The sequence below is a fragment of the Actinoplanes awajinensis subsp. mycoplanecinus genome (genome assembly GCF_001509495.1).
In the GTDB taxonomy this organism is placed as follows: Bacteria; Actinomycetota; Actinomycetes; order Mycobacteriales; family Micromonosporaceae; genus Actinoplanes; species Actinoplanes palleronii.
Map to the genome: position 1 here is coordinate 1 of NZ_LLZH01000297.1, position 56,666 is coordinate 56,666.

A 56,666-nucleotide genomic window follows, 5' to 3' on the forward strand; every position below is an offset into this window, starting at 1 on the left:
GACCGGATGAAGGTCAAGGTCAACGACGAGCTGAAGCAGCACTTCCGCCCGGAGTTCCTGAACCGTATCGACGACACGATCGTCTTCCACCAGCTGCGTGAGCAGGAGATCCTGCAGATCGTGGACATCTTCACCGCCCGGATCGAGGGGCAGCTGAAGAACAAGGACATGGGTCTCGAGCTGACCGACAACGCCAAGAAGTACCTGGCGAAGAAGGGCTTCGACCCGGTCCTGGGCGCCCGGCCGCTGCGCCGGACGATCCAGCGCGATCTGGAGGACACCCTGTCCGAGCAGATCCTCTTCAACGAGCTGCGCCCCGGCCAGATCGTCGTGGTGGACTGCGAGGGCGACCCGTCCAACATCGAGAAGTCCAAGCTGGTCTTCCGCGGCGCCGAGAAGGCGGGCGCGGTGCCGGAGACGGTGCCGGCCGACCTCGGCACCACCGCCACCAGCGAGGAATGATCGGTTAGACGCACGATGGGAACGGCCCGGCTGCTCGCAGCCGGGCCGTTCCTGTCATACCCGGGTACGACGGGCAGGTAGCACTCCGGAGTGATGACAGGCGGCCGGAGCTATCCATAACGTCCGATCCATGACGACGCATCGCCTCGCGCAGTCCGTGCTCTACTGCTCCGGCCTCGCCGTGGTGAGTGCGGCAAGCCTCGGACTGGCCGTGCTCGGGCGGCCGACCACCGCGGTCCGGCTCGCCAACGGCTGGCAGAGCCGGCTCGGACCACCGCCCGCCCTGCCCGCCCGGTTCGGTCCGGCCGCCGGGAACGCGCTGGTCGGGCTGCTGCTCGGGATCCTCGCGGTGATCCCGCTCGCCGTGCAGGTCTTCTTCGTGGCCCGGGGTGTCTGCTACGGGTGGGTCGACCCGGGACCATATGACACCTCGTGGGGTGGGCCGACCCGGGCCGGCGCCTGGGCGGCGCACTTCCTGGTCGGTGCCGTGTTCGCAGCGGCCGGGCTAGCCGCGCTGGCCGGGATCGCGGCACTGCACCGGCGCTGGACCGGCCGGCTGGCGGGGGCGCCGGGCGGCGCGTGGGTGCTGCCGGTGGTGATCGCCGCGGCTACGGCGGGGGCGCTGCTCTTCGTGGGCTGGCTACGACAGATCTAAATGCGATCGCGGATCGGGCCGCCGCCGCCGATCATGTGGGGATGCGTCAGATCCGGGCGGTCCACGATGCCCACACGATCACCGTCTACCAGGCATACTCGCCGGCCATCGCGGAACCGGCGGTGCGGGCCGGACGGTTCGTGCCGCCGTTCAAGACCGACCGGATGACGTGGATCAAGCCGTCCTTCCTGTGGATGATGTACCGCTGCGGCTGGGCCATGAAGGAGGGCCAGGAGCGGGTGCTCGCCGTGACGATCAAGCGGGACGGGTTCGAGTGGGCGCTGGAGCGGGCCGCGCTCAGCCACTACGTACGCGGTGTGCACGCGGACCGGGTGGCCTGGCGGCGGGAGTTGAAGGCGGCGCCGGCCCGGGTGCAGTGGGATCCGGAGCGGGACCTGCGGTTGCGGGAGCTGCCGTACCGGTCGCTGCAGGTGGGGCTCGGTGGCGCGACGGTGCCGCGGTACGTGGACGAGTGGGTGACCGGGATCGTGGACGTGACCGGGCTGGCGCGGGAGATCCGGGGTCGGCTGGCCGGCGGGGACGAGGCCGGTGCGGCGGCGTTGTTGCCGGTCGAGACGGTGTACCCGCTGCCGGCGGCGATCGGGGAGCGGCTCGGGGCCGACCCGGTCCAGGCCGGGTAGGCCCCGAGACCACGGACCGGGTCGGCCGGAGACAGGCGCGGGACAGCCGGCCTCGACCCGGGATACACCCCGGCGGTCGCCCAGCGATCGTGACCCGGCACTTCCTCGCGGATCAGCCACGGGACGTGGCAGCCGCTTTCGGGGACCTTCAGGTCGTACCGTCAAAGGGTTTGGATGTCGCCCCTGGGTGCGTCTCCGGTGAGGATGAAGTCGGCGCCGAGTGGCTGGACCAGGCCGTCCTCAACCAGGCCGGACAGGGCGCGGGCGCGTTGCACCTCGTCGGTCCAGACCAGGTCCAGGCGTTGGCGGGGGACCGGGCCGGTGGCGTGTCGCAGCACCTCCAGGAGCAGGCCGCGGACCTGGCGGTCGGTGCCGGCGTAGCGCTGCGGTTTGCGGCTCGGGCCGGCCGGCAGCGGCTCGCCGGTCAGTCGCCACGCGCAGACGTGATGAAAAGGGCAGTCCACGCATTTCGGCGACCGGGCGGTGCAGACGATCGCGCCGAGCTCCATGAACGCGATGCTGGCCCTGGCCGCGCGGGGTGCGTCCGGCGGCAGCAGCTCCTCCATCGCGACCAGGTCGGCCGCGGTGGTGGCCGGACCGGCGTCCGGTTTGCCCTCGACCACCCGGGAGACCACCCGGCGCACGTTCGTGTCCACCACCGGATGTCGCTGGCCGTACGCGAACGTGGCCACCGCCCGGCCGGTGTACGTGCCCACCCCGGGTAGCGCCAGCAGTTGATCGAGGTCGTCCGGCACCCGGCCGTCGTGCCGCTCGACCATCGCGATCGCGCAGGCGTGCAACCGCATCGCCCGGCGCGGATAGCCGAGCCGCCCCCACATCCGGATCGCCTCGGACTGCGGATCGGCGGCCAGCGCGGCAGGTGTCGGCCAGCGGGTCATCCAGGACCGCCAGGCCGGCTCCACCCGGACCACCGGGGTCTGCTGGAGCATCACCTCGCTGACCAGGACACCCCAAGGAGTGGTTTCCGGTTGCCGCCACGGTAGGTCGCGGGCGTTGGTGTCGTACCAGTTGATGGCTTCGTCGGCGAGAGTCATAACAGGACTTACTGTAGGCGGGTGCATGAGCTCGCCATCACCGTCATCGGCCCGGACCGGACCGGCATCGTCGCCGACGTGGCCGAGGCGCTCGCCGACGTCGGCGCGAACCTGACCGACTCGACGATGACCCGGCTGCGCGGCCACTTCGCGATGACCCTGGTCTGCACCGGCGTGTCCGCCGACGAGGCCACCGGGGCGCTCACCGTCCTGGGCGACGGGCTGCTCGCCACCGTCCGGCAGGTCGAGCCGTCGGACCAGGCCACACCCGGCGCGCCCTACCTGGTCAGCGTGCACGGCGCGGACCGGCTCGGCATCGTGGCCGCGGTGACCCGGGTGGTGGCCGGGGCCGGTGGCAACATCACCGACCTCACCACCCGGCTGACCGGGCCGCTCTACGTGCTCGTCGCCGAGGTGGACCTGGCGTCCGAGCGGGCCGAGGAACTGGCCGAGCAGCTCGCGGTGGCCGCCGCCGAGCTGGGAGTCGAGATCACCATGCGGCGCGCCGAATCGGAGCTGCTGTGAACGTGCTGACCGCCCCCGCGGCGATCCTCAGCACGCCGGCCGACGAGGTCGACCCGGCCGACCCGGCGATCGTCTCGCTGGCCGCGGACCTGATCACGACGATGCGGGCCTCACCCGGCTGTGTCGGCCTGGCCGCGCCGCAGGTCGGCGTGTCCGCGCAGGTGTTCTGCGTGGACGTGACCGGGCATCCGAAAGCGGTCACCACGCACGGCGCGTTTGTGCTCTGCAACGCCAAGGTCGTCGAGGCGAGCCGCTGGCGGCCCGGCCGGGAGGGCTGCATGTCGGTGCCCGACCTGACCGGCGACGTGAAACGGGCCGCCCGGGTGGTGGTCGAGGGGCTGCGGCCGGGCACCGGCGAGTCGATCACGATCACTACCGACGCGTTCGAGGCACGAGCCCTGCAGCATGAGATCGATCACTGCGCCGGAAAGTTGTTCCTCGATCGCGTGGCCGGTGCGCACGCGATTCACGTCCGCAAGGTCTACCTATAACGAATGATCCGCGAGTTGGTGGCGGTCGCCCGGCGCGTCGCGCACCGCCGTCGCGGGTGTCCGGGTTTACGGTGGGCCACATCATGCGTGCGACGGTTGGTCCCCTCCCACCCGCGGTCTACTGGCGGCGGCGTGTGGTCGTGCTCGGCGCCCTGCTGCTGGGCATCATCGTGTGGTTTGTCGCGTGTTCCCACGGGGACGACGACAAGCCCAACACCAAGAACGCGTCGTCCCAGCTCCCGACGCCGGCGCCGAACAAGTCCAGCGCGTCGGCCTCGCCGGCACCGGACGACGGGCTGCTCGACTCGGCGCCGCCCGGTGGCCAGGCGTACCCGGATCCCGATCCGGTGAAGTCGTCGGCCGCCCCGGATCCCGGCGATCTGCTGCAGACCACCGCGCCGGGGGTGAACACCGGCGTCAACGCGGCCGGGAACGCCTGCACCGACGCCGAGATGCAGGTGACTCCGGTGCCGGGTGCCACCAAGGTCAAGCGCGGTGTCCCGCTCGCGATCACTTTGACGATCAAGAACATCGGTACGCGTACCTGCACCCGCGACGTCGGAGCCGACCCGCAGGAGCTCTACCTCGAGCAGGGCGTGCAGAAGTACTGGTCGTCGGACAAGTGCAGCCCGACCAAGGGCAGCGACGTGGCCACGTTCGCACCGGGCGCTGAGAAGACCTTCAACGTGACCTGGAACGGCCGGCAGTCCTCGGCGTGCAGCGGCGCGGCTCCGGCCGGCCCCGCGCCGGCCGCCGGGGAATACCAGCTGCGCGGCCGGCTCGACGGGATCATCAGTGCCCCGCCGGTCGTCGTGACGATCACGTCCTGACGATTGGTCGCCGCACTCGAGCTCTATCTGGACGTCGACGCGACGCGGCGGGTCCGGACGCTGTGGCGCGCCCTCGAGGCCGAGGGCATCCCGAGCCTCGGGGAGCTGCATCAGAAACACCGGCCGCACGTCTCGCTCGCGGCCGCCAGGACCATTGATCCGTACGCGGCGGCAGCGGCCCTGAAAGGGCTGGAGGTCGGCCGCGGGCTGACCCTGCGGATGGACTTCGTGGGGCAGTTCGTCGGCCGGGTGCTGTGGCTCGGGGTGACCGCGACCGCGGAGCTGCTGGAGCATCACCGGCTGGTGCACGAGCGGCTGGCGGCCGGCGGGGTCGAGCTGTGGGAGCACTATCAGCCGGGGCGGTGGGTGCCGCACTGCACGATCTCGATGCGGGTGCCGAACCCGATGATGGCGCCGGCTATTCGCCGTTGTCTGGAGATTCTCCCGCTTACCGCGACGGTGACCGGTGCGGCGATTGCCGATCATGTGAACGGGATCGCGCAGCCGGTTTGAGGGCGGCTCTCTGCCGGATTTATTGGTATTTAGTGGTGGGGCTTTCTGGCCGTGTGGGCGGTTTGAAAGTAATTGGCAACGTTAATAGCGCTGATCATTTACGAATCGTCGTTCGCCGGCTGGCGCTCAGGGTTGCCTCGAGAGCTTTGAGGCAAACCTGAGCACCAGCCGAATTAGCGAGTCGCGCAGCGGCCAGGTGTTGCCGGGGCCTTGCGTGCAAGTCGCGCACGGCCTCCGGCTGGCGCTCAGGGGTGCCTCCAGGGCGCTGAGGCACCCCTGAGCACCAGCCGGCGTCGTGAGGCGCGCTGCGGCCTCTCGGGTGCGGGCCGTGCGCTGGACGCGCGGATGCGGAGGCCGTCCCACGGCCTCCGCATCACGTGGAACTGATCAGGCGGTGGGGCGGCTCTTGCGGACCTGGCGGCTGATCGCGACCATCCCGCCGCCGACGAGCAGGAAGCCGAGCGCGTAGAGGGCCAGCCCGGCCGGGTTGGAGCCGGTCAGCGGCAGGGACGCGTCCGGGGTGCCGGTGGTCGTGGTGGCACTCGGCGTGGTGCCGGTGCTACCGGTGCTCTCCGAGGCGGACGGCGACACCGGCGCGGACTGCGTGACCGACGACGACGGCGTGACCGACGACGGCGTCACCGAGGCAGACGGGGTGACCGAGGCCGACGCTGAGGGCGTGACCGACGGGCACGGGGAGCTCGGGGTGGTGGTCGGAGCCGTCGTCGGCGGCACCGGCGGCGTGTCGCAGCCGGCCGGCTTGGACCAGGTGCCGGTGCTGGTGTGGAAGCTGTTGTCCCGGATCGTCACCGGCTTCCCGGCGTCCGCGGTGCGCTCGACGGACTGGCCGGGCCGGACCCGGATCCGCTTGCCGTCCACCACGAAGACCGCGTCCACTGTCGCGTCCGCGCCGTTCGCCAGCCGGATGTGCAGCTCGCCCTCGCAGTCACTGCCGAAGGTCACCGCCGGGCGGGGCGCGCAGACCCCGTCGCCACCGTTGTACCAGGCGCTGCCGCCACTGGACCGGCTGCCGGGGCCGGCCGACGAGCCGAGCTTGGTGTTGCCGTAGGCCGTCCCACTGCCGGTGATCTCGTCGAGCACCGCGGAGCCGAAGATCGTGTCGACCTGGGTGAAGCAGCCGGGCACCCGGACGTCGAGCGAGACGCTGCGGTGGCCGGCGTCGACCCGGGCGGTCTCGGTGTCGTAGACGAACTGCGGCACCGCGTACGTCTTCTTCGGCGCCGTGTACGACACCAGCGAGAAGTCCTGAGTCTCGCCCGCGCAGAGCGGCTTCACCGCGGTGATCGTCGCGGTGCCGGCCGGGCCGTCGAAGGTGTGCCGATACGTGGCGTCCGCGGCGCTGACACACGACTCGCCGGTCCCGCCGGCGTAGGCGGCCGGTGCGATGCCGGCGAGGGCGGTGGTGGCGATGGCAGCGCCACCGAGAATGAGCATGAACCGGCGCAAGGCAGTGGCCCCCAACTGAAGAGTGGGTCGGGGGCGGTCTCACCACTGACTCCCCGGGCCGCCAAGCGGTGACCGATTTGACGCTCGGCCCGGATCCATCTCCCCAATATCTGGGTGCTCGCGACGAAGGTGTCCGCGGCGATCACCAGGTTAGGGGCCGTCCGGCTGCGGCGGAAGGGGCTGTAACGGTGAGTAGTGTCGACCGTCGGGAAAATGCGCCTGCTTTGTCCCGTGTGTGGCATCTATCCGGCATCAAGTCCGAAAAATTGATGGCAGAATTCACCTCAACGAGTCGGCAATGACGCAGAGTCATGCCGACTGCGGTCAGACGTAACGCTCGAGGATCGACGCCTCGGCCAGCCGGGACAGCCCCTCCCGGACGCCACGCGCCCGGGCGTCCCCGACACCCTCGACGGCTTGCAGGTCTTCCACCGTCGCGCCGAGCAGCCGCTGCAGGCTCCCGAAGTGATCGACCAGCCGGTCCACGATCTGGGCCGGCAGCCGTGGCACCTTGGCCAGCAGCCGGAACCCGCGCGGTGACACCGCCGAGTCGAGCGCGTCGGAGGCGCCCTGATATCCGATCGCCTTGGCCACCGCGATCAGGTCGATCATCTCGGTCGCGGTGAGCAGGTCCAGCTCGACCAGGGCCTCGTCCAGCGTGCGGGCCTTGCGGCCGGTCGGCAGATAGTCCCGGATGACCAGGGTCCGGTCCGAGTCGACGCCGACCATCAGCTCGTCGAGCTGCAGGGCGAGCAGCCGGCCGTCGGTGCCCAGCTCGACCACATACCCCGAGATCTCGTCGGCGATCCGGCGGACCATCTCCAGTCGCTGGACCACCGCGACCGCGTCGCGGACGGTGACCAGGTCCTCGATCTCCAGGGCGGAGAGTGTGCCGGACACCTCGTCGAGCCGGGCCTTGTAGCGCTCCAGGGTGGCCAGTGCCTGATTGGCCCGGGACAGGATGGCGGCCGAGTCGTCCAGGACGTGGCGCTGACCGTTCACATACAGCCCGATGATGTGCATCGACTGGCTCACCGAGATGACCGGGTAGCTGGACTGCTTGGCCACCCGCTCGGCGGTGCGGTGCCGGGTGCCGGACTCCTCGGACGGGATGGACGGGTCGGGCATCAGGTGCACGGCCGCCCGGACGATCCGGGTGCCGTCGCTGGAGAGCACCACGGCGCCGTCCATCTTGCACAGCTCGCGCAGCCGGGTGGCGGAGAACTCCACATCGAGCGGGAAGCCGCCGGTGCAGATCTGCTCGACGACCGCGTCATAACCCAGCACGATCAGCGCGCCGGTGCGGCCACGAAGGATCCGCTCCAGCCCGTCGCGCAGGGCGGTGCCGGGCGCCATCAGGGCGAGGTTGGCCCGGATCGGATCACTGGCGCCCCCGGTGAGGCCGACGCCGGTCAACGGGGCCACCGCACGGTGGCCCGCGCCGTTGACGCCGGGGCGCGGCGTTGAACTGGCTGCGGACTTGGAACCATCGCGGTCGAGCGGCACCGGTACAGTCTACGAACCTTCCTCCCGGGCAACGAGGCATGGTTCGATGAATGCTCCGTAGCGTGATGATTCGTCACTCTGGGTCACCTCGTGCTGTGGCTGGCTGAAGCCTTGGCCGCGTTCTGCAGCGCCGACCGCAGGTCACTGACCTCGATCACCCGCATGCCCTTGGGCGCGCCGCCCTCGGCGCCGTCACCGCAACCCGGCGGCACCAGGGCCACCTTGAAACCTAGCCGGGCCGCCTCGGCCAGCCGTCGGCCGACCGCGCCCACCCGGCGGATCTCGCCGGTCAGCCCGACCTCGCCGATCGCCACCAGGGTCGGCGCCATCGCCAGGTCGAGCCCACCGGACGCGACCGCGAGGGCCATCGCCAGGTCTGCGGACGGCTCGGTCAGCCGGATGCCGCCGACGGTGGCCGCGAACACCTCACGGTTGTAGAGCTTGAGCTGCTTGGTGCGCCGCTCCAGCACCGCCAGGACCATGGCCAGCCGTGCGCTGTCCAGCCCGGACACCGTGCGCCGGGGCGAGCCCTGCACCTCGGCGCCGATCAGCGCCTGCACCTCGGTGACCAGCGCCCGCCGGCCCTCCATCGCGACCGTGACGCAGGTGCCCGGCACCGGCTCCTGATAGCGGGTGAGGAACAGCCCGGACGGGTCGGGCAGGCTGGTGATGCCGCCCTCGTGCATCTCGAAGCAGCCCACCTCGTCGGCCGCGCCGAACCGGTTCTTCACCCCGCGGACCAGGCGCAGCGAGGAGTGCTTGTCGCCCTCGAAGTGCAGCACCACGTCGACCAGATGCTCCAGCACGCGCGGGCCGGCCACCTGACCGTCCTTCGTGACGTGGCCGACCAGGACGACGGCGAGGCCGCGCTCCTTGGCGATCGCGACGAGCGTGGCGGTCACCGCGCGGACCTGGGTCACCCCGCCCGGGACGCCCTCGGTGCCGGGCGCCGACACGGTCTGCACCGAGTCGAGCACCAGCAGGCCGGGTTTGACCGCGTCGAGGTGGCCGATCACCGTACCCAAGTCGTTTTCGGCGGCGAGGTAGAGGCGCTCGTGCAAGGCGCCGAGCCGCTCGGCCCGCAGCCGGACCTGGCTCACCGACTCCTCGCCGCTGACCACCAGCGAGGGGGTGCCGGCGCCGCTGGCCCACTGCTGGGCGACGTCGAGCAGCAGGGTCGACTTGCCGACGCCGGGCTCACCGGCGAGCAGGACCACCGCGCCGGGCACCAGACCACCGCCGAGCACCCGGTCGAGCTCGCTGACACCGGTCGGCACGGCTTTTGCCGGGGCGGCGCTGATCTGTGAGATCGGTCGGGCCGGCTCGGACGGCATCCGGGAGCTGACCACCCGGCCGGTAGCGCCGACGGTGACCGTGGACTCGATGATCGAGCCCCACTCACCGCACTCCGAGCAGCGGCCCAGCCATTTGGGTGGCTGGTGGCCGCAGGCGTCGCAGACGTAGGCCGGCCGGGCTGCTTTGGCACTGGTGCGTGTGGTCACCCGGCCAAGTTAGCCGCCCGGTACGACACAACGTCACTCGTGCTCGGTGTTCTCACCCTCAGCGGCGGGCCCACGGGAGGCCGGGGTGCCCGGAACCGCGACCGGCGCCTGGATGGTCAGGTCGGCCGCGCCGTTGCTGAACGAGAAGACCAGGTTGACCTTCTCACCCGGCTTGAGGTCGTCGCTCAGCTTGATCAGCTGCAGCTTGGCGGCATCATCGGGCTGGTACACCGCGGAGCCGAGCGGAGCGATCTTGATCTGCGCGGCGGTGACCGTCGGCGTCGGCGTGCTGGTGGGCAGCGCCGGAGCGGACGGCTCGAGCGAAGCGGAGACCGAGGCGGAGGTCGAGACGGCCGGCGCGCTGACCGGCGGAGCCTCGGTCACGAAGCCGACCTGAGCCGCCGAGACGACCTGCGGCTGCTTGATCGCGGCGCTCGTGATCGAGACCGTGACCTCTTTCTCGGTCTGGTTGAACAGGCTCAGCTCGAGCGGCGCGTTGGCCCCGCTCTTGTAGCCGGCGATGCCGTTGTACTCCACCTGGGCGTTGCGCACGAACACGCTGCCATCGGCGGATTCCGCGTTCACCCCGGCAATCGGCGTGTTAAGGATGGCGGTCTCGGCGACCTGGCCGGCCGAACAACCGGCCAGCGCGATGATCCCGGTCGTGGCGACACCCGCGACCAGGGCGGCGCGACGGGTTCCCAGCGAGCGCATCACGATCCTCCAAATAGCGACACCAAGGTGTGAGATCAGCCTAGTGGGCGGCAAACGGCCGTGTGCGCCGACCCATCCATCCGGTCCCGCCGTTCGCCGGGGTTCACACCACCGGCCCGCTGAAGATCAGCAGGAGGACGTCGATCAGCGCCACCACCAGCACCGCACGGAACAACGCGACCGGGCGGCCCCGGGCGCGCCGAGCCGCGTACCAACCGATCGGCAGGACCAGGGCGGCGGCCGCGGCGCCCGCCCACCCGGACCACGACGGCGCTCCGGGCGGTCCGAAGACCAGCGTGCCGGTCGCGGCCAGCAACAGGACGGCGGCGGCCAGCCGGGAGGCGCCCGCGCCGATCCGGTGCGGCAGGCCGCGGATCCCGGTCGCCGCGTCGTCGTCCAGGTCGGGCAGCACGTTGGCGAAGTGCGCTCCGGCGCCGAGCAGCGCGGCCGCCGCGACCAGCCAGGCCGGCGGCGCGGGATGCCCGGGCAGCGCGACCACCACGAACGCCGGCAACAGTCCGAAAGCCACCAGGTAGGGCAGCACCGAGAGGGCCGTCGACTTCAGCGGCCAGTCGTAGAGCAGGCCGACGACCGCGGCGACGGCGATGGTCTCGGCCGGCAGCGCGCCGAGCGGCAGTGCCACCACCGGCGCGGCCACGGCCGCGATCAAACCCGAGATTCCCACGGTACGACCGGACACCGCGCCACTCGCGATCGGCTTGTCGAGCCTTCCGGTACGACGGTCCCGGTCGGCGTCCAGCCAGTCGTTGACCCAGCCGACCGCGAGCTGGGTGGCGGCCACCGCCAGACCCACGCAGAGCAGCCGCCATCCGCGGTGCCCGGCGCCGAAGGCGAGCAGCGTCATCGCCGCGGTGACGGCCGCGCCGGGTTCCGGGTGCGACGAGCGCAGCAGGGCGAGCGCACGGGACATGCCCTGCAGTCTGCGGGTGACCGGGCTTTCGTGCCACGGGGTGCACCCGGTGATCGTCCGGTTTCGCACAGCCAGGCGCTCTCCGGTGGTGGTCGCGCGCCAACCGTGTCAGTCTCGATCACATGCTGTCGATGCGGCGTAACGATCCGTGCCAGTACGACGACCTGGCCGGCGAGTGGTGGCGTCCCGGCGGCGGGTTCGAGCTGCTGCACTGGCTCGCCGCCGCCCGGGCCGAGCTGATCCCGCCCTCCGCCGCGCCGGGCCGGGTCCTGCTGGACGCCGGGTGCGGCGGTGGCCTGCTCGCCCCGCACGTGCGGCACCTGGGCTATCGGCACGTCGGCGTCGACCTGCGCCGGTCCGGGCTGGTCCTGGCCGGTGAACGGGGGGTGCTGCCGGTGGTGGCGGACGTGTCGGTGCTGCCATTCGCCGACGGCATCGCCGACGTGGTGGTGGCCGGCGAGATCCTGGAGCACGTCACCGACCTGAGCGGCACGGTGGCCGAGCTGTGCCGGGTTCTCCGGCCCGGCGGTCTCGTCGTGCTGGACACCGTGAACGACACGGCGCTCAGCCGGTTCATCACGGTGACCCTTGGCGAGTGGTCCGGGGTGGCGCCGGTCGGGTTGCACGACCCGGCGCTGTTCGTGACGCCTCGCCGGCTGCGGGCGGAGTTCGCGCGGCACGGGGTGCGGCTGGCGGTGCGGGGGCTGCGGCCGAGCGCCGGCGGGTTGGTGCGGTGGCTTGCCCTACGACGTACGCCGAACGGCCGCCCTCTCGGCCGGATGGTGACCACCTTCTCCACCGCGGTCCTCTACCAGGGTGTCGGACGCAAGGCCGCCGCTCGCCTCGCTCCGCTCGCCTCGCGTGCACAGTGGTAGGTGACGGCGTGCCGGCGGCGGTGATCACCGGGCTGGGTGTGGCGCTGCCGCCGTCCGCGGTGCAGGACGACCTGTGGGAGGGGTTCTTCGCGCAGCACTACGCGGGCGGCCGCTCCGGGCTGGCCCGGCGGATCTTCGCGAACTCCGGGGTGATCACCCGCCAGGCAGCGGTGAGCCCGCTGCTCGAGGACGTGTCCGGCTGGTCCACCGAGCGCCGGATGCGCCGGTACCAGGACGAGGCGGTGCCGCTGGGCCGCGCCGCCGCCGAGCGGGCGCTGGCCGACGCCGGACGCGCCGCGTCCGACTTGGGACTTTTCGCGGTCTGCTCGTGCACCGGCTACGCCACGCCCGGGTTGGACATCCTGCTCGCCCGGGATCTGGGCATGTCACCGAACGTACAACGGCTCTTCGTCGGGCACATGGGCTGTTACGCCGCGTTGCCGGGGTTGGGTGCGGTGAGTGACTTCGTGGTCGCCCGGGGACGCCCGGCGCTGCTGCTCTGCACCGAGCTGACCAGCCTGCACATGCAGCCGGCCGGTACCGGCGCCGCGGACGTGCAGCAGATCGTCTCGCACGCGCTGTTCTCCGACGCGGCGGCCGCGGCAGTGCTCACGCCAGGACCGGGACCCGGCGCCGGATACGCCGTACGAGAGGTCGCCGCGGTCACCGACACCACCACGGCCGGGCACATGACCTGGGAAGTCACCGACCTGGGCTTCCGGATGGGGCTGTCGCCGGAGGTGCCCGCGGTGCTCTCCGTACACGTGCGCCGGCTGGTCGAGGACCTGCTCGGACGGCACGGGCTGACCATCGGGGAGGTGGACGGCTGGGCGGTGCACCCGGGCGGGCCGAAGATCCTCGACGTCGTACAGGAGCACCTGGGGCTTGACGACGAGGCGTTGGCGGCGTCACGGGGTGTGCTCTCGGCGTACGGAAATTGTTCGTCACCCACAGTGCTCCTGGTGGTGGACGCGCTGCGTCGTAGGCCGCAGCCGCCGCGCCGGATCGTCATGCTCGCGTTCGGCCCCGGACTGACGCTCTACGGCGCGCTGCTCGAGTTCTCTACAGTCGCAGCGTGAGCGGCGAACGGGGACGCGGCGTGATCCTGCATGGCCTGGCGGTCCTGCTGGTCGTCGCGGGCGGGATCTGGTGGTGGCGTGCGGAACCCGCCGTGGAGTCCGACCCGCGGCTGCTGACCTGGCGGCTCGCCGCCGAGCAACTGCTCCCGGAAACCGAGGACCAGGAGAAGTCGGACACCCTGGCGCTGGCCGCGGAGGGCGAGTACGACGAGGTCGCCGCGCTGGACGGCGGCGCGTTCCTGGTCTCGGTGGTGTGCGCCGGACCGGACGACAGCCGGGTCCGGGTCAGCCTCGGGGATGACGACTCGGGGCGCGGGCTGCGGTGCTCGGGTTCGCGGACGCCGGAGGTGTTCAGCGTCGGGGTGGGTACCGAGCTGCATCTGCGGGTGGTGGTCGAACAGGTCGGCCCGGTCATCTTCCGCTACACGCTGCAGCGCAACGAGATCGGCTGACCCGCCTGCCTCGCCTGCCGCCGCTGCCTCGACTGCTGCGGATGCCTGGCTTGCCGCCGCTGTTTCGCCTGCTGCGGATGCCTCGCTTGCCGTGGCTGCTTCGTTTGGCCGCGATCTTGGCGACTTCGGGTCGACGTGAGGACGCAAGTCGTCAAGATCGGGCTGGGTCAGAGGCGGGCGAGGTCGGGCTGGATCGTGGTGACCGAGAGGACGTGCGTGAAGGTGCGCAGGATGCGACCGGTCCCGTTGACCAGGATGGCGGCGCCGGTGCCGTCCTGCGCCGTCAGATGCAGGTGGTCGCGCAGGGCGCCCGCCGGATCCTGCAGATAGCGCACGTTCTTGCCGTCGGATCTGGGTGCCTGCGCGGTGGTGAGCCGAGTCTGCGAGGCCGCGATCGACGGCACCGTGGTCGACACGACGACCACCGCGATGTCGGCTCGGACCACGGCGATCGTGTCGGCGACCAGCCCCTCGCAGTCGCAGCCGTCCGTGATGATGACTACCACGGGTAATTGCCCGAGCAGCGGCACCGTCCGCCCGTCGGCGGCGACCAGCTCGAGCGCGGGCAGCTTGTCGGTGGGGGCCGCGGTGGCCGCGGAGGTGCGCTGAGAGGACGGCTGGCGCCCCGGCCCGGGCCACGCCGACGCGAACAGGCTGGCCACGGTAACCATGATTGCCATCGAGATGATCAGGACCGGCGCACGCAGCATCAGGGTGCCCGCCTTGCGCAGCCGGCGCACCGCGGGCCGGCGCGCGAACCGCTGCCAGCCGTTGGGCGGCGGAGCCAGGTGCAACTCCGCGCGCACGGCTTCGACCTCGTCAGACAGCTCGGACAGATCGTCCGGGATGACGATGACGCCCCACTCCTCAGGGAGGTCGGGCAATTCGTCCGACGACCCGCCGTCGGGCGGCCAGCCGCCGTTGTCGCTCGCGCCTGCCATGACTCAACCTCCCCCCTGGCCGACCAGATCGTGCTTCGGTCGGGGAACTTCCGTTCAGCGTCTCGCACGCTACGCCGCATCGCCAGTGCTGGGGCAGTGTGGACCTCAGCGATACGCTTGATCTCGCAAAGCCATCAGGTCCGGAATTTCCGACTCAGTGGTTCGACTCGTGACGTCCTGGTCACTTTGTGTTACTAAGGCAGCTTCCCGCCCTGGTGTCAAGCGGTAGAAAGCCCCGTCACAGGGCCTCTGAGCTGCACTAACAGTGACCGTCAGGGCGAGACACCGTCGCCTGAGCGTGTTACCCTAGACACAGCGAAAGGGGTTTCGAACCTATGGTTTTCAGTGTCGGCGAGACCGTTGTTTACCCCCACCACGGGGCCGCACTCATCGAGGCAATCGAGACTAGGGTCATCAAGGGCGTTGAAAGGCAGTATCTCGTTCTGCGTGTCGCCCAGGGCGATCTGACGGTTCGGGTGCCCGCTGAGAATGCCGAAGAAGTCGGCGTGCGCGAAGTGGTCGGCGAGGAAGGCCTGGGCAAGGTCTTCGATGTCCTCCGTGCCCCGCACACCGAGGAACCGACCAACTGGTCGCGGCGCTACAAGGCCAACCTGGAGAAGCTCGCCTCCGGTAACCCGCTCAAGGTCGCCGAGGTTGTTCGTGACCTCTGGCGTCGCGAGCGCGAGCGCGGTCTGTCGGCCGGCGAGAAGCGCATGCTCGCCAAGGCCCGCGACATCCTGGTCGGCGAGGTGGCACTTGCTGAGAAGAGCACCAAGGACGAGGCTGAGGTCCTGCTCGACAAGGTCCTCACCGAGGCCTGATCCAGCGACGCATCCCTCACAGCACGTGAAAAACGACGACCGCGACGTGACCGCGCAGCTTAATGCTCGCGGTGACGTCGCGGTCGTCGTTCCTGCTGCTGGTGCCGGTCTCCGGCTCGGTCCGGGCGGCCCGAAGGCGCTGCGTCTGCTCGACGGCGAGCCGTTGCTCGTGCACACCGTGCGCCGGCTCGCCGCGGCACCCTCGGTCCGGATGATCGTCATCGCCGCTCCGCCCGCCGATGTCGAGGCGGTGCACTCCCTGCTCAGCCCGGTTGCTCCGGTCACCGTGGTGGCGGGTGGCGCCGAACGGCAGGAGTCGGTGGCCGCGGCACTCGCCGTGGTGCCCGACGAGGTCGCGATCGTGCTGGTCCACGACGCGGCTCGTTGCCTCACCCCGCCCTCGGTGGTCGAACGGGTGGCCGCGGCCGTCCGGGCCGGCGCCGACGCGGTGATCCCGGTCCTCCCGGTCGTCGACACGATCAAAGAAGTCGCGCCCGACGACACGGTGCTGGGCACCGTCGACCGCTCGGTGCTCCGGGCGGTGCAGACCCCGCAGGGCTTCCGCGCTTCGGTGCTGCGCGCCGCGCACGCCGCTGCCGCCGACGCACACACCGACGACGCCGGCGCCGTCGAAAAACTCGGCATCCCGGTCCACTGCGTCCCCGGCTCCGATCTGGCCCTGAAGATCACCCGCCCGATCGACCTGGCCCTCGCCACCCACCTGCTCACCCTCCCCGACCCGGACGCCTGACCCCGCGCGCCGCGCGCCCGGCAACCGCACGTTGCACGCCGACCCCGGACCCCGCGCCGTGCGCCCGGCAACCGCGCGTTGCACGCGGACCCCGGACCCCGCGCCGCGTGTCCGGCAACCGCGCGTTGCACGCTGGCCCCGGGCCCTGCTGGCGTTGACGGTCGCCTCAAGAAACCCGGGACAGCCATCACCGCCAGCCGGATGCCGCCAGCCGGAGGCCGGACATCGCCAGCTGGTGCTGGCGGCTGTCTTGGCGGCGGGGAGGCAGCCGCCAGCGCCAGCCGGGGCCTGGTGGCGCGTTGCTTCCGGGGGTGTACCGGTGTAGCGCGGCGGGCAGCCACGCGCGGTGAGCGACGCGCCTCCCGCATCTCGGCTGGTCCTCAGGGGTGTCTTGAAGCCTCGGAGGCACCTCCCAGAACCAGCTGGGGTTGGGCGTGCTGCAGCCTGCGCGGTGGCGCGGTGAGCGGCCGTGGACCGTGAACGGACCATGTTGGTTGGTGACGAATGCCTTCACCAGCGCGAATGCGGTTGTGGTCGTCTCACGAGGTGGTTTGGGCCTTACGTGCAGAGGGTTCCAGTGGCCGCGGGCGAAGTCGTCGTGCTGCTCGAGTAGGTGGGGGCTGGTCGTCTCGGCCGTCGCAGGGGCGATGTGGGGACGCGATGCCCGTTCGCGGACGTCTGCCGCCCCCAGGTGGGCGATGGGAGTCCGCAGAACCCGATCGCGTGCCGCCGTCGTCCCACCAGCACGCGATGAGAGTCCGCAGAACCCGATCGCGTGGTGCCCCGTCGCCTCGCCAGCACCGATCGCGGGCCTCACCACCTCACCGGCGGCAAACGCGGAGGCTGAACGAGCGCCCACGCACGGTGGTGAACGTGGAGCGGGACGGGACCTCGGATGGGCTGGCGGGGTGGGTGGTTAGGGTGGCTGGGTGATCATTCCGCGGGTGGGTGTTGGCACTGACGTGCACGCTTTTGATGCTGAGCGGCCCTGCTGGGTGGCCGGTTTGGAGTGGCCCGGTGAGCCGGGACTCGCTGGGCACTCGGATGCGGATGTGGTGGCGCATGCTGCCTGTGACGCCCTTCTTTCCGCGGCCGGGCTCGGTGACCTGGGCAGCAACTTCGGGACCAGCCGGCCGGAGTGGGCCGGGGCGGCCGGGGTGACGCTGCTGGGTGAGGCGGCTCGGCTGGTGCGTGCCGCTGGGTACGCGATCGGGAACGTCTCGGTGCAGGTGGTGGGGAACCGGCCGAAGGTCGGCAAACGGCGGGCGGAGGCGGAGAAGGTGCTGTCCGCCGCGATCGGCGCGCCGGTCACAGTCTCCGGGACCACCGCCGACGGGCTGGGACTCACCGGGCGGGGCGAGGGACTGGCCGGCATCGCGGTGGCACTGATCTACAACGAGGCCCCAGCAGCCAACTAGCTGCGGCGATGCCGGGGAGCGAGGCCTGCCACCTGGTTGCCGCGATGGCTGGTGGCAAGGGGCGCTGTCTGACTGCGGTGATGGCTGGTGGCGAGGCTTGACCTCGTCGGTGGGCTCTGGCGCAAGTATGGGAACGGGGCCTGGACCAGGGACGGTCCGGAAGTGGTGCGGGTGGGGCTGGCTGACCCCGGTCCATGTGATTTACAGCTAGACCGCCTACGCTCCGACTGTGCCCGCCCCTATGGAGTCCGACACCACGCCGGAGGAACACCGCCAGCGTGCGCTCTTGCTCGCCGACCTCGGACGTTACGACGAGGCCACCGAGGAGATCGCGGCCGGGCTGAGTGCCGCGCCCGACGAGTCCGCTCTGCTGGCCACGCTGGCCCGCATCCACCTGGCCGCCGAGCAGCCGGTCGAGGCGCTGGCCGCCGCCGATCGTGCCGCCGGTGCGGAACCGGGGACGCTGCCCGCTCTCGTGGTGCGGGCGATGGCGCTCACCGACAGCAGGCGGTTCGGCGAGGCGGCGGGGATCGCCGGCGAGATCCTGCGGACGTGGCCTGAGGATGCGTACGCGCAAAGGACCGGCGCCGCGCTGCTCAGTGAGTCGCGCAACGGTCAGGAGGCGCTGAACGCCGCGTGGAACGGCGTCCGGGTGGCGCCGACCGAGGCCGAGGCGCACCTGGTGCTGGCCGTGGTCGCGGCCCGGCTGCGGTTGTTCGACCTGGCGCAGCGGGCGTACGCGGAGGCGCTCGACCTGGACTCGGCGATCGGTGACGCCGGGCTGGACGTGGGTGTGGTCCGGTTGGAGCGCCGCCGCTGGGCCCGGGCGCTGGAGGAACTGGCCGAGGAGGCGTCGCTGGGTGCCGCCCCGCCGCCGGACGCGTCGGCGCCCGAGGGCTATCCGGTCGAGCAGACGGCCAAGCCGGCCCCGCCGAAGTGGTCGGAGCCACCGGCGGTCAGCCGCCCGCGCAAGCCGGTGCTGGACGTCTCCGCGGCCTCGGGTGACGCGGTGCTCGAGACGATTCGGTACGGCGCCAACGGCACCCTGGTGGCCGCCGTGATCACCGCCTCGATGACGCTGGTCAGCACGGGTATCTCGCGGGTCTGGGCGGGGCTGATCGGCGTGCTGGTCTTCGTCGCCGTGGTGCTCTGGTTCCGCAGCCGGCTGTCCGAGCCGGTCGGCCGGGTGCTGTCCCGGCTGCGGTCCGGGGATCGGTGGCTGGCCGCCGCGCTGTACCTGACGTTCGCCGCGCCGCTGTTCCTGGTGGCGTATGCCGCGGTCGGTGGCCTGCCCACGCTGCTGGCCTGCATGGCCCTGGCCGCGATAGCCGAAGCCGTGGTGTTGATCGGCCGCCGCTGACCGGCGCAAGAGAAAGCCACCCGCACGCGGAGGCCGGGCCGCGGGAAAAGCACGCTAAGGGCCAGGCCGCAGGAGAAGCACGAGAAGGCCGGGACGCAAGGCACAACACGGGAAACGCGGGCCGTGAGGGAAAGCCGAGCCGGAGTGTTGTCCGGTTCACGTATGGTCCGTTAGGTTCGAAATCGTGGCGACGCTGGTGCCTCCGCTGTATGCCGGGATCGTCGATGACGCGTCCCTGCTACCACCAAGCCCGACCGGCCTCGCCGACGCCGAGGCGAAGTTCCGCGAGCACGCCGGGGCGTGGTATGCGGGCCTGATCGGCGCTCTGCTGGTCCCGGCCTCGCTGGTCGGCTCCGAACCGCTGCCCGGGCTGGCCGCCGGCCTGATCGCCGACCTGCCGATCGGGGTGCTGCCGGCGACCGTGGAGAAGCTGCGGGCCGCGGGCATGGTGATCAAGCACGTCGAGGCCGCGGTGGCCCGCCGCGGCGAGGACCCCCAGCCCGGCCTGGCCAGGCTGCAAGCCTTCGCCGCCGAAGAAGCCGCCCGAGAAGCTGCCGGACAAGCCGCTGACGAGGCCGCCGGACACGCCGCTGACGAGGCAGCTGCCCACAAAGGCATAAGGATCTGGGCCGAGATCCCGCTCAGCTGGGGGCTGCTCGGCGCCCTTGACACCGTCGCCGAGGCCCGTGCCGCCGGCCTGTCGATCGGCCCCAAGTTCCGGGTCGGCGGGCTGGCCGCCGAGCTGTTCCCGACCCCGGTCGAGCTGGCCGCCGTGATCTGCGCGTGCCGCGACCGGGAGCTGCCCTTCAAGCTGGCCGCCGGGCTGCGGCACGCCACCCGGCACACCGACCCGGAGACGGGGTTCACCCACCATGGATTCCTCAACGTTCTGGTCGCCACGCTCGTCGCGGTGGACGGCGGCGAGGTGGCCGACGTGGCCGAGGCGCTGGCCGCCACCCACCCGGTCCCGCTCGTCGAGCCGGTCCGGTCCCATCGGGACACGGTCCGGCCGCTGTTCGCCGGGTTCGGCGCGGCGAACGTGGTGGAGCCGCTCACCGAGTTGGTCCGCCTCGGACTGATCAACGGTGGGTACGAGTGATCGGGCTGGACTGAACCTGGAATACTTCCGGCCGTGACCCGGGTGCTGCTGCGAGCTTCAGCGGCAGCGCTCTTGCTGCTGTCCACGGTTCTAGTCGGTTGGCGGATCCTGCGCCCGGCCGAGGTGCTGGACACCACGACCGCGGCGTACCCGCTGGACGTGGTCACCGCGCCCGCCGTGACCGGGCGGATCCCGGTGGCGCCGCTGATCGTCGACGACCGGCTCCGGGTCTACGCCGCCAAGAACCAGGTGCGCGCCGACGAGCCGGTCTACGGCAAGGCCGTCTACACCACCCGCTGGTCGCTGCGCCGCTGGCCGGAGCAGCTGAGCGGGGTGGTGGCCGAGGGCACCACGGTGGTCAGCCGGTGGAACGACGGTCAGGTGATCGCGCTCGACGGTCGTACCGGAAAGGTCCTCTGGCGGGCGGACGGCCCGGACGCGCCGGATTTCGCCGGACACCGGACCGGCGCCGCGGTGGTCTGGAATCCGCCGGGTCTGCGGATCGCCGCCGGGATCGTCGCGGTCACCGAGGATCAAAACCTGCTGGGGTACGACCTGAGCACCGGCGCGCAGCGCTTCCGCGTGACGCTCCCGGCCGGCTGCGCTGACGCGTTCACCACCACCGGCGGCGCCTACGTCTGCGCGACCGGCGCCTATGACCTGGCCACCGGGCAGTCCGCGGCGAACTGGCCGGCCGGCCCGTTCACCCCGCTCGGCTGCCAGGTGGCGCACTCGAACTGTGCCGGCCTGCGGGACGCGGCCGGACAGGGCTGGCTGCTCGGGCCGGCCCCGCGCCGCGCGACCGCCCTGGACAGCCCGGACGCCACCGTCGCGGCCGGCCTGGTGGTGTCGGCCGGCACCGGCGCGGTGACCGCGTCGGCGGACGGGACCGCACCGGCGTGGAGCTGGGCCGGTCAGGCGCGGGTGCTGGGCGGCACGTCGACGACGGTGCTGCTGCTGACGCCGGAGCACTGGCTGGTCGGGCTGGACGTGCAGACCGGCGCCGAGCGGTTCCGGTACCACCTGGCGTTCGGCAAGGAGGACGACGAGTGGGACATCGGCGGCCTCATGATCGCGGAGCACTACATGGCGGTTGAGCGGCTGCGCAAGGACGGCCCGACCGACCCGGAGTCGCCGATCTACTACTACAGCACCGACACCGTGCTGATGGCCGCCTACTAGGCGTTCTCAGGCCAGCCGGGGCAGCAGGGCGGTCCAGGCCTCCTCGGCCGCGCCCGCGATCGGGCCGTCGTCGCCGAGCGCGGCCGGCACGATCGGTGGCGGCGTGTCGCGGTGGATCGACATGAGGCCGTCCCGGTACGCCGCGTCGATCTCGGCGGGGACCGTGGCCAGCAGGTCGGCACCGAGGCCCCCGAGCGCGACCAGGTCCGCGTCCAGCCCGTTGACCAGTCCGGCGATGCCCCGGCCCAGGGTCGCGGCGACCGCCCGGACCGCGTCGACCTCCGGCGGGTACGGCGGGGCGGCGGCCAGCGCCCGGGCCGCCGTGGTGATCACCCGTCGGGCGTACGTGATCGGGTCGACCGGGACCGGCTCGCCGAGTGACCGGGCCAGTGCGTGCCCGTCCACCGCGATGCCCCAGCAGCCGCGGGCGCCGCACGGGCAGCGGATCGCCGGGTCGCCGAACGGCATGTGCCCGAACTCGCCGGCCGCGCCCCGTGCGCCGATCACCGGGCGGCCGTCCTCCACCACGGCGCCGCCCAGGCCCGCCTCGATCTGCAGGTACAGCGCGACGGCCGCGCCGGTGGCGGCACCCCGGCGGGACTCGGCGGTGGCGGCCAGGGTGGCGTCGTTGCCGGCCACGAACACTTCGGCGTCCGGGCAGAGCGTGGTCAGGTCGACGTCGAGCCAGCCGGCCGTGGTGGCGTCCAGGCGCCGGTCGCGGGAGACCGTACCGGGAGCGGCGACGCCGATCGCGCGCGGACGTGATCCGTACCGAAGACGAAGTTCCTCGATCGCGGCCCGGACCGCGTCGCGGACCTCGGCCCAGGCGGCGCCGGCGTGCCCTCCGCCCAGCGCCGCGAGGCGAGCGCCGCCCAGCTCGACCGCCTCGACCCGCCAGGTCTCATGGGTGATCGCGACGGCCAGGGCGAGCGGGCCGGCCGGGTGCGGCAGCAGCACCGTGGTCGGCCGGCCCCGGCTGCCGCTCGGCGCGGCCGGGCCCTGCATCAGCAGCTCCGCCCGGCTCAGCTTGGTGACCAGCTCGGTGGCCGCGCCGGTGCCGATGCCGAGCAGCCGGGCGGCGTCGGCGCGGGTCACGCCGGGGCTCCGGTGCACCACCCGGAGCAGTTCGGTGGAGCGCGTCGTCACAGCCGATCCCCTTCTTTTACTCTTCAGTGAAGCTTATTGTGCGGGAGTGAGTTTCAACCGCCCCGCGCTGGTCGTTCTCGGAGCCTCCGCGTTCTTCTACGTCACTGCCGAAACCCTGCCAGTCGGCCTGCTGCCGCAGATCTCGGCCGGCCTGCACGTCACCGAGGCGCAGGTGGGCCTGCTGCTGACCAGCTATGCCGTGGTCGCCGCGCTGAGCACCATCCCGCTCACCGCGCTCACCATGCGGGTCCCCCGGCACACCCTGATCGCCGCCACGGTAGCGATTTTCGTCGTCTCGCAGGCGGCCGCGACGTTCGCGCCGACGTTCCTGGTCCTCGCGCTGTCCCGGCTGATCTGCGCGCTCGCGCACGGGGTGTTCTGGTCGGTGATCGGGCCGATCATCGCCCGGATGGCCCCGCCGGACCAGATCGGGCGGGCCACCGCGCTGACGTTCCTGGGCAACTCGCTGGCCATCGTGCTCGGCGTGCCGATCGGCACCGCGGTCGGGCAGTGGCTGGGCTGGCGCTTCGCGGTCGGGATGATGGCGGTCGGCGGGGCGGTCTGCGTGCTGCTGCTGCTCGCGGTGCTGCCGAAGCTGCCGCCGCTGCCCCGGGACATGGCGGCCGGCTCCGCGGAACGACTCCGCAACGCCGTGCTGATCCTGCGGGACGGCCGGGTGGCGCGGCTCTGCCTGCTGACCGCGGTGCTGGTGATCGGGCACTTCGCGGCGTACACCTACATCGCCCCGCTGGTCCGCCGGGACGCCGGGCTGGACGGCGCCGGGCTCAGCGTGCTGCTGCTCGGCTACGGCGCGGTCGGGTTGCTCACCACGTTCCTGGTCGGCCGCTACGTCGACCGGAACCCGGGCCAGCTGCTGCTGATCCTGCTGGGTGCCCAGGCGGTGTCGGTGGCGCTGCTCGCCCCGGTCCTCGGCACCGTGCCGACGATCCTGGCCGCGCTGGTCTGGGGCGGCGCGTTCACCGCGATCCCGGTCTTCCTCGGCGCGGCGCCGATGCGGGTCGCGCCGACCGCCCGGGACGCGGCGTCGGCGGTCTACGTGGTGGCGTTCCAGATCGGCATCGGTGGCGGGGCGTTCGTGGGGGAGCGCTTCGTGACGAACGGCCAGCTGGGTGCGTTGCCGCTGCTGGCAGCGTTGCTCGCGGTGGTGGCCGGGGTCCTGGTCTTCACGTCCCGGTCGGTCTTCCCGTTCCGGCTCAGCGCCGAGGATCACCACCGCACGTCCGCCGAGGCCGCCGCACCCCATTAACCCCCATTGGTACGAATAAGGAGCGCTCGTCCGTAGGCTACGAGCCACGTCCCGCCCGTGAGGCGACGCGAGACCGCGGCCCGCTCCGGACCGCGACGCGCCTCCCGGCGGTGTACGGCAACGCAGGACCGCGGCCACTCACGACCGCAGCGCGGCTCCAGGCTTTGGCTGGCTCTCAGGGGTGTCTCCGCGCTGCGGAGACACCCCTGAGGCCCAGCCGGGACCGTGAGCCGCGCCTGCGAGCGGGAGCGGCCACGGCCTCGCGCCGGGAGGCGCGTGGCGGTCCGGGCCGGACTGCGGTCTCGCGCGGCCTCACGGGCGGGACTCGGCTCGTAGCCTACGGACGAGCGCTCGGTATTCGTACCAAATAGGGTCTTTGTTGTGGTCTGGGGCGGAATCAGACCGTGAGGGCGGCTTCGGCGGCGGCCAGGAAGGCGTCGTTCTCCTCCGGGGTGCCGATCGTGACGCGGACGCCGTCCGGGTGGAAGCCGCGGACGATGACGCCGCGGGTCTCGCAGGCCGACGCGAACGACGCGGTGCGGTCGCCGATCGGCAGCCAGACGAAGTTGGCCTGGCTGTCCGGCACGTCGAAGGAGAGCTTGCGGAGCGCCTCGGTGACCCGCTCGCGTTCCGCGGTGACCAGGGCGCAGCGGCGGACCACCTCGGCCTCCTGGCGCAGCGCGGCGAGTGCCGCGGCCTGCGCGACCAGGCTGGTGGAGAACGGGGTGAGCACCTTGCGGATGGCCGCGGCCACCTCGGGCTGGGCGACCAGGTAACCCATCCGCATGCCGGCCAGGCCCCACGCCTTGCTCATGGTGCGCAGCACCACGACGTTGGCGCGGTCGCCGTAGGTGTCCAGGCCGTCCGGCACCTCCGGGTCGGTGACGAGTTCGCGGTACGCCTCGTCGAGCACCACCAGCACGTCCGACGGCACCGCGGCGAGGAACCGGTCGAGCTCCGGCTTGTGCAGCGCTGTCCCGGTCGGGTTGTTCGGGTTGCAGACGAAGATCAGGCGCGTCCGGTCGGTGATCGCCGCGGCCATCGCCGGGAGGTCGTGCCCGTGAGCCGGCGTGCTCGGCACCCGGACGCTGGTGGCGCCGGCCCCGGCCGCGATGATCGGGTACGCCTCGAACGACCGCCACGAGTAGAGCACCTCGTCACCGGGCAGGCAGGTCGCCTTGACCAGGATCTCGGCCAGCGCGACCGAGCCGCAGCCGGTGACCACCCGCTCGGCGGCCACCCCGAAACGCTCGGCGAGGGCGTCGCGCAGCGCGAGCACACCCATGTCCGGGTACCGGTGCATCTGCCGGGCGGCCTCGGTGACCGCCTCGACCACGCCGGGCAGCGGGCCGTACGGCACCTCGTTGCTGGCCAGCTTGATCGCCTCTTCGATGCCCAGGTCACGGGCCAGGTCGGCGACGTTGCGACCGGGTACGTACGCGGGCAGCGCGTCCAGGTCGGCGCGGGTCAGCCGGGTCATTCGGATCCTCCTGGGATGTCGCCGCGGGGCGCGGCCTCGACGGTCTGCTGAGCGCGCGGCGGCAGCGCGACGACGACGGTGCGAGCCGCCTTGTCGTGCCAGCCCTGCCGCAGGCGCGAATCGAACATGGGGGACACCAGGTACAGGAGCTGGGCCACGAACCCGACCAGGCACCACCAGAACAGTGTCCACATGCCGATCGGCGCCCACCGGGCGAAAGCGCGGCGGAACCCGATCGGTTCGGTGCTGTCCAGCCCGACCACCTTGATGCCCATGATCCGCTTGCCGAGGGTCTGGCCGCGGCTGCTGGTCGCCGGGGCCTCGTAGACCAGCCAGAGCAGGGTGGCGAGCAGGAAGATGGCCAGCTGGAGCGTCTGCATCTTGGCGGTCGGCTGGACCATGTCCGGCTTCATGTCCGCGAGGACCTGGTCGTAGTACGTGTTGAAGATCGGCCGGAAGTCCTGCCACCACTGGTAGGCGAACCAGCCGTTGACGACGACGTTGAGCACCAGCACGGCGAAGATGTCGATCAGCCGGGCGACCAGGCGCTGGCCCAGCCCGGCGAGCGGCAGACCGTGCGGGCGAGCCTCGGGTGTGGGGTAGAGGTAGGCGTGCGGCGGCTGCCACCCCGGCGGCGGCTGGGCGCCGGGCGGCAGCGGCTGCCAGCCCGGTGGCGGCTGGACCCCGGGCGGCGGCTGCCAGCCCGGCGGCGGGACCCAGCCGGGCGGCGGACCGTACCCGGGCGGCGGCCCGTAGCCAGGGGGCGGCCCGTAGCCAGGGGGCGGCCCGTAGCCAGGCGGCGGGCCTGGCTGCGGACCGTAACCGGGCGGCGGGCCGTAACTCGGCTGGCCCGGCGGACCCGGCTGCGGGGGAGCCGCGTAGGGCGCCGGCGCCACCTCGGGTGGGACGACCGCCTCGGGTTCCGCCTCGACCGCGGGTGGCCCGTCGGGCGGGACCGCGTCGGCCGGGATGGCCTTGCCCAGCCAGCCCTCACCGTCCCAGTAGCGCTGGGTGATGGGGTCGGCCGGGTCCTTGTACCAACCCGCGGGAAGGGAACTCATGCGCAAACCTTTACCACGTATGCCTGACGGTTCCCTGCGCGGTGGTGGCGTCACAGGTTGCCGCGCAGCTCCTGCTCCCGCTCGATGGCCTCGAAGAGCGCCTTGAAGTTGCCCTTGCCGAACCCGAGGGAGCCGTGCCGCTCGATCAACTCGAAGAATACGGTGGGCCGGTCCTGCACGGGCTTCGTGAAGATCTGCAGTAGGTATCCGTCCTCGTCCCGGTCGACCAGGATCTTGCGGCGCTTCAGCTCCTCGATCGGCGCGCGCACGTTGCCGATCCGGGCCCGCAGCTCCGGGTCGTCGTAGTACGAGTCCGGAGTGTCGAGGAACTCCACGCCGGCGCCGCGCATCGCGTCGACGGTGTTCAGGATGTCGTTGGTGGCCAGCGCGACGTGCTGGGCGCCGGGGCCGCCGTAGAACTCGAGGTACTCGTCGATCTGCGACTTGCGGGCCGAGACGGCCGGCTCGTTCAGCGGGAACTTGACCTTGCGGGTGCCGTCCGCGACGACCTTGGACATCAGTGCGGAGTAGTCGGTGGCGATGTCGTCCCCGATGAACTCGGCCATGTTGGTGAAGCCCATGACCCGGGCGTAGAACTCCACCCACTCGTCCATCTTGCCCAGCTCGACGTTGCCGACCACGTGGTCGACGGCCTGGAAGAAGCGCTTCGGCCGGACCGACACGATCGGCTCGCGGGCCACGAAGCCGGGCAGGAACGGGCCGTCGTAGCCGGAGCGGTCGATCAGGGTGTGCACGGTGTCGCCGTAGGTGGCGATCGACGCGAGCCGGACCGTGCCGTGCTCGTCCTTGAGGTCGTGCGGCTCGGTCACCCCGGTCGCGCCGGACTCGGTCGCGTGCAGGTACGCCGCGTCCACGTCCGGGACCTCGATGGCGATGTCCGAGATGCCGTCGCCGTGCTTGGTCACGTGCTCGGCGCCGGGCGCGCCGGCGTGCACCATGCCGGTCAGCACGAACCGGGCGCCGCCGCTGACCAGCACGTACTCGGCGTGGTCGCGGAAACCCTGCTCGGGACCGCGGTAGGCGACACACTTCATCCCGAACGCGGTGGAGTAGTAGTGCGCGGCCTGCCGGGCGTTCCCGACCAGGAAACGCAGGTGGTCGACCCCCTTGACGGGGAAGACATCGGCACGGCTCTTCTCGGGTTCCATCGCGTCCCTCCGGTTCACAGCGGCCGCCTCGTGAGCGGCACGTCCTGTGGCGAGGTTGACCCAGGTCACAGCGGTGGGCAAGAGTCGATCGAACAGCTGGTCAATCTGTGCAATAAGTAGAGGAGAGCCCGGGGATGACTGAGCAGACTGTCCAGCTCGACGAGCTCGACGCACGACTGATCGCGCTGCTGCACGACGAGCCGCGGATCGGGATGCTGGAGCTGTCCCGCCGGCTCGCGGTGGCCCGCGGCACGGTGCAGGCCCGGCTGGACAAGCTGACCGCCCGGGGCGCGATCCGGGGCTTCGGGCCGGAGGTGTCGCCGGCCGCGATCGGCTTCGGGGTGATGAGCTTCGTGACCCTGGAGATCAGCCAGCGGTACGGGCACGACGCGGTGACGAGCCACCTGGCCGAGATCCCCGAGGTCCTCGAGGCGCACACCACCACCGGCGGCGGCGACATCCTGTGCCGGATCGTGGCCCGCTCCAACGCCGACCTGCAGCGGGTGATCGACAAGATCGTCGGCTACGAGGGCATCCGGCGGGCGCACACGATCATCGCGCTGGCCGAGCTGATCCCGTACCGGACGGTTCCCCTGACTAAAGCGGCAACTCGGATATAAGCCCGCGACACGGGCTTTCTGCGCTCGCCTCGGAAGTGGATCAGGATCATTAATGTTCCGGCATGGCGTCCTCGGGCACGTGGAAGGGATTGACACTGGTCGCCGCCATCACGGTCACCGTGCTGGCCTCGACCGGAGTGTGGAATCCGTTCCCGCAGGTCTGGGACTGGATCAGCACGAGCGGGCCGGTGGCCCCGGGCACGCAGTGGCAGCAGCGGCTCGGCGGCACCCCGCAGAGCGTCTCGGTGGCCGGTGACGCCGTCGTCGTCGAGTACCGCACGTCGGTGGAGGCGTACAACCTGACCACGGCGGTGAAGCTGTGGAGCACCGACGCGGACTGGGCCGCGCTCGCCGGGCAGGGCGCCGACGCCGTGGTGGTCACCGGGCGGCTGCTGACCAAGGGTTATCAGGTGCTCGACCCGCGCTCCGGGACCGTACGCCGGGCGGACACCGAGGCCAGCGCGGTCTGGACGTACCAGAATGGGATTGTCGATCTGCATTGCGCGGGCGGGAATCAGTGCCGGTTGACCGCCTGGGACCCGCGGGCCGGCACTCAGCTCTGGTCGGTGGAGACCGGCGGGATCGGCTTCGTGCTGCACGCCGCGAACCCGGACCTGCCGGACGCCCGCCGGCTCGGCAGCGGTGACGTGGACGACGACGCAGCCGGGCCGGCCGTGATGCCCGGCCTGATCGGGTTGCCGGACAACGGCCGGGTGCGGGTGATCGACACCGCGAACGGGCACCTGGTGCAGACCGTGCAGACCGGACCGGACCAGCGGGTCGCGGTGGTCGGCGGCCGGCTGCTCACGATCACCGGCACGGCCAAGGACGGCACCTGCTACTACGGCGTGGTGGCCACCACGCCGCCGGGGAACCGGACGGTGTGGAAGCGGGACGGCCTCAACCTGCGCACTGCGGAGAGCGACTGCAAACAGGACCGCGACCCGGCCGGCGGGTACGACGTGCTGCTCGGCGTCGACCCGTACGGCCGGCAGGAGCTGATCAGCGGCTCGGACGGGCGGATCCTCTGGTACGGCGACAAGACCTCCGAGGTGCTCGCGGTGGACGACCGGTACGCGGTGATCCGAGCCGGCGACACGATCCGGGGCTGGTCGTTCGGCAAGGGCAAGGTGGCGTGGCGGCAGAACGGGCCGGCCAAGGCGGGCGCGGCGATCACCCCGTACGCGGTGATCGTGGTCTCTCCCGGACGGGTGACAGCGCTGGCGCCGGCGAATGGGGCGATACGTGCCGATGTGCGCACTGATGCGAAGGTCTTCACCGCCGCCCCCGGTGGTTTGATCTTGGTTTCCGGCCGGGACATGGCCTATTTGCCGTACCGCTGACATGCCGACATCCGGGCGTGCCGGGAGGTGGGTTCGCATCGCCCCGCCCCGCTGGCCTAGGCTTGCCGCTCATGAGCAGAGGCGCCGCTTTCACCTACTCGCCGCTCTTGCCGACCGGCGACGACCTGACTGAGTACCGCCTGGTCACGGACGAGGGTGTGGATGTCGTCGAGGGCCCGGGTGGCCGCCGATTCCTGACCGTGGAGCCATCCGCGCTGACCCAGCTCACCGCCGAGGCGATGCACGACATCGCGCACTACCTGCGCCCGGCGCACCTGGCGCAGCTGCGGGCGATCATCGATGACCCGAAGGCGTCGCCGAACGACCGGTTCGTGGCGCTCGACCTGCTGCGCAACGCGAACATCGCGGCCGGCGGGGTGCTGCCGATGTGCCAGGACACCGGCACCGCGATCGTGATGGGCAAGCGTGGCCGGCACGTGCTGACCGACGGGCTCGACGAGGAAGCCATCGCGCTCGGCGTGTACCAGGCGTACACCCGGCTGAACCTGCGCTACTCGCAGCTCGCGCCGCTGACCATGTGGGACGAGAAGAACACCGGCTCCAACCTGCCGGCCCAGATCGAGCTGTACGCCGAGGACCCGAACGGGCAGCCGGACGCGTACAAGTTCCTCTTCATGGCCAAGGGCGGCGGCTCGGCCAACAAGTCGTACCTCTACCAGGAGACGAAGGCGCTGCTCAACCCGCAGCGGATGATGCAGTTCCTGGACGAGAAGCTGCGCCTGATCGGCACGTCGGCCTGCCCGCCGTACCACCTGGCCGTGGTGATCGGCGGCACCAGCGGCGAGCACGCGCTCAAGACGGCGAAGCTGGCCAGCGCGAAGTACCTGGACAACCTGCCCACCGCGGGCTCGATGCTGGCGCACGGCTTCCGGGACGTCGAGCTGGAGGCCGCGGTGCTCGAGCTGACCCGCGACTTCGGGATCGGCGCGCAGTTCGGCGGCCGGTACTTCTGCCACGACGTCCGGGTGATCCGGCTGCCCCGGCACGGCGCGTCCTGCCCGGTGGCGATCGCGGTCTCCTGCTCGGCCGACCGCCAGGCGGTCGCCAAGATCACCCCGTCCGGGGTGTGGCTGGAGCGGCTGGAGACCGACCCGGCACGCTTCCTGCCGGAGGTCACCGAGGACCACCTCGAGACGGAGCAGGTCGTCAAGATCGACCTGAACCGGCCGATGGCCGAGATCCGCGCCGAGCTGAGCCGGTACCCGGTGAAGACCCGGCTGTCGCTGACCGGCCCGCTGGTGGTGGCCCGGGACATCGCGCACGCCAAGATCGCCGAGCGGATGGACGCCGGCGAGCCGATGCCGCAGTACCTGCGCGACCACGCGGTCTACTACGCCGGCCCGGCGAAGACCCCGGAGGGCTACGCGTCCGGCTCGTTCGGGCCGACCACGGCCGGCCGGATGGACTCGTACGTGGAGAAGTTCCAGGCGGCCGGCGGCTCGCTGGTGATGCTGGCCAAGGGCAACCGGTCCCAGCAGGTCACCAACGCCTGCAAGGAGCACGGCGGGTTCTATCTCGGCTCGATCGGCGGCCCGGCGGCGCGACTGGCCCAGGACTGCATCCGGCACGTCGAGGTGCTCGAGTTCCCGGAGCTCGGCATGGAGGCGGTCTGGAAGATCGAGGTGGAGGACTTCCCGGCCTTCATCGTGGTCGACGACAAGGGCGAGGACTTCTTCGCCGAGGTCACCAAGCCCAAACCGATCCTGAGCATCGGCAAGCGATGAGTCACCGGGCGGTCCGTCTCCGGACCGCCCGCTAGCTCAGCAGAAGCCGGAGACCGGGCTCAACCACTCGGCCAGCTGCGGCTTCAGGGTCTTGTCCAGGTCCGCGGTGGTCTTGATCTTTTTGAGGTACGCCCGGGTCTTCGCGCTGGCCTCGAGCTTGCGCGCCGACGTCTCGCCGGCGGCCTTCAGCTCCGGGCTCTCCGCCGCGACGGTCTCCTTGCGGATCTGGCTGCCGGCCGACCGCAACTCCGCCGCCGCGGCCTTCTCCGCCTTCTCCGCGTTGTCGGCCTGCTTCGCCTCCTTGTACGCGATCATCTTGCCGATCGCGGCGCCGAAGTCGTCTAGCTCGCCGGTGAACACCTTGTCGAGGCGCTCGCACACCTTCGTGGTGTTCGCCGAGTAGTCCGGCGGGGGCGGGATGGTGGCCGAGGTGCGGACCGTCACCGGCGTCCCGCTGCTGGAAACCTTCGCATCGCTTTCACAGGCGGCACCGGTCAGCAGCACGCCGCCGGCGAGCACGGCCAGGATGGCGGGTCGCATCAGTGATTCCTCTTCGTCGGGGGGAAAACTCCGCCCGACGGTACGTTCCGTTTCGGTCGGCGTCCAACCGAGAGTGATCGTCAAGATACGAACAGCCCGCCCACACGTGACCGTGTGGACGGGCTGACCGCCCCCGTGATGTAAAGCTGTGGCCGCCCCACCGCGTTCTGGGGGCGATGGCGAAGCATCGGCGGTGGAACGGCGCAGAAGGGACTGTGCCGGACAGCGCTCTCGTTCCGCTGTCGATCCACTCTCGCGTGTCGGCTAACCTCGATGGCTGGCACGGGGGGACGGGTGGCTGCCATGCGCTACCGCATTCTGGGGCCACTGTCCGTCACTGTCGCCGGACAGAACGTGGCTGTGACGGCTGGGCGTGACCGAGTCGTGCTCGCCATGCTGCTCTTGAATCCCGACCGGATCATCGGCGCGGGCGAACTGTTCGACGCGCTCTGGACCGACGCGCCGCCGGTGACCGCCCGCGGCCAGTTGCAGTCATGTATATCGCGTTTGCGACGGATCCTCCCACCCGGGGTGATACTCACCGATCGGGCAGGTTATGGCATCCGGGTCGGAACGGACGAGTTGGACGCCACGCTGTTCGTCCGATCGGTGGACCGGGCCCGGGTGGCCGGCGACCGGGTGGCGCTGCGCCAGGCGCTGGCGTTGTGGCGCGGTCCGGCCTGCGCCGAGCTGGACGCCCCGGCGATCCGGCAGGCCGCCGCGGTGCTGGACGAGCGGTATGCCCTCGCGGTCGAGGACTGGGCCGAGCTGGAGCTGGCCGCCGGCCGGGAACGCGAACTCGCCGGTGAGCTGGGCGCGCTCGTCGAGCGGTTCCCGCTGCGGGAGCGGCTGCGCGGCCAGTTGATGCTGGCGCTGGCCCGCTCGGGGCGGCAGGCCGACGCGCTCGCCGAGTTCCGCCGCGCCCGGCAGCTGCTCGCCGACGAGCTGGGCATCGAACCCGGCGAGGAGCTGCAGGAACGGCACCGGGAGATCCTTGCGGGCGAGACCGTTTCCGGCCGCCGGGTCGCTGGTCCGGTGCGGTGTCTTCCGCGTACGGTCGGCGACTTCACCGGCCGGAGCGCCCAGGTCGGCAGGTTGCTCGCCGAGATCGCCGGGTCCACCGGCCCGCTCGTCGCGGTGATCGACGGGATGGCCGGCAGCGGCAAGACGACGCTGGCCCTGCACGTGGCCGGGCTGCTCGGGGACCGCTACCCGGATGCGCACCTCTTCGTGGATCTCCAGGGGCACAGCGAGCGGGACCCGGTCGAGCCGTCCGCGGCTCTGCTCGTGCTGCTCCGGCAGCTCGGTCTGACCGCCGAGGAGATCCCGATCGAGCCGGTGGAACGGGTGGCGCGCTGGCGGACCGAGGTGGCCGGCCGTCGCCTGCTGGTCGTGCTGGACAACGCCGCCTCGAGTGCCCAGCTCACCGATCTGTTGCCGACCGCGCCGGGCAGTCTCGCGCTGGTCACCAGCCGCCGGCGGCTGGCCGGCCTGGACGGGGTGCGGGTCGAGTCGCTGCCGGTGCTGTCGCCGGCCGAGGCGGTGGCTCTGCTCGCGCAGATCGCCGGTGATCGGGTGCGGGCCGAGCCGGAAGCCGCTGCCGAGGTGGTCCGGCGCTGCGGGCTGCTGCCGCTGGCCATCCGGCTGGCCGGGGCGCGGCTCGCGCACCGGCCCCGGTGGCGGGTGTCCGACCTGCTGCATCGGCTGAGTGAGGCGGCGCTGCCCGAGTTGGTCGCCGAGGACCGGACGGTGACCGGGGCGTTCACGTTGACGTACCGGCAGCTGCCGGAGCCGTTGCGGCGGGTGTTCCGGCTGCTCGGGGTCTATCCGGGTGCGGATTTCGACGCGCTCGCGGTGGCCGCGCTGACCGATCTGGCCCACGGCACCGCGGCGGAGATGCTCGAGGACCTGGTCGACGTGAACCTGGTCGAGGAGCGGGAGCCGGGCGTCTACCGGCTGCACGACCTGATGCGCGAGTACGCCGGGATGCTCGCCGCCGAGCTGCCCGAGTCCGAGCGGACCGCCGCGCTGACCGGGCTCTTCGACTTCCAGATGCACGCCGCGGCGGCCGCGAACTCCTCGACCTCCCGGGAGGTCCTCTGGCGGGACCTGCGGTCGCCGGTGCCGGCCCGCCCGGACCTGACCGTCGAGGATCCGGTCGCCCGACTGGAGCGGGAGCGCCCGAATCTGGCCGCTTTTGTCGACGCCGCGAAGGCTGCGGGCCGGGCCGACTACGCCTGGAAGATCCCCCGGGCCGCCTGGAATCTGCTGTATTTCCGTGGCTACATCGGCGACGTCGCCGCACTGCACCTGGCCGCCATGGCCGCGGCCGAGTCCCTCGGCGACCGGGCCGCGATCGCGACCACCGCGAACTACCTCGCCTCGGCCTACAGCAAGTCCGGCCGGATCGACAAGGCCGAGGAGTGCCTGCGCCTGTCCATCCGGCTGCGTGCCGAGCTGGGCCAGCTGGATGGGCTCGGCAGCGCGTTTTCCAACATGGGCAGCATCCAGCTGGACCAGGGCCGGCTCGCCGAGGCCCTGGCGACGATGCGGGAAGCGTTCCGGATCCGGATCCAGGGCCGGACCCGGGGCGCCGCGGGGCTGCAACTGGCCATGCTCGCCGACATCCTCTACGTGCTGGGACGGCCCGCGGAGGCGGTGCACAGCACCCGTCGCCGGCTGTTCGAGGCGATCGAGCTCCGCGACGAGGGGCAGGTCGCCGCGGCACTGCTGATGGTGCAGCGGTTCCGGTACCGCAGCGGCGACCTCGCCTCGGCCGCCGCGCACCGGTACATCGACGCGGCCTACCGGCTGGCGCGCCGGGCCGGGCACCGGGCGATCCAGGCGGACACCTACCACGATCGGGCGCGGCTGCTGCGCGACGAGAAACGCTATGCCGAGGCGATCGTCGAGCACCGCCGGGCTGTGGAGGGCGCCCGCCTGGTGAGCGACGCGCGCAACGAGGCGGAGTTCCGCTACGAATACGCCGTCACCCTGCTCCGGCGCGGCGACCGGGCCGAGGCGCGGGTGTTGCTGGAGCACTCGCTCCGGGTGGCCCGGGTCAGCCGGAACCTGTACTCGATCGCCCGGGTCCAGGCCGGTCTGGCCGCCTGCCTGGACCACGGTGACCCGGAGGCCGAGCGCCTGCGCGCGCGGGCCCGGGAGCTCTTCGACCGGATGGGCATCCCGGAGCAGTTCGCGGCCGCGGAGAACCCGGCCGGATGACCTGGTTCTGTCTCGTGGATCACGAGATCGTCCGGGGCGGGCGAGAGAGGATTGTCCGGTGACGACTGAGCAGAGTGGCTTCCGGATCGAACGCGACACGATGGGCGAGGTGCGGGTTCCCGCGGACGCCCTGTGGCGGGCACAGACCCAGCGCGCCGTGGAGAACTTCCCGATCTCCGGCCGCGGCCTGGAGCCGGTGCACATCCGGGCGCTGGCCCGGATCAAGGGCGCCGCGGCGCGGGCCAACGCCGACCTCGGCGTGCTGGACAAGGACCTGGCCGAGGCGATCGCGGCGGCGGCCGGGCAGGTCGCCGGCGGCGGATACGACGACCAGTTCCCGGTGGACGTCTTCCAGACCGGCTCGGGCACCTCGTCGAACATGAACGCCAACGAGGTGATCGCCACCCTGGCGTCGCGCGCCCTGGACCGGCCGGTGCACCCGAACGACCACGTGAACGCGTCCCAGTCCAGCAACGACGTGTTCCCGTCCTCGATCCACCTGGCCGCCACCGACGCGATCAGCGCCGACCTGATCCCGGCCCTGGAGCACCTGGCCGGCACCCTGCGGGCGAAGTCGCAGGCCTGGTCCGGCGTGGTGAAGAGCGGCCGTACCCACCTGATGGACGCCACCCCGGTCACCCTGGGCCAGGAGTTCTCCGGCTATGCCCAGCAGGTCGGCAACGGCGTCGAGCGGCTGCGGGCCACCCTGCCCCGGCTCGGCGAGCTGCCGCTCGGCGGGACCGCGGTGGGCACCGGGGTGAACACCCCGCCCGGGTTCGCGCCCGCGGTGATCACGCTGCTGGCCGAGGAGACCGGCCTGCCGCTGACCGAGGCCCGCGACCACTTCGAGGCGCAGGGCGCCCGGGACGCGCTGGTCGAGGCGTCCGGCCAGCTCCGGGTGGTGGCCGTCGGCCTCTACAAGATCGCCAACGACATCCGCTGGATGGGCTCCGGGCCCCGGGCCGGGCTGCGCGAGCTGCGGCTGCCCGACCTGCAGCCGGGTTCGTCGATCATGCCGGGCAAGGTGAACCCGGTGGTGCCCGAGGCGGTCCGGCAGGTCTGCGCCCAGGTGATCGGCAACGACGCGACGGTGGCCTTCGCCGGCACCCAGGGCGACTTCGAGCTGAACGTGATGCTCCCGGTGATGGCCCGCAACCTGCTGGAGTCCATCCGGCTGCTGGCCGCCGTCGCGCACCAGTTCGCCGACCGCTGCGTGGCCGGGCTGGAGGCGAACGAGGAGATCGCCCGCGGGTACGCCGAGGGCTCCCCGTCGATCGTCACCCCGCTCAACCGGGTCCTCGGCTACGACGAGGCCGCCGCGATCGCCAAGCAGGCGCTGGCCACCGGTCGTACGATCCGGGAGGTGGTGATCGAGCGAGGGCACGTGAGCGCGGGCACCTTAACCGAGGCACAGCTCGACGAGGCGCTCGATGTTCTGAAGATGACAAGGCCGTGAAATAGACAGTCTCTGACCTTGCGCCGAACGATCTTTGCCGATGGGATGCGGGGAACCAACTCTCAGGAGGAGCGCATTCCATGAGAAGACGCCTCACCGTCGGAGCCGTCATCACCTTGACGGGTCTGGCGTTCCTGACCGCTGTCCCCGGTTCCGCCGTTGCGGAACCGACGGCCGCGGTCGATTACACGGTCGTGGCCGCGGACGGGGTCTCCGCGACCGCCGCGGTAGCCGCGATCAAGGCCGCCGGTGGCACCGTCGTGAGCGGTAACGACGCCGTCGGCGTCTACCGCGTGACGTCGACCGACGCCAAGTTCGACAGCAAGGCCACCGCGTCCCCCGCGCTGATCGGGGCGAGCGAGCGCAAGGCCATCGGCCACGCGCCGAACGGCATCGAGAAGGTCGAGTCCAACCTGAAGTCGCGCGGCGGCAAGGGCCACGGCCCGGCCAAGGCCGACCCGCTGGACGACAAGCTCTGGGGCCTGGCCATGGTCAAGGCCGACAAGGCTCGCAAGATCGAGAAGGGTGACAAGGGCGTCACGGTCGGCGTCCTGGACACCGGCCTGGACGCGTCGAACCCGGACCTCGCGGCGAACTTCAGCACCAAGCTGTCGCGCAACTTCGCCCCGGACATCGCCGCCATCGACGGCGAGTGCGAGGTGGCGGGCTGCCTCGACCCGATCGGCACCGACGACGGCGGGCACGGCACCCACGTGGCCGGCACGATCGGCGCCGCGCTGAACGGCTCCGGCGTCTCCGGTGTCGCGCCGAACGTCTCCCTGGTCGAGCTCAAGGGTGGCCAGGACTCCGGCTACTTCTTCCTCGACCCGGTGGTCAACGCGCTGACCTACGCCGGTGACAAGGGCATCGACGTGGTCAACATGTCGTTCTACGTCGACCCGTGGCTCTACAACTGCACGGCCAACCCGGCGGACAGCGCCGAGGACCAGGCCGAGCAGCGGGCGATCATCACCGGCATGAAGCGGGCCCTCAACTACGCGCACGCCAAGGGCGTCACGCTCTTCGGCGCGCTCGGCAACAACCACGAGGACCTGGGCAAGCCGCGCACCGACATCTCCAGCCCGGACTACGGCAGCGACCCGTACGACCGCCCGGTCGACAACGCGTCCTGCTGGGACCTGCCGGTCGAGGGCCCGCACGTGATCGGGGTCTCCTCGCTCGGCCCGTCCGGCAAGAAGTCGGACTTCTCCAACTACGGCACCGAGCAGATCTCGGTCTCGGCGCCGGGCGGCTGGTACCGCGACGGCTTCGGCACCGACACGTTCCAGACCGTGGGCAACGAGATCCTCTCCAGCTACCCGCTCAAGGTGCTGCAGGAAGAGGGCCTCGTCGACGCGGCCGGCGAGATCACCACGGCCGGTCAGGCGTCGGTGCTGAAGGACTGCACCAAGGCCGGCAAGTGCGGCTACTACACGTACCTGCAGGGCACCTCGATGGCCTCGCCGCACGCGGCCGGGGTCGGCGCCCTGATCGTCAGCCGGTACGGCGTGCCGGACTTCAAGCGGGGCGGCAAGACGCTGCTGCCGTCGCTGGTCGAGCAGATCCTGTACCGCACTGCCGACGAGAAGTCCTGCCCGACGCCGCGCCTGCAGAGCTACACGAACGAGGGCCGCTCGGCCGAGTTCGACGCGCTCTGTGAGGGCGGAAAGAACTTCAACGGGTTCTACGGATACGGCGTTGTCGACGCGTACGCGGCGGTCGGCGGACGCTGAGTGGTACCGCCCCGTCCGTGTCGTACGGGCGGGGCGGTAATCCGATCGCATCGGTCGGTACCCTTGTACGGTGACTCTGCGCTTGTACGACACCGCGACCCGATCGGTCCGGGACTTCGTCCCGATGACCCCCGGTCAGGCGGGGATCTACCTGTGTGGGGTCACCGTGCAGTCTTCCCCACATATCGGTCACCTTCGGTCCGCGGTCAATTACGACGTGTTACGCCGTTGGCTGCTGCACTCCGGGCTCGAGGTGACCTTCGTCCGGAACGTCACCGACGTGGACGACAAGATCCTGCAGAAGTCGCTGGAGCAGCACCGGCCGTACTGGGCGATCGCCTACGAGAACCGCCTGCTGCTGGAGCGCGACTACCGCACCCTCAACGTGCTGCCGCCCACCTACGAGCCGCTGGCCACCGGGCACATCACCGAGATGCACGACATGATCACGTCGCTGATCGAGCGCGGTCATGCGTACGCGGCCGCGTCCGGCAACGGCGACGTCTACTTCGACGTGCGGTCGTATGCGGCGTACGGCGCGCTCTCCGGCCAGAAGCCGGACGACATGCGGTCGGCCGGCGACGCCCCGGAGCGGGACAAGCGCGACGCCCGTGACTTCGCCCTGTGGAAGGGCGTCAAGGCCGACGAGCCGCAGGACGCGTACTGGCCGTCCCCGTGGGGCCGGGGCCGTCCCGGCTGGCACATCGAGTGCTCCGCGATGGCCCGGCGCTACCTGGGTGACGAGTTCGACATCCACGGCGGCGGCCTCGACCTGACCTTCCCGCACCACGAGAACGAGGTCGCCCAGTCCAAGGCGGCCGGGCTCGGCTTCTCCCGGTTCTGGGTGCATCACGCGCTGCTCAACCTGGGTGACTCCAAGATGAGCAAGTCGCTGGGCAACGTGATCGACCTGCCGTCGCTGGTGGAGGCCGGGATCCGCCCGGTCGAGCTGCGCTATTACCTGGGCAGCCCGCACTACCGTTCGCGGATCGACTACACCGACGACGCGCTGCGCGAGGCCGCCGTGGCGTACAAGCGGATCGAGGGCTTCGTGCACCGCGCGGCCGAGGTGGTCGGCAAGGGCCGGCCCAAGGCGGTGCCGCCGGCGTTCGCCGAGGCGATGAACGACGACTTGAACACCTCGGCGGCGCTCGCGATCGTGCACGACACGATCCGGGAGGGCAACACCGCTCTGGCCGCCGGGGACGAGCCGGCCATCCGTGGCGCGCTGACCGCGGTCCGGGCCATGCTGGGCGTGCTCGGCCTCGACCCGCTGGATCCCTTCTGGGGCGGCGTCGAGGGTGGCAACGACTTGAAGCCGGTGGTCGACGGACTCGTCGCCCTGGCTCTGGAACAACGGGCGCAGGCCCGTGCACGGAAGGACTGGGCGGCCGCCGACCAGGTGCGCGACCAGCTCAAGAACGCGGGTATTCAGGTGGAGGACACTCCGGCCGGGCCGCGATGGACGGTAGGAGAGCAGCACTGATGCCGGGTAATTCATTCAACGCGAGCAAGCGGTCCACCTCGAAGAAGGGTGCCGCCGGCGGTTCGGGCGGCAAGAACCGGGCCAGCCTCAAGGGCCGGGGCAAGACCCTGCCGGCCGACGAGCGCCCCTGGCACAAGGGCTACTCGGGCACCGAGAAGCTGCCCGAGAAGACCGCCCGCAAGCAGAACAAGGAACGCCAGGCGGCGGCGTCCGAGGGCCGCGCGCCCAAGATCGGCCTCCCCGGTTCGAAGGACACCACCTGGGGTCGTGGCGGCGGCCGTGGCGCCGGCGTCAGCCGTCCCACGGTCCGTGGTGGCGGCGGCCGGGCGGCCGGTCCGCGCGGTCCCCGGGTCGCACCGGGCCGCCGGTCCAACCCGACCAAGGAAGGTCCCGAGCTGCTGCTCGGCCGCAACCCGGTGGTCGAGGCGCTGCGCGCGCTGATCCCGGCCACGGCGCTCTACATCGCGCAGGGCATCGACATCGACGACCGGATCACCGAGATCGTCCGTACCGCCGGCGACCGCGGCATCCCGATCCTCGAGATCGGCCGCAACGAGCTGGACCGGATGACCGGCGGGGTGCTGCACCAGGGCGTCGGCCTGCAGGTGCCGCCGTTCGCGTACGAGAACTTCGACGACCTGATCGCCGCGGCCCTGGAGCAGACCGCTCCGCTGCTCGTCGCGCTGGACGGCATCACCGACCCGCGCAACGTCGGCGCGGTGATCCGCTCGGTGGCCGCGTTCGGTGGCCACGGCGTCTTCATGACCGAGCGCCGCGCCGCCGGCATCACCGCGACCGCCTGGCGCACCAGCGCCGGCGCGGCCGCCCGTGTCCCGGTCTCCCAGGTCGTCAACCTGACCCGCGCGATCAAGGAAGCCCAGAAGGCCGGCTTCACCGCCATCGGCCTGGACGCCGACGGCGAAACCGACCTGTATTCGCTGGAAGCCGCGATCGGCCCCCTGATCGTCGTGGTCGGCTCCGAGGGCCGGGGAATGTCCCGCCTGGTCGGCGAAACCTGCGACCTCCGGGTCAGCATCCCCATGCACTCCGACGTCGAGTCCCTCAACGCCAGCGTCGCCGCCGCAGTAACCCTGGCCGAAGTCTCCCGCCGCCGCCTCACCAGCTAAAAGCACGAAAAACGTAGGCGGACGCTCCAGATTAGGAGCGTCCGCCTACGTTTTCGTCGGTTTTTGCCGCGGGCATACTCCCCGCAATAGACGGGTGCTCGCCGCGACCGACCCACGGCTGCAACCACCGTAACGCGGGGGTCCGGGGGGCTCGGCCCCCCGGGTTAGCATGCGAGATGCCCAGGTCCGCGCCTTATGCGGACAGGGCACCCCGCCCTTGAGCCCCCGGTCGGGATCGAACCGACGACCTCCCGTTTACAAGACGGGTGCTCTAGCCATCTGAGCTACAGGGGCGCGGGCCTCAGCATAACGTCCTGATCTGTGGTCGCCATCTTGGCAGGTCGGGTAAAAACAAATACGGTGGCGGGGCTGTTCCTTCTACTCGGATCGTCCGGCACGTTCCTGCCGGTGGAAAGGAAGTCGATTCACCATGGCTACCGTCACGTACTCGAAAGCCTCCCGGATCTACCCGGGCTCTGAGCGGCCCGCGGTCAACGAGCTGAACCTCGAGATCGGCGATGGCGAGTTCCTCGTCCTGGTCGGCCCCTCCGGTTGTGGCAAGTCCACCAGCCTGCGCATGCTCGCCGGTCTGGAAGATGTCGACCGCGGTCAGATCCTGATCAACGACAAGGACGTCACGCACCTCCCGCCGAAGTCCCGTGACATCGCGATGGTGTTCCAGAACTACGCGCTGTACCCGCACATGACGGTGTACGAGAACATGGCGTTCGCCCTGAAGCTGCGCAAGACCCCGAAGGCGGAGATCGACCGGGCCGTCAAGGAGGCCGCCGGCCTGCTGCAGCTGGAGGAGTACCTCTCCCGCAAGCCGAAGGCGCTCTCCGGTGGTCAGCGTCAGCGTGTCGCCATGGGTCGCGCGATCGTCCGTCAGCCGCAGGTCTTCCTCATGGATGAGCCGCTGTCGAACCTCGACGCGAAGCTGCGGGTGCAGACCCGTTCGCAGATCGCCACGCTGCAGGCCAAGCTCGGCGTCACGACCGTGTATGTCACCCACGACCAGGTCGAGGCCATGACCATGGGTCACCGGGTCGCGGTCATGCTCGACGGCGTGCTGCAGCAGGTGGACACCCCGCGGGCGCTCTACGACACCCCCGGCAACGTCTTCGTGGCCGGTTTCATGGGCTCCCCCGCCATGAACATCAAGACCGTGCCGCTGACCGAGGCCGGTGCCACGTTCGGCGCGCTGGCGGTGCCGCTGACCCGTGAGCAGGTCGCGGCGGCGCAGAACGGCGACGGCAAGGTCACCATCGGTTTCCGTCCGGAGGCCGCGACCGTCGTGACCGAGTCGGCCGAGGCTCTGCCGATCAAGGTGGACCTGGTCGAGGACCTCGGTTCGGACGCGAACGTCTACGGCCACTCGGACCTCTCGGGCGACTCGGAGCGGTTCGTGGTGCGCACCGAGCGTCGCTACATGCCGCACATGGGCGAGACCATCTACATCAAGCCGAACACCGACGCGATCCACGTCTTCCACGCCACCAGCGGCGCCCGGATCTGACGCGACGTTTTCTGAACAAGGGGGCCGCCCGGTGGGCGGCCCCCTTGTTTTTGTTTTGACCGAAGTCAGCCGGCGAACCGCTCCACCACAAAATCTTCGGCCCGCACGCAGGCGACCACCGAGGTGTTCCACGCGCAACTGCTTCCGCGTACGTCGCGGAGCGGCCCGATCTGCGCCGCCTTGTCGCCCGGGTGCACCCCGTCGAGGAACTGGTCGCCGACCGAGGGGGTCAGGGTGCCGGAGAAGCGCAGCACGTTCCCGGCGTCCAGCCGGGCCGCGGTGCCCGGGAAGTCACTCCACTGCGGCGTGCCGGTCGCGTCGAAGAGCGTGTTCGTCTCGTCGGTCGAGGCGAGCACCGCGTCACCGACCGGGACCAGGGTCTCCACGTCCGGCGCCGGCTTGCGCCAGGCCTCCTTGTGGGTTTCCAGGTCGAACGCGACGACCTGGGACTTGTCGTGCGCGTACCCGATGGTTTCCACGATGCAGATCCGGTTGTCGCCGCACGGTGTCAGGTCGCTGACGTCGGCGTCCTTCGGCGCGGTGTAGACCACGGCGGGTTCGCCGCTGGTGCCGAACCCGGCCAGGTCGTAGGCGAGCAGCCGGTCGGTGCTGGACTCCTCGACGAAGAGCCGGCCGTTGTGTGCCACCGTCTTGTCGCTGGGGTAGGCCACGTCGCGGCGGGATTCGCCGGCCGTGCCGTTCTTGATGTCGATCACCCGGGCGGAGCGGTCGGCGGCGATCTGCACCACCTGGTCGTCGTCGCTCACCTCCGGCGCGAACGGGCGGCCCTGGGTGCCGGCCGGTCCGGTCAGGTCGTCCGGGGTGGTGACGCCCAGCAGGGTGCTGCTCGCCGAGCCGTCCGGGTTGGCGAGCTGCCACTTCTCGTCACCGCTGAACAGCTCGAGGCCGTGCAGCACGCTGTGCTCGTGGTCGTCGACGAGCACCATGCCGGCGCCGAAGTGCACGGTGTCCGAGCTGCCCAGCGAGTAGTCCCAGCGTTTGACGCCGGTGGTGCCGTCGAGCACGACCAGGCGGGCCAGGCTCGTGGTGTAGTCCGGGTCGGAGATCAGTGCGACCGCGTCCGGCAGGGCGATCATCTGTTTCCAGGTCTTCGCCGGGCCGGCCTCGATGTTCTTCCAGACCTCGCGGCCGCTGCCGATGTTGTAGGCGGTCACCGCGGCCTCGCCGGTCTCGACCGTGCCGGCGAAGTAGGCGCGGTCACCGATCACTTCGGCGTCGGCCCAGCCCGAGGTGATCGGCGCGACCGGGGTGAGCCCGCGGACCTGGTCGAGGGCGTGGTAGTCGAGGGCCGGGAAACCCGGCCAGAGCAGGACCGTGGCGGTCACCGCGAGCGCGACGGTCGCGGTCGCGGCCACCCCACCGAGGATCCAGAACCCTTTTTTGTACGACGGGTGCTCCGGTTCCGCGTCCTCGGCGGCGGTCAGCGGATGGGCCGGCCCGCCCTCGATCAGCGCGGTCGGCGGTTCCGGTGCCGGCGCGGGTGCCATCGGGTGCGGCACGTGGTTGTTCGTGAGGTTCGCGGCCGCTTCGGCTTCGGCCCACGGGTCGACCGGGGCGGCGTACCCGCTCGCCGGCTCCTCGGCGGGTCCCGGCGCGGCCATCGTGTCCAGCTGCGTGTCGGTCCGCGGGGGCGGGTCGTTCGGCGTGGTCACGGGAGTCGGCGTCGGCGTGGCAGCTTCCGCGGTGCCGGCCGCGTACCGTACCGGATCCCGGTCTTGATCTTGATCTTGTGGCGCCGGGGCAGTGCTGGTGGCGTCCTCGGAGCCGTCGCCCGGAACTGGCATGTCGTGGCCTCCACCGTCGGGGTATCGGCCGTCATGCTACCCAGCGGCGTCGCGCCGGCAGCGTGTGCCGAATCGTGTCCCGGATCGGCAATTGGAGGCTGAAGCGTGACTTGTCCGTGGCTAGGGTGGCGCCATGCGGATTGAACGCGTGACCTCCGCCGAGGAGGTTCGCCGTGGGGCCGACCTCTTCGACGCGCCGCCGATCGCCGAGGCGACCCACCGTTTCCTCACCGAGACGTCCCATCACCTGCTGTTCGCCTACGACGACGCGAACCGGCCGGTCGGGATGATCTCCGGGGTGGAGACCACGCACCCGGACAAGGGCACCGAGATGCTGATCTACGAGCTCGGCGTGGCGCCGGTGGCCCGGCTGCAGGGGATCGGGACCGCGCTGGTCACCGCGATGGCCGAGCTGGCCCGCAAGAGCGGTTGTTACGGCATGTGGGTGGCGACCGAGAACGACAACGCCGCCGCGCTGGCCACCTACCGGTCCGCCGGCGCGCTCGAGGAGACCACGTTCACGCTGCTGAGCTGGGACCTGCTGGACATCCCGCCCGCCCCGGCGTAGCCGAGCGCGCACCGGTCGCGGTGCGCGCTCGCCGGGTGCCGGTGGTCAGTTGGTGGTGCCTTCCAGGGGCTCCTCGAGCATCCGCGGGTCGTCCACGATGGAGCTCGGCGCGGCGTCCGCGGACGGCACGGCGTCGACCGTCGGGGCGATGTCGGTGGACGGCACGACGGCCGCGGACGGGTCCACCGGGGCGACGGCCGACGGCGCGGCGATGCCGGGCCGGGCCGGGGCGACCGAGGTGTAGGGCGCCGGCTCCGCGCTGTCGACCGGCGCCGCGCTGTCCATCGGTGCCGCGCTGCCGACCGGCGCCGGGCTGTCCGCCGGTGCCGGGTCGTCGCCGGTCGCCGCGCCGTCCATCGGCTCCTGGCTGTTCGTGGCCGGCGTGGTGTCGTCGAGCAGCGGCACCGGGGTCCCGCCGAGCGGCAGACCGGCCAGCCCGGCCGAGTTCGGCAGGGCCAGACGGCGCAGCAGGGAGTCGTCCCCCGGGTCCGTGGTCGACGCGCTCTCCAGGGTGCGGCTGCCGTTCGGCAGCAGCCCGCCGATGATCGGGAGGCGGCCGACGACCGGCAGGCGCGGCGAGCCGCTGTTCGTGTCGGTGAACGGCAGACGCATCGTGCCCTGGGGCCGGTCACCCGGAGTGTCCGGCGCGCTGCCACCGACCACGTCGGCGGCCGGTAGTGCGGCGGTCTTCGGGGACGTGACGTCCGCCTGGGCGGGCGCCGCCACGAACAGCAGGACCCCACCGGCGATGAGGCCGGCTCCGGCATACCACAACTTACGCACTGATCTACTCCAGACCACTTCGGAGGATGGGTCGGATGGACATACCCACCAACTCGGACGAATGGTGTCGGATGGGGCAACGGGCGGCCCCGCCGGGCGGTAACGGCTGACTACGATTCGTGAACGTGAGTGCCGTAACCCGTCCGGATGCCGTCCCACCTCGTGATCTAGGCGGTGATACCCGGCCCCACCTGGTGGTCTGTGGGGCCGACGCACTGGTCTGGACCTTGGCCGAGGAGTTGGCGAATTCCCGCCATCGGATCCGGCTCACGGTGATCACTCCGCATCGGATCCGGCCGGACGTGCCCGACCTGAAGCTGCTCGAGTCGCGCGGGGTCGAGCTGCGCCAGGCCGACCGGCTCGACGAGCGCGCGTTCCGGGAGGCCGGTCTGTCCGGGGCCACCGCGCTCGCGCTGGTGATGCCGGACGACATGGTCAACCTGCACGCCGCGCTCTGCGCCCGCGAGGTCGAGGAGAAGCTGCGGGTGGTGGTCCGGATGTTCAACACCGGGCTGGGCGGCAGCGTGAGCCGGATCTTCCCGGACTACGTGGTGCTCTCCGACGCGCAGATGGCCGCACCGGCGTTCGTGGCGGCCGCGCTCGGCGAGGTGGCGCCGACCCACTTCCGCCACGATCGACGTACGTTGTATGTCGCCCACCGCGGTGATGTCGCCGACCGTGACGTGCTGACCACCCTGGCCACCGAAACCGCGGGCGAGGTGGCGGTCCTGCCGGTCGAACCGGACCCGGGCGCCGCCGAGGCGGACGATCTGGTGCTGGCCGAGGCCACCGGCCGCCCGCCCGGCGAGGACGTGACCCGCCGCCTGCTCAGCCGGGCCGGCCGCCGGCGCCACCCGCTGACCGCTTTCGGCCGGGCCCTGCGCGCCGCGCTCAACCGCAAGCTCGGTGTCGCCGTGGTGATCACTCTGATCACCACGGTGCTGGCCGGCGCGGTGCTGAACGCCTGGGACGGCACCGAGCACGACCTCTGGGAGTCGATCTACGTCACCCTGATGACCGCGGTCGGCTCGTCCGACGTGGAGGAGCAGCGCAACGCGATCGCCCAGGCCGCGCAGCTGGTGCTGACCATCGCCGGGCTGGCGCTGCTGCCGCTGATCACGGCGGCCGTGGTGGACGGGATGGTGAACGCCCGGCTGGCGCTCAGCCAGGGCCGCCCGTCCGGGCCGCTGGACGACCACATCGTGCTGGTCGGGCTCGGCAACGTCGGCACCCAGGCGCTGCGCCAGCTGCACGACCTCGGTGTCCGCGTGGTGGCGATCGATCAGAACGCCGATGCCCGCGGGGTGAAGTCCGCGCAGAAACGCGGCATCCCGGTGATCGTCGGTGACGCCTCGCAGGAGGAGACCCTGCAGGCCGCCTCGATCGCGACCTGTCGCGCGCTCGTCGTGCTCTCCACAAACGATCCGGTGAACCTGCAGGCCGCGCTGCACGCCCGGGCGATCCGTCAGGACCTGCGGGTGGTGCTGCGGCTGTTCGACGACGACTTCGCCCAGCGGATCGAGTCGGCCTTCCAGATCAACACGTCGCGCAGCGTGTCCCGGCTCTGCGCACCGGTCTTCGCCGCCGCCCTGCTGGAACGCAACGTGCACGCCAGCATCCCGGTCGGCCGGCACGCGATCCTGGTCGGCACGGTCACCGTCCAGCCGCAGTCCGAGCTGGACGGTGCGCCACTGTCCGAGGTCGATCAGGCGGGCCTGGCGAAGGTGATCGCCATGTCCGCGTCGTCCGACGAGTGGATGGACTGGCGGCCGGACCCGCGCCGGGTGCTCGCGGCCGGCGATCAGATCCTGGTCGCGGCCCGTCAGCGCGGCCTGCGCGCCCTCGCCGAACGATCGCGGGGCTAGGGCACCATCTCGTCCGCGTCGACGCCCAGCACGGCCAGCTCGTCCGGCTTGTTGACCAGGACCTCGGTCAGGTACGACTGCACCGCCGGGGCCATCCCGACGTCCCGCCCGGCCTTCTCGGACAGCAGCCACTTGTGCTGGATGATCTGCGAGAAGATCTCCTGCGGCTCCAGTTTGCGGCGCAGGTTTGCTGGGACCGCCCGGACCACCGGCTCGAAGACCTCGGTCAGCCAGCGGTGCGCGGCCTGCTGCTCGTCGGTCAGCGCACTCTCGGCGCGGTACGCGTCCAGGTCGTTGAGCAGCTGCCGGGCCTGGTTCTCCTCGGCGTCCAGGCCGGTCAGGCGCATCAGCCGGCGGGTGTGATAGCCGGCGTCGACGACCTTGGGCCGGACCCGGTAGCCGCCGTCCATCGTCGACATCGACACCTCGGCGACGTCGAAGCCCATCTCGTTGAGCCGCCGGATCCGCCGCTCGATGTGGTGCCGGGCGTCCTTGGCGACCTCCTGCTCGTAGGTCACCTCGTGCCACAGCCGCTCGTAGCGGGCCAGGATGTCGTCGACCACGGCCTCCGGGTCGATCGACTCGTGCAGCAGCTCGGCGGCCTGCAGGTCGAGGCACTCGCCGAAGATGTTCAGCCGCATGATCTCGATGTCCTCAGAGCGCTGCCCCTCGGAGAGTTTCGGGTAGAGGTTGCCGGTCTCGGCGTCCACCAGGTAGGCGGCGAACGCGCCCGCGTCCCGCCGGAACAAGGTGTTCGAGAGCGAGCAGTCACCCCAGGAAAAACCGGTCAGATGCATGCGTACGACCAGCGCGGCCAGCGCGTCGAGCAGCCGGTTCATCGTCTCCGGGCGCAGCACCCGGGAGAACAGCGCCCGGTACGGCAACGAGAACTGCAGGTGCCGGGTGACCAGCACGGTCTCCAGCGGCTCGCCCTCCGGGGTCTGCCGGTCGGTGGCGATCGCGATGGCCTGCACCGCCGGGAAGTCGATCCGTTCCAGCGCGCGGAGCAGGTCGTACTCCTTCTCGGCGATCCGCTCCCGGGTCTCCTTCATGGCGTAGACGACGTCGTTCAGCTTCACGAACCGGACGATGTGCCGCGAGATGCCCTGGGGCAGGGCGACCAGATGGTCGGCCGGCCAGTCCTCGAGCGGGATGTGCCACGGCAGGTCCAGCAGCGCTGGGTCGATGAGAGCGGAGGTGATGCGCACCGCCCAAGTGTGCCCGTTCAGCCAGCGCGTCGCGGTGGTACGTGGCTCGTTACACAGGTGCGAAAACGCTTACGACGTACCGGGAGTGGCATGCGACGCAAGACAGGGATCGTCGTCGGAGCATGTGCCGCCCTTGTGCTGGCCGGAGTGGCCGGCGCGGTGACGGCGACACGGGGTGGTGATGATCCGGTCGGCATCTGGCATCAGGCGCCGGGCGTGCCGCGTACCCCGGTAGGGGTGGCGGATTCGCTGCCGGCGGTCGCTCCTGAATCACCGGCCCCGTCGGCCTCGTCCGTTCCTGATCAGCCGGCGTCGCGGCGGTCACCGCGGGCCACGGTGTCGCCGGACCCGTCGCCCACGCCGGCCGCCTCGAATCCGGACCGGGTTCTGGAGTCCGCCGCCGTCGAGACGGCCACCGCCGCCGCCCCGAGCGACCCCGGCGGCCAGCAGGTCGGAGAGCTGCTCACAGTCGGCAAGGTGCTCGGCTACACCGCCGGGCCGGCGAAGCAGACACTGAGCTATCCGGGCGCGTCCTACGTCAAACCGCACTTCTCCCGGATGTCGCTGCTCCCCGGCGACTACGTGACCGTCTCCAACCCGGCCAACACCGAGTCGTACCGGTACGAGCCGGGGACCGGCAAGGACTGGGGCATGTCGATCACCGGGGACACCGCGGTGGTCGAGGTGCACCGGGCCGACGACGCGCTGGGGGAGCCGCCGGCCGCCGACGGGATGGGCGTGGACATCGACCGGGTGGCGCGCGGGTTCAGTCGTACCGAACAGGCTCGTGTCCCGGAAAAAGCCACCGTGCGGCCGGGCCGCAGCGGCCGGGAGGAATCGGTCTGCGGCAACGACACCTCCAAGGACGCGGTCTGCTACCAGTCGGCGGACCCGGTCGCCTACAGCAAGTCGAAGGCGATCGCCCGGCTGCTGATCAACGGCACCGAGCTGTGCACCGGCTGGCGGGTCGGCGCGAAGAACCGGATGCTCACCAACAACCACTGCCTGACCACCTCGGAGCAGGCCTACGACACCGAGGTGTGGTTCAACTACCAGTGCGCCAAGTGCGGCGGCTACGACGTGTTCAAACCGACCAAGGTGTGGGGCAACGAGGTGATCTCCACCGATCACCTGCTCGACTACACGCTGTTCAGCGTCGACGGCTTCGACACCATCGGGCAGTTCGGCTACCTCACGCTCGACCCGGCGCGCCCGGCCAAGGGGACCGAGCTCTACGTGCCGCAGCACCCGGCCGGTGAGCCGACCCGGATCGCCGGGGCCAAGGGCGACAAGGCGAGCAACTGCGCGGTCGACAACCCGGACTACACCGGGTACGCCGCGCACTCCGACGTCTCGTACCTCTGCGACACCGCCGGCGGGTCGTCCGGATCCCCGGTGCTGTCCCGCCGGACCAACAAGGTGGTGGCCCTGCATCACTTCGGCGGCTGCCCCAACTCCGGGGTGCGCGGCGACCTGCTGGCCGCCAAGTTGCGCCAGTACCTTTAGCTTTGAGGCGTGACCACGACTGTTGCCGACCGCCGCACGCTGCCCTGGTGGCCTGACCTCTTGCTGCTCGCGGCGCTGGCGGCGCTCACCGTGGCGCTCGTCCAGGGCCACCTGTTGACCCTGGACCAGCGGGTGGCCGACTGGGCGCTGACCCATCACGCGCCGATCCCGTACTGGACCGCGCGGGTCCTCAACTACGTGGGCCAGGGTGGTCAGGTGCTGTCGCCGATCGCGCTGATCCTGAGCGGTCTGCTGGTGTACCGGACCCGCTCGGTCCGGGCCGCGCTGCCGTTTCTCGCGGCCTACGTCATAACGTATTTGACCATCGGCCCCATGAAGATCTACTTCGATCGCGCGGCGCCGCGGTTTTCCGGCCCGTTCAAGGTCGAGATGTTCAACCCGGTTGCGAGCGGCGACAAAGCCCGCAGCTACCCGTCCGGGCACGTGGCGAACTCGCTCGTCTGGTTCACCGTCTTCGCCATCCTGGCGGCCGCCCTGCTGCGCCGCACCCTCACCCGCTGGGAGCGGTTCACGCTCGGCGTCCTGCCCGTCGTGATCGTTTTCTGCACCACGGTCTACACGGGCTTCCATTGGCTCACCGACTCGGTGGCCGGGCTGCTGCTGGGCGTCGTGCTGGCCCGCCTGCTGATCCGCCTCCCCTGGGACCGCATCCCGTTGCCCGACCTGCGCGGTTGGGAACGGCCCGCTTTCTTTTAGTACGGGTGGGGGCGCACGCCCGCAGGCGTGAAGCCACGCCCGGTGGTGATCTCGCGCCCCGCCGCTGCCTCTCGCGGCCGCAGCGCGGCTCCCGGTCCTGGGGTGCTTTCGCGATGCCGCGGCCTCTCCGCGGCCGCAGCGCGCCTCCCGGTTGCGGGGCTTTCGCGATGCCGCTGCTTCTTCCGGCCGTGGCGCGCCTTCCGGTTGCTGGCTGGTTCTGAGGGGTGTCTCCGGCCCCCGGAGACACCCCTCAGAACCAGCCGGGACCTTGCCGCCCGGCGCGGTCAGTCGGTGCTCGGGTCGTGGGAGAGGCGGTCGAGCAGGGCCGGGACCTGGGCCAGCAAGTCCTGCTCGGCCGGAGTGAGGGTGGTGGCGATCCGGGCTGCCACCCACTGCTGGCGCGCGGCCCGGTCGGCGTCCAGTGCGGTCGCGCCCTCCGCAGTCAGCATGATCACGAAGCTGCGGGCGTCGGCCGGATTGGCCGCCCGGGTGACGAAACCGGCCGTGACCAGCTCGCCGACCGTACGGCTCATGCTCTGGTGTTTCACCCGGCGCAGCGCGGCCAGCTCGGCGATCGTGTGCGGCCCCTCCCGGCTCAGGTAGCCCAGCGTCTCGGCGTGGGTGCCCGGCAGCGTGTCGGCGTGTGCCCGGGTGGTGCGGACCAGCCGCCCGACCGCCTGCCGCAGCTGCTCCGCGATGTCCTCGGTGCTCGACGCCATGCCGGAACTCTACAACACTGTTGTACAGTTCGAGATGTACAGCAAGGTTGTACATCTGCGAGGAGGCCCCGGATGGAACTGATCAAACACGGCCACGCGGGCGTGACGCTGGAGCACGAGGGCCGCCGGCTGGTGATCGACCCGGGCGGTCTGACCCCGGAGGACGTCTTCACCGGCGCCGGCGCCGTCCTGATCACGCACGAGCACTTCGACCACTTCAGCGGGGAGAGACTGGCCGCCGCGCTGGCCGCCGACCCGGCCCTGCAGGTCTGGACGAACGCCGCGGTGGCCCGCGCGTTCGACGGCGACCCGGCGCGGGTGCACGTGATCGGCGCGGGCGACGCGTTCACCGCGAACGGTTTCGAGGTGCGGGCCTACGGCCAGTGGCACGCCGAGCTGTACCCGGACATCCCCCGGGTGGCGAACGTCGGCTTCCTGGTCGACGGGACGGTCTTCCACCCCGGCGACGCGCTCACCGTGCCGGACGTGCCGGTGCGCACCCTGCTGGTCCCGATCCACGGCCCGTGGTCCCGGGTCGCCGACCTGATCGACTGGGTCCGCGAGGTCGAGCCGGAGCAGACCCTGGCCATCCACGACGGCGCTCTGAACCCGGTCGGCCTGGCCATGCTCGGCGGTTTCCTCGGCGCCCAGGGCCCCGCCCCGACCGGAGTCCCCTACACCCACCTGACCCCGGGCGAGCGCCACACCCTGCCCTGACCCCGGATCGTCCTCCCGATCGCGTTCCCGATCGCGTGGGGAGTTTCGGTGCGCTCCGCACCCAAAGTCCCCACGCAGGGTCGAGCTGCTGGTTGTGTGGGGAGTTTCGGTGCGGTGCGCGCCGTAAGTCCCCACGCAAGGTTGAGCTGCTGGTTGTGTGGGGAGTTTCGGTTCGCTGTGCGCCGTAAGTCCCCACGCAAGGTTGGGCTGCTGGTTGTGTGGGGAGTTTTGGTGCGCTGCGCGCCCAAAGTCCCCACGCAGGGTTGTGCTGTGGGTCAGGGGGCTGGGGGGAGGCCGGCTTGGAGGACCTGTTTGCGGGTCAGGTCGGGGGTGAGGACCACGATGTCGGCGCGGAGGCCGGGGGAGAGGGCGCCGCGGTCGGTCAGGCCGAGCAGGCGGGCCGGGGTCGTGGACGCCATGGTGACCGCGCCGGTGAGTGACACACCGGCGGCGACCGTGTTGCGGAGTGCGACGTCCATGGTCAGCGTGCTGCCGGCGATCGAGCCGTCCCGGGACAGCCGAGCCACCCGGTCGGCGACCACGACCGCCTGGCCGCCCAGCTCGTACGAGCCGTCCGGCATGCCGGTGGCGTCCATCGCGTCGGTGACCAGGATCGACCGGGCCGGTCCGGCGCTGCCCGCGGCGAACTTCAGCATTCCCGGGTGCAGGTGGATGTTGTCGGCGATCAGCTCGACGGTGGCGGTCGAGGAGAGCAGGCCGACCACCGGGCCGGGTTCGCGGTGGTGCGGCGGGCGCATCCCGTTGAACAGGTGGGTGGCCACGCTCGCGCCGGCGGCGACACCGGCGTGCGTCTGATCGTACGAAGCGTCGGTGTGCCCGATCGCCGCGAGCACCCCGGCGTCCCGCAGGAACGTGATCGCCTCCAGCGCGCCGTCCAGCTCGGGGGCGACGGTCATCATCCGTACCGCGCCCTCGCCGACCTTGATCAGCTCGGTGAGCTCGGCGGGCACCGGGTCGCGCAGGTACTGCGGGTTCTGCGCCCCGCACCGCACCGCCGACAGGTACGGACCCTCGAAGTGGATCCCGGCCAGCACCCCCTCGTCGACGAGCGGCTGGAAGCCGAGCGTCGCCGACCGCATCAGCGCGAACGGCGAGCTGACCAGGCTGGCCAGCATGGTGGTCGTCCCGTGCGCGAGGTGGAACGCCGCCGCCGCGCGGGCCGCCGCCGGGTCCCCGGTGGTGAACGTGTGCCCGCCGCCGCCGTGGCAGTGCAGGTCGACGAAGCCGGGCACGATCACGTCGTCGCCGGCGGTGTCGTCCGGGACGATCCCGGCGATGGTCCCGCCGTCCAGGTCGAGGTGGCCGGTGACGATCCCGCCGGGGGTGACGATCCGGCCGGAGATGCGGGTCATGTGGGTGTTCCCAGCGAGTCGAGGGCGAACAGGGCGGCGCCCAGGCAACCGGCCCGGTCACCCAGGGTGGCCCGGACGATCTCGGGGGTGCGGTGGAACGTGACCCGGCGGGCGAACGCGTCCCGCACCGGGTTCAGCAGGTCGTCGCCGGCCTCGGCCAGCCCGCCGCCGAGCACGATCGCCTCGACGTCGTAGAGCGCCTGCCCGGTGAGCAGCCCGTCGGCGAGCGCCTCGACCGCGTCCTGCCACACCTGGCCGGCCAGTTCCTCACCGGCCGCGGCCCGGGTGGCCACGTCGAACGCGGTCGCGTCGGTACGGCCGGACAGTGCGGCGTACCGTCGTCCGATCGCCCTCGCCGACGCCTCGGTCTCGAGGCAGCCGCGTTTGCCGCAGCCGCAGGCCAGGCCGTCGGGGCGGACCGTGACGTGCCCGATCTCGCCCGCCGCGCCGTGTGCGCCGGAGTACCCGGCACCGTTCACGACCAGCCCGCCGGCGATGCCGGTGCCGATCCCGACGAACAGCACGTACCGCCAGGCGTGCCCGGCGCCGAGGCGGGCCTCGGCCAGCGCGGCGGCCCGTACGTCGTGACCGAGCGCCGCCGGCAGCCCCACCCGCGCGGAGATCAGCTCACGCAGCGGCACGTCGCGGAAGCCGATGTTCGCCGACCAGACCGCCACGCCGTTGACCTCGTCGACCACTCCGGGCACGCCGATGCCGACCGCGACCGGGGTGAGCCCGTCCGCGCGCGCCTTGCCGGCCAGTCCCTCGGCGATCGACAGGATGTTCTCGGTGACCGCGTCCGGGCCGCGCTCGGGCAGCGTCGGGTGGCGTTCCTCGTGGTGCACGGTGCCGTCCGGGCGAACCAGCGCGCATTTCATCCCGGTACCCCCGACGTCGAGGGCGACGACAACCGTCACGGCTGTTCGGGGAGCACGATGGAACGCGTCAGTCCACTCGGGTTGTCCGGGTCGAGGCCCTGGGTGGTGGCCAGCAGCACGGCCACCCGCTGAGCGAGGACCAGGTCGGCCATCGGGTCGAGCGGCGCGCGGCCACCGACCCAGCGGCCGAGCGAGGCGTACCCGCCGTGGTGGCGGCTGTGCACGAACGCGGCGCCGCGGGCCTCCACCTCGTCGGCCAGGCCGGCCGGCACGTCGCCGAACGCCCACACCACGCGGCGCGGCCGGGCGATCGAGATCGGGCCGTGCCGGTAGTCCATGGCCGGGTACGACTCGGTCCAGAACCCGGCGGTCTCCCGGCACTTCAGGGCGGCCTCCTCGGCCAGGCCGACGGTCCAGCCCCGGCCCAGGAACGTGATCTGGTCGGTGAGCGCGGGGTGCACCGGCAGCGGCAGCCGGACGGCCACCTCGGCGTCCATCGCGGCGACCTCGATGTCGTGGCCCAGGTGTGCCCGGAGCAGGGCGAGCACGCTGGTGGCGAAGCGGGTCTGCACGACCGACTGCTCGTCGGCGAAGTCCAGCACGACGGCGTGCCCGGCGATCTCGGCGGCCGGCTGGGCCGGGTCGGCGGTGATCACGGTGACCGGGGTGTTCTGGCCGACCTCGCGCATCACGTCGAGGGTCTCGGTGGTGGTGCCGGAGCGGGTGATCGCGATCAGGCGGTCGTACCGGCGTCCGTGCGGGAAGTCGGAGGCCTGGAAGGCGTCGGTCTCGCCGTGCCCGGCCTGTTCGCGGAGCACCGCGTAGGACTTCGCCATGAACCAGGAGGTACCGCAGCCGACCACGGCGACCCGCTCCCCGCGGGCCGGGAGCCCGGGCGCGTCGGCCAGTTTGGCCGCCTGCCGCCAGCAGTCCGGTTGGCTGGCGATTTCCGCCTTTACGTGCGTCATGCCCTCATCCTCACCGGTTGTGCTGCGCATTCGAGCTCGGTACCCGGGTATTTCGCGCGTTATTGTGCTCATGGCGCTGGCGCGGGGGCAAGTACCCTTCGGCCCTTCGCGCATCGGGTCGCTTTGCTTCCCGGCCTTTCGCGCACTAATGTGCACACACTTATCATGAAACGTGCATCGGGGAGTGTCGGGTGGACCGGTACGCGCGGTGGAATGCCCTGCTCGAGCTACTCACGGACAGTGGCCGGGTAACGGTCGAGGAGGCCGCCGAACGCCTGGACGTCTCCCAGGCCACCATCCGGCGCGACTTCGATCAGCTCGCCCAGCAGCAGATGATCACGCGAACCCGGGGTGGCGCGGTCGCCAACGGCGTCTCGTACGACCTCCCGCTGCGCTACAAGAGTGCCAAGCATTCGGCCGAGAAACAGCGGATCGGCGAGGCTGCCGCCCGGCTGGTCACTCCGGGTACGGTGGTCGGCCTGAACGGCGGCACCACGGTGACCGAGGTGGCCCGGGCCCTGGCGGTCCGGCCGGACCTGAACGCCGGTGGCGAGGGTTCCCAGCTGACCGTCGTGACGAACGCGCTGAACATCGCGAACGAGCTGCTGGTCCGTTCCCGGATGAAGATCGTGGTGGCCGGCGGCGTGGTCCGCCCGCAGTCCTTCGAGGTGGTCGGCCCGCTCGGCGGCGCCCTGCTCCGGGAGGTCACGCTGGACATCGTGCTGCTCGGCGTCGACGCCCTGGACGTCGAGCTGGGCGCCGCGTCGCACCACGAGGGCGAGGCCGCGATGAACAGTCTGATGGTGGCCCGGGCCAAGCGGGTCGTGGTGATCGCGGACTCCTCGAAGCTGGGTGGCCACGCGTTCGCCCGGATCTGCCCGATCACCCAGGTGGAAACGCTGGTCACCGACTCCGGCGCGTCCTCCTCGGTGGTCGCCGCGTTCCGCGACGCCGGAGTCGACGTCATCTGCGCCTGACCAGGCCGCGGGCAAAACCATCAGATACCGCGGACGGCTCCCGGGATTGGCGTCGATCACTTAGGGTGCGGCGAATGACCGCCGTACTCGAGATATCAGGACTGCGTAAGACGTATCGCAGCCGTAAGGGTGTCCGGAAGGCGCTGGACGGCTTCGACATGGTGGTGGAGGCCGGTCAGGTGCACGGCTTCCTCGGCCCGAACGGCTCGGGCAAGACCACCACCCTGCGTACGCTGCTCGGCCTGATCAAACCGAACGACGGCCGGATGGCGATCCTCGGCCGGGAGGTGCCCCGGCTGCTGCCGGAGGTGGCCGGCCAGGTCGGCGCGATTGTGGAGAGCCCGCAGTTCTTCGGCAACTTCACCGCCGAGACCACCCTCTCGCTGCTCGCCGACGCC

At 71.3% G+C, this 56,666-nt stretch carries 51 protein-coding genes, 1 tRNA gene and 1 pseudogene (1 of these 53 running past the window's edge); 33 read left to right on the plus strand and 20 right to left on the minus strand.

Annotation, left to right across the window (positions count from 1 at the left end; all coding sequences use genetic code 11):
* The 3 genes and pseudogenes from ADL15_RS34770 to ADL15_RS34780 form a co-directional block, all read left to right on the plus strand.
* A pseudogene (locus ADL15_RS34770) lies at nt 1-462 on the plus strand (ATP-dependent Clp protease ATP-binding subunit); the annotation flags it as partial.
* A 130-nt stretch (nt 463-592) separates the two neighbouring features.
* Nucleotides 593-1,117, plus strand: a complete 525-nt coding sequence (locus tag ADL15_RS34775; RefSeq protein WP_067700109.1) for a hypothetical protein — start codon at nt 593-595, stop codon at nt 1,115-1,117.
* Nucleotides 1,118-1,158: 41 nt separating this feature from the next.
* Nucleotides 1,159-1,758: a DUF4291 domain-containing protein gene (locus ADL15_RS34780; RefSeq protein WP_067700112.1), complete on the plus strand. Its 600-nt coding sequence runs from the start codon at nt 1,159-1,161 to the stop codon at nt 1,756-1,758.
* A gap of 161 nt (nt 1,759-1,919) precedes the next feature.
* On the opposite strand, the gene ADL15_RS34785 is transcribed toward ADL15_RS34780, so the two are convergent.
* A complete protein-coding gene (locus tag ADL15_RS34785) occupies nt 1,920-2,813 on the minus strand; it encodes an HhH-GPD family protein (RefSeq protein WP_067700115.1) in 894 nt (297 codons plus the stop codon).
* Nucleotides 2,814-2,834: 21 nt separating this feature from the next.
* Here ADL15_RS34785 and ADL15_RS34790 point away from each other — a divergent pair, with 21 nt between their 5' ends.
* From ADL15_RS34790 to ADL15_RS34805, 4 genes are all read left to right on the plus strand, one after another.
* Entirely contained in the window at nt 2,835-3,338 is a 504-nt protein-coding gene (locus tag ADL15_RS34790) for a glycine cleavage system protein R (protein WP_067700118.1), read from the plus strand.
* Nucleotides 3,323-3,829 carry a peptide deformylase gene (gene def, locus ADL15_RS34795; protein WP_067700121.1) on the plus strand — a complete coding sequence of 169 codons (507 nt, stop codon included), beginning with the start codon at nt 3,323-3,325 and terminating at the stop codon, nt 3,827-3,829. Before ADL15_RS34790 ends, def begins: the two co-directional genes overlap by 16 nt.
* 83 nt (nt 3,830-3,912) lie before the next feature.
* The gene (locus ADL15_RS34800; protein ID WP_067700124.1) at nt 3,913-4,659 is read left to right on the plus strand and encodes an adhesin; all 747 of its coding nucleotides are present in this window, start codon (nt 3,913-3,915) and stop codon (nt 4,657-4,659) included.
* Between the two features lie 3 nt (nt 4,660-4,662).
* Nucleotides 4,663-5,172 (plus strand): 2'-5' RNA ligase family protein, encoded by a 510-nt coding sequence (locus ADL15_RS34805; protein WP_067700127.1) that lies wholly within the window; start codon nt 4,663-4,665, stop codon nt 5,170-5,172.
* Between the two features lie 387 nt (nt 5,173-5,559).
* Here the strand turns inward: ADL15_RS34805 and ADL15_RS34810 are convergent, their stop codons facing one another.
* The 5 genes from ADL15_RS34810 to ADL15_RS34830 all read right to left on the minus strand — a co-directional run bounded on the left by ADL15_RS34810 (nt 5,560) and on the right by ADL15_RS34830 (nt 11,292).
* Nucleotides 5,560-6,627 carry a hypothetical protein gene (locus tag ADL15_RS34810; protein ID WP_067700130.1) on the minus strand — a complete coding sequence of 356 codons (1,068 nt, stop codon included), beginning with the start codon at nt 6,625-6,627 and terminating at the stop codon, nt 5,560-5,562.
* A 336-nt stretch (nt 6,628-6,963) separates the two neighbouring features.
* On the minus strand, nt 6,964-8,064 hold the full coding sequence (gene disA / locus ADL15_RS34815; protein WP_373873075.1) for a DNA integrity scanning diadenylate cyclase DisA: 1,101 nt from the start codon (nt 8,062-8,064) through the stop codon (nt 6,964-6,966).
* Between the two features lie 164 nt (nt 8,065-8,228).
* Complete coding sequence (gene radA, locus ADL15_RS34820; RefSeq protein ID WP_067700136.1) at nt 8,229-9,647, minus strand: DNA repair protein RadA; 1,419 nt, start codon at nt 9,645-9,647, stop codon at nt 8,229-8,231.
* A gap of 33 nt (nt 9,648-9,680) precedes the next feature.
* Nucleotides 9,681-10,361 carry a hypothetical protein gene (locus ADL15_RS34825; protein WP_067700139.1) on the minus strand — a complete coding sequence of 227 codons (681 nt, stop codon included), beginning with the start codon at nt 10,359-10,361 and terminating at the stop codon, nt 9,681-9,683.
* Between the two features lie 103 nt (nt 10,362-10,464).
* The gene (locus tag ADL15_RS34830; protein WP_067700143.1) at nt 10,465-11,292 is read right to left on the minus strand and encodes a UbiA family prenyltransferase; all 828 of its coding nucleotides are present in this window, start codon (nt 11,290-11,292) and stop codon (nt 10,465-10,467) included.
* A 122-nt stretch (nt 11,293-11,414) separates the two neighbouring features.
* Here ADL15_RS34830 and ADL15_RS34835 point away from each other — a divergent pair, with 122 nt between their 5' ends.
* The 3 genes from ADL15_RS34835 to ADL15_RS34845 are packed head-to-tail and all read left to right on the plus strand — an operon-like array spanning nt 11,415 to nt 13,698.
* Nucleotides 11,415-12,167, plus strand: a complete 753-nt coding sequence (locus ADL15_RS34835; RefSeq protein WP_067700146.1) for a methyltransferase domain-containing protein — start codon at nt 11,415-11,417, stop codon at nt 12,165-12,167.
* An 8-nt stretch (nt 12,168-12,175) separates the two neighbouring features.
* Entirely contained in the window at nt 12,176-13,246 is a 1,071-nt protein-coding gene (locus ADL15_RS34840) for a type III polyketide synthase (RefSeq protein WP_157441798.1), read from the plus strand.
* Entirely contained in the window at nt 13,243-13,698 is a 456-nt protein-coding gene (locus ADL15_RS34845) for a DUF6023 family protein (protein ID WP_067700150.1), read from the plus strand. Before ADL15_RS34840 ends, ADL15_RS34845 begins: the two co-directional genes overlap by 4 nt.
* Nucleotides 13,699-13,865: 167 nt before the next feature.
* Here the strand turns inward: ADL15_RS34845 and ADL15_RS34850 are convergent, their stop codons facing one another.
* On the minus strand, nt 13,866-14,639 hold the full coding sequence (locus ADL15_RS34850) for a hypothetical protein (protein WP_067700153.1): 774 nt from the start codon (nt 14,637-14,639) through the stop codon (nt 13,866-13,868).
* A 335-nt stretch (nt 14,640-14,974) separates the two neighbouring features.
* Here ADL15_RS34850 and ADL15_RS34855 point away from each other — a divergent pair, with 335 nt between their 5' ends.
* The 6 genes from ADL15_RS34855 (at nt 14,975) to ADL15_RS34880 (ending at nt 21,270) form a co-directional block, all read left to right on the plus strand.
* On the plus strand, nt 14,975-15,460 hold the full coding sequence (locus ADL15_RS34855; RefSeq protein WP_014447856.1) for a CarD family transcriptional regulator: 486 nt from the start codon (nt 14,975-14,977) through the stop codon (nt 15,458-15,460).
* Between the two features lie 46 nt (nt 15,461-15,506).
* A complete protein-coding gene (gene ispD / locus ADL15_RS34860) occupies nt 15,507-16,211 on the plus strand; it encodes a 2-C-methyl-D-erythritol 4-phosphate cytidylyltransferase (protein ID WP_067700264.1) in 705 nt (234 codons plus the stop codon).
* Nucleotides 16,212-17,140: 929 nt separating this feature from the next.
* On the plus strand, nt 17,141-17,629 hold the full coding sequence (gene ispF / locus ADL15_RS34865) for a 2-C-methyl-D-erythritol 2,4-cyclodiphosphate synthase (RefSeq protein WP_067700156.1): 489 nt from the start codon (nt 17,141-17,143) through the stop codon (nt 17,627-17,629).
* Nucleotides 17,630-17,858: 229 nt separating this feature from the next.
* On the plus strand, nt 17,859-18,989 hold the full coding sequence (locus ADL15_RS34870; RefSeq protein WP_232344741.1) for a hypothetical protein: 1,131 nt from the start codon (nt 17,859-17,861) through the stop codon (nt 18,987-18,989).
* 184 nt (nt 18,990-19,173) lie between these two features.
* Nucleotides 19,174-20,088 carry a hypothetical protein gene (locus ADL15_RS34875; protein ID WP_067700162.1) on the plus strand — a complete coding sequence of 305 codons (915 nt, stop codon included), beginning with the start codon at nt 19,174-19,176 and terminating at the stop codon, nt 20,086-20,088.
* 33 nt (nt 20,089-20,121) lie between these two features.
* Entirely contained in the window at nt 20,122-21,270 is a 1,149-nt protein-coding gene (locus ADL15_RS34880; RefSeq protein WP_067700166.1) for a PQQ-binding-like beta-propeller repeat protein, read from the plus strand.
* A 6-nt stretch (nt 21,271-21,276) separates the two neighbouring features.
* Here the strand turns inward: ADL15_RS34880 and ADL15_RS34885 are convergent, their stop codons facing one another.
* Nucleotides 21,277-22,416: an ROK family protein gene (locus ADL15_RS34885; RefSeq protein ID WP_067700169.1), complete on the minus strand. Its 1,140-nt coding sequence runs from the start codon at nt 22,414-22,416 to the stop codon at nt 21,277-21,279.
* Between the two features lie 46 nt (nt 22,417-22,462).
* Between ADL15_RS34885 and ADL15_RS34890 the strand changes: the two genes are divergently transcribed.
* On the plus strand, nt 22,463-23,683 hold the full coding sequence (locus ADL15_RS34890; protein WP_067700172.1) for an MFS transporter: 1,221 nt from the start codon (nt 22,463-22,465) through the stop codon (nt 23,681-23,683).
* A 397-nt stretch (nt 23,684-24,080) separates the two neighbouring features.
* Here the strand turns inward: ADL15_RS34890 and hisC are convergent, their stop codons facing one another.
* Genes hisC through hppD form a run of 3 tightly spaced genes read right to left on the minus strand, consistent with a single transcriptional unit; the run spans nt 24,081 to nt 27,393 of the window.
* Complete coding sequence (gene hisC, locus ADL15_RS34895) at nt 24,081-25,163, minus strand: histidinol-phosphate transaminase (RefSeq protein WP_067700174.1); 1,083 nt, start codon at nt 25,161-25,163, stop codon at nt 24,081-24,083.
* Nucleotides 25,160-26,224 carry an RDD family protein gene (locus ADL15_RS34900; RefSeq protein WP_067700176.1) on the minus strand — a complete coding sequence of 355 codons (1,065 nt, stop codon included), beginning with the start codon at nt 26,222-26,224 and terminating at the stop codon, nt 25,160-25,162. Before ADL15_RS34900 ends, hisC begins: the two co-directional genes overlap by 4 nt.
* A gap of 50 nt (nt 26,225-26,274) precedes the next feature.
* Nucleotides 26,275-27,393: a 4-hydroxyphenylpyruvate dioxygenase gene (hppD, locus tag ADL15_RS34905; RefSeq protein ID WP_157441799.1), complete on the minus strand. Its 1,119-nt coding sequence runs from the start codon at nt 27,391-27,393 to the stop codon at nt 26,275-26,277.
* A 134-nt stretch (nt 27,394-27,527) separates the two neighbouring features.
* On the opposite strand from hppD, the gene ADL15_RS34910 reads away from it, so the two are divergent.
* From ADL15_RS34910 to ADL15_RS34920, 3 genes are all read left to right on the plus strand, one after another.
* Nucleotides 27,528-28,013 carry an Lrp/AsnC family transcriptional regulator gene (locus tag ADL15_RS34910; RefSeq protein ID WP_067700179.1) on the plus strand — a complete coding sequence of 162 codons (486 nt, stop codon included), beginning with the start codon at nt 27,528-27,530 and terminating at the stop codon, nt 28,011-28,013.
* A gap of 62 nt (nt 28,014-28,075) precedes the next feature.
* A complete protein-coding gene (locus ADL15_RS34915; protein WP_067700182.1) occupies nt 28,076-29,356 on the plus strand; it encodes a PQQ-binding-like beta-propeller repeat protein in 1,281 nt (426 codons plus the stop codon).
* 71 nt (nt 29,357-29,427) lie between these two features.
* On the plus strand, nt 29,428-31,101 hold the full coding sequence (locus ADL15_RS34920; RefSeq protein ID WP_067700270.1) for a fumarate hydratase: 1,674 nt from the start codon (nt 29,428-29,430) through the stop codon (nt 31,099-31,101).
* A 36-nt stretch (nt 31,102-31,137) separates the two neighbouring features.
* Here ADL15_RS34920 and ADL15_RS34925 read toward each other — a convergent pair whose 3' ends face one another.
* Nucleotides 31,138-31,641 (minus strand): hypothetical protein, encoded by a 504-nt coding sequence (locus ADL15_RS34925; RefSeq protein WP_067700185.1) that lies wholly within the window; start codon nt 31,639-31,641, stop codon nt 31,138-31,140.
* Between the two features lie 360 nt (nt 31,642-32,001).
* Between ADL15_RS34925 and ADL15_RS34930 the strand changes: the two genes are divergently transcribed.
* The 5 genes from ADL15_RS34930 (at nt 32,002) to rlmB (ending at nt 40,668) form a co-directional block, all read left to right on the plus strand.
* Entirely contained in the window at nt 32,002-34,866 is a 2,865-nt protein-coding gene (locus tag ADL15_RS34930) for an AfsR/SARP family transcriptional regulator (protein ID WP_232344742.1), read from the plus strand.
* A gap of 58 nt (nt 34,867-34,924) precedes the next feature.
* Complete coding sequence (locus tag ADL15_RS34935; RefSeq protein WP_083972171.1) at nt 34,925-36,322, plus strand: class II fumarate hydratase; 1,398 nt, start codon at nt 34,925-34,927, stop codon at nt 36,320-36,322.
* A gap of 80 nt (nt 36,323-36,402) precedes the next feature.
* A complete protein-coding gene (locus tag ADL15_RS34940) occupies nt 36,403-38,055 on the plus strand; it encodes a S8 family serine peptidase (RefSeq protein WP_067700191.1) in 1,653 nt (550 codons plus the stop codon).
* Nucleotides 38,056-38,125: 70 nt separating this feature from the next.
* Nucleotides 38,126-39,541 carry a cysteine--tRNA ligase gene (cysS, locus tag ADL15_RS34945; RefSeq protein WP_067700194.1) on the plus strand — a complete coding sequence of 472 codons (1,416 nt, stop codon included), beginning with the start codon at nt 38,126-38,128 and terminating at the stop codon, nt 39,539-39,541.
* Complete coding sequence (gene rlmB, locus ADL15_RS34950) at nt 39,541-40,668, plus strand: 23S rRNA (guanosine(2251)-2'-O)-methyltransferase RlmB (protein WP_067700197.1); 1,128 nt, start codon at nt 39,541-39,543, stop codon at nt 40,666-40,668. The genes cysS and rlmB overlap by 1 nt, the downstream gene beginning before the upstream one ends.
* Nucleotides 40,669-40,888: 220 nt before the next feature.
* Here the strand turns inward: rlmB and ADL15_RS34955 are convergent.
* Nucleotides 40,889-40,962, minus strand: a tRNA-Thr gene (locus ADL15_RS34955).
* A gap of 136 nt (nt 40,963-41,098) precedes the next feature.
* Here ADL15_RS34955 and ADL15_RS34960 point away from each other — a divergent pair.
* Nucleotides 41,099-42,184: an ABC transporter ATP-binding protein gene (locus ADL15_RS34960; protein WP_067700200.1), complete on the plus strand. Its 1,086-nt coding sequence runs from the start codon at nt 41,099-41,101 to the stop codon at nt 42,182-42,184.
* A gap of 65 nt (nt 42,185-42,249) precedes the next feature.
* Here the strand turns inward: ADL15_RS34960 and ADL15_RS34965 are convergent, their stop codons facing one another.
* Entirely contained in the window at nt 42,250-43,989 is a 1,740-nt protein-coding gene (locus ADL15_RS34965) for an outer membrane protein assembly factor BamB family protein (protein ID WP_157441800.1), read from the minus strand.
* A 133-nt stretch (nt 43,990-44,122) separates the two neighbouring features.
* On the opposite strand from ADL15_RS34965, the gene ADL15_RS34970 reads away from it, so the two are divergent.
* Nucleotides 44,123-44,557 (plus strand): GNAT family N-acetyltransferase, encoded by a 435-nt coding sequence (locus ADL15_RS34970; RefSeq protein ID WP_067700205.1) that lies wholly within the window; start codon nt 44,123-44,125, stop codon nt 44,555-44,557.
* Between the two features lie 45 nt (nt 44,558-44,602).
* Here ADL15_RS34970 and ADL15_RS34975 read toward each other — a convergent pair whose 3' ends face one another.
* Nucleotides 44,603-45,340 carry a RodZ family helix-turn-helix domain-containing protein gene (locus ADL15_RS34975; RefSeq protein ID WP_157441801.1) on the minus strand — a complete coding sequence of 246 codons (738 nt, stop codon included), beginning with the start codon at nt 45,338-45,340 and terminating at the stop codon, nt 44,603-44,605.
* A 194-nt stretch (nt 45,341-45,534) separates the two neighbouring features.
* Between ADL15_RS34975 and ADL15_RS34980 the strand changes: the two genes are divergently transcribed.
* Nucleotides 45,535-47,205, plus strand: coding sequence for an NAD-binding protein (locus ADL15_RS34980; RefSeq protein WP_232344743.1), 1,671 nt, complete (start codon nt 45,535-45,537; stop codon nt 47,203-47,205).
* Here the strand turns inward: ADL15_RS34980 and ADL15_RS34985 are convergent.
* Nucleotides 47,202-48,413, minus strand: a complete 1,212-nt coding sequence (locus tag ADL15_RS34985) for a DUF4032 domain-containing protein (RefSeq protein WP_067700211.1) — start codon at nt 48,411-48,413, stop codon at nt 47,202-47,204. The genes ADL15_RS34980 and ADL15_RS34985 overlap by 4 nt on opposite strands.
* A gap of 90 nt (nt 48,414-48,503) precedes the next feature.
* Here ADL15_RS34985 and ADL15_RS34990 point away from each other — a divergent pair, with 90 nt between their 5' ends.
* Together ADL15_RS34990 and ADL15_RS34995 are read left to right on the plus strand one after the other, a co-directional pair.
* Entirely contained in the window at nt 48,504-49,919 is a 1,416-nt protein-coding gene (locus ADL15_RS34990) for a trypsin-like serine peptidase (protein ID WP_067700214.1), read from the plus strand.
* A gap of 9 nt (nt 49,920-49,928) precedes the next feature.
* Nucleotides 49,929-50,636 (plus strand): phosphatase PAP2 family protein, encoded by a 708-nt coding sequence (locus tag ADL15_RS34995; protein WP_067700217.1) that lies wholly within the window; start codon nt 49,929-49,931, stop codon nt 50,634-50,636.
* A 284-nt stretch (nt 50,637-50,920) separates the two neighbouring features.
* Here the strand turns inward: ADL15_RS34995 and ADL15_RS35000 are convergent, their stop codons facing one another.
* Nucleotides 50,921-51,355 carry a MarR family winged helix-turn-helix transcriptional regulator gene (locus ADL15_RS35000; protein WP_067700220.1) on the minus strand — a complete coding sequence of 145 codons (435 nt, stop codon included), beginning with the start codon at nt 51,353-51,355 and terminating at the stop codon, nt 50,921-50,923.
* A gap of 72 nt (nt 51,356-51,427) precedes the next feature.
* Between ADL15_RS35000 and ADL15_RS35005 the strand changes: the two genes are divergently transcribed.
* On the plus strand, nt 51,428-52,072 hold the full coding sequence (locus ADL15_RS35005; RefSeq protein WP_067700223.1) for an MBL fold metallo-hydrolase: 645 nt from the start codon (nt 51,428-51,430) through the stop codon (nt 52,070-52,072).
* Between the two features lie 275 nt (nt 52,073-52,347).
* On the opposite strand, the gene nagA is transcribed toward ADL15_RS35005, so the two are convergent.
* From nagA to ADL15_RS35020, 3 genes are read right to left on the minus strand one after another with little or no spacing between them, the layout of a single operon-like run.
* The gene (nagA, locus tag ADL15_RS35010) at nt 52,348-53,445 is read right to left on the minus strand and encodes an N-acetylglucosamine-6-phosphate deacetylase (RefSeq protein ID WP_067700226.1); all 1,098 of its coding nucleotides are present in this window, start codon (nt 53,443-53,445) and stop codon (nt 52,348-52,350) included.
* Nucleotides 53,442-54,362, minus strand: a complete 921-nt coding sequence (locus ADL15_RS35015; protein WP_067700229.1) for an ROK family protein — start codon at nt 54,360-54,362, stop codon at nt 53,442-53,444. The genes nagA and ADL15_RS35015 overlap by 4 nt, the downstream gene beginning before the upstream one ends.
* Complete coding sequence (locus tag ADL15_RS35020; RefSeq protein ID WP_067700232.1) at nt 54,359-55,291, minus strand: SIS domain-containing protein; 933 nt, start codon at nt 55,289-55,291, stop codon at nt 54,359-54,361. Before ADL15_RS35020 ends, ADL15_RS35015 begins: the two co-directional genes overlap by 4 nt.
* Nucleotides 55,292-55,482: 191 nt before the next feature.
* Between ADL15_RS35020 and ADL15_RS35025 the strand changes: the two genes are divergently transcribed.
* Together ADL15_RS35025 and ADL15_RS35030 are read left to right on the plus strand one after the other, a co-directional pair.
* The gene (locus ADL15_RS35025; protein ID WP_067700235.1) at nt 55,483-56,268 is read left to right on the plus strand and encodes a DeoR/GlpR family DNA-binding transcription regulator; all 786 of its coding nucleotides are present in this window, start codon (nt 55,483-55,485) and stop codon (nt 56,266-56,268) included.
* Between the two features lie 74 nt (nt 56,269-56,342).
* Nucleotides 56,343-56,666: the 5' portion of an ATP-binding cassette domain-containing protein gene (locus ADL15_RS35030; RefSeq protein ID WP_067700238.1), read on the plus strand. Its footprint extends 663 nt past the window's final position; 324 of the gene's 987 nt are visible here — the first part of the coding sequence; it begins with the start codon at nt 56,343-56,345; its stop codon lies off the right edge, out of view.

Excerpts from the sequence above, each read along its gene's own strand:
- ADL15_RS34775 (WP_067700109.1), top strand. The coding sequence starts at position 593 with ATGACGACGCATCGCCTCGCGCAGTCCGTGCTCTACTGCTCCGGCCTC.
- ADL15_RS34780 (WP_067700112.1), top strand. The coding sequence starts at position 1,159 with ATGCGTCAGATCCGGGCGGTCCACGATGCCCACACGATCACCGTCTAC.
- ADL15_RS34785 (WP_067700115.1), bottom strand. The coding sequence starts at position 2,813 with ATGACTCTCGCCGACGAAGCCATCAACTGGTACGACACCAACGCCCGC.
- ADL15_RS34800 (WP_067700124.1), top strand. The coding sequence starts at position 3,913 with ATGCGTGCGACGGTTGGTCCCCTCCCACCCGCGGTCTACTGGCGGCGG.
- ADL15_RS34810 (WP_067700130.1), bottom strand. The coding sequence starts at position 6,627 with ATGCTCATTCTCGGTGGCGCTGCCATCGCCACCACCGCCCTCGCCGGC.
- ADL15_RS34825 (WP_067700139.1), bottom strand. The coding sequence starts at position 10,361 with ATGCGCTCGCTGGGAACCCGTCGCGCCGCCCTGGTCGCGGGTGTCGCC.
- ADL15_RS34830 (WP_067700143.1), bottom strand. The coding sequence starts at position 11,292 with ATGTCCCGTGCGCTCGCCCTGCTGCGCTCGTCGCACCCGGAACCCGGC.
- ADL15_RS34835 (WP_067700146.1), top strand. The coding sequence starts at position 11,415 with ATGCTGTCGATGCGGCGTAACGATCCGTGCCAGTACGACGACCTGGCC.
- ADL15_RS34850 (WP_067700153.1), bottom strand. The coding sequence starts at position 14,639 with ATGGCAGGCGCGAGCGACAACGGCGGCTGGCCGCCCGACGGCGGGTCG.
- ADL15_RS34855 (WP_014447856.1), top strand. The coding sequence starts at position 14,975 with ATGGTTTTCAGTGTCGGCGAGACCGTTGTTTACCCCCACCACGGGGCC.
- hisC (WP_067700174.1), bottom strand. The coding sequence starts at position 25,163 with ATGACCCGGCTGACCCGCGCCGACCTGGACGCGCTGCCCGCGTACGTA.
- ADL15_RS34900 (WP_067700176.1), bottom strand. The coding sequence starts at position 26,224 with ATGAGTTCCCTTCCCGCGGGTTGGTACAAGGACCCGGCCGACCCCATC.
- hppD (WP_157441799.1), bottom strand. The coding sequence starts at position 27,393 with ATGGAACCCGAGAAGAGCCGTGCCGATGTCTTCCCCGTCAAGGGGGTC.
- ADL15_RS34910 (WP_067700179.1), top strand. The coding sequence starts at position 27,528 with ATGACTGAGCAGACTGTCCAGCTCGACGAGCTCGACGCACGACTGATC.
- ADL15_RS34915 (WP_067700182.1), top strand. The coding sequence starts at position 28,076 with ATGGCGTCCTCGGGCACGTGGAAGGGATTGACACTGGTCGCCGCCATC.
- ADL15_RS34920 (WP_067700270.1), top strand. The coding sequence starts at position 29,428 with ATGAGCAGAGGCGCCGCTTTCACCTACTCGCCGCTCTTGCCGACCGGC.
- ADL15_RS34925 (WP_067700185.1), bottom strand. The coding sequence starts at position 31,641 with ATGCGACCCGCCATCCTGGCCGTGCTCGCCGGCGGCGTGCTGCTGACC.
- ADL15_RS34940 (WP_067700191.1), top strand. The coding sequence starts at position 36,403 with ATGAGAAGACGCCTCACCGTCGGAGCCGTCATCACCTTGACGGGTCTG.
- rlmB (WP_067700197.1), top strand. The coding sequence starts at position 39,541 with ATGCCGGGTAATTCATTCAACGCGAGCAAGCGGTCCACCTCGAAGAAG.
- ADL15_RS34960 (WP_067700200.1), top strand. The coding sequence starts at position 41,099 with ATGGCTACCGTCACGTACTCGAAAGCCTCCCGGATCTACCCGGGCTCT.
- ADL15_RS34965 (WP_157441800.1), bottom strand. The coding sequence starts at position 43,989 with ATGCCAGTTCCGGGCGACGGCTCCGAGGACGCCACCAGCACTGCCCCG.
- ADL15_RS34970 (WP_067700205.1), top strand. The coding sequence starts at position 44,123 with ATGCGGATTGAACGCGTGACCTCCGCCGAGGAGGTTCGCCGTGGGGCC.
- ADL15_RS34990 (WP_067700214.1), top strand. The coding sequence starts at position 48,504 with ATGCGACGCAAGACAGGGATCGTCGTCGGAGCATGTGCCGCCCTTGTG.
- ADL15_RS35000 (WP_067700220.1), bottom strand. The coding sequence starts at position 51,355 with ATGGCGTCGAGCACCGAGGACATCGCGGAGCAGCTGCGGCAGGCGGTC.
- ADL15_RS35005 (WP_067700223.1), top strand. The coding sequence starts at position 51,428 with ATGGAACTGATCAAACACGGCCACGCGGGCGTGACGCTGGAGCACGAG.
- nagA (WP_067700226.1), bottom strand. The coding sequence starts at position 53,445 with ATGACCCGCATCTCCGGCCGGATCGTCACCCCCGGCGGGATCGTCACC.
- ADL15_RS35020 (WP_067700232.1), bottom strand. The coding sequence starts at position 55,291 with ATGACGCACGTAAAGGCGGAAATCGCCAGCCAACCGGACTGCTGGCGG.